This window comes from Vibrio sp. L3-7 (assembly GCF_963898195.1).
Lineage (GTDB): Bacteria > Pseudomonadota > Gammaproteobacteria > Enterobacterales > Vibrionaceae > Vibrio > Vibrio echinoideorum.
This window is the reverse complement of the sequence record NZ_CAWQUW010000002.1, coordinates 1-57,671: the sequence shown is the minus strand read 5'-3', so window position 1 is coordinate 57,671 and position 57,671 is coordinate 1. Positions and strand designations below refer to the sequence as shown.

The 57,671-nt window shown below is 42.5% G+C and carries 52 protein-coding genes, 14 tRNA genes, 2 rRNA genes, 1 other RNA gene and 1 pseudogene (1 of these 70 running past the window's edge); 41 read left to right on the top strand and 29 right to left on the bottom strand.

Annotation, left to right across the window (positions count from 1 at the left end):
- The 3 genes in view from AACW75_RS02610 to AACW75_RS02600 are tightly spaced (at most 24 nt apart) and all read right to left on the bottom strand, a layout consistent with a single transcriptional unit that may run on beyond the window.
- Nucleotides 1-259, bottom strand: the 5' portion of a protein-coding gene (locus AACW75_RS02610; protein ID WP_237297593.1) for an FAD-dependent 2-octaprenylphenol hydroxylase. Its footprint begins 965 nt before the window's first position; only the first 259 of its 1,224 coding nucleotides appear in the window; its start codon is at nt 257-259; its stop codon lies beyond the left edge, outside the window.
- Between the two features lie 12 nt (nt 260-271).
- Entirely contained in the window at nt 272-1,450 is a 1,179-nt protein-coding gene (gene ubiH, locus AACW75_RS02605; protein WP_145570515.1) for a 2-octaprenyl-6-methoxyphenyl hydroxylase, read from the bottom strand.
- A 24-nt stretch (nt 1,451-1,474) separates the two neighbouring features.
- Nucleotides 1,475-2,050: a YecA/YgfB family protein gene (locus AACW75_RS02600; protein WP_017075399.1), complete on the bottom strand. Its 576-nt coding sequence runs from the start codon at nt 2,048-2,050 to the stop codon at nt 1,475-1,477.
- A 308-nt stretch (nt 2,051-2,358) separates the two neighbouring features.
- Here AACW75_RS02600 and zapA point away from each other — a divergent pair, with 308 nt between their 5' ends.
- The 5 genes from zapA (at nt 2,359) to serA (ending at nt 5,756) form a co-directional block, all read left to right on the top strand.
- Complete coding sequence (zapA, locus tag AACW75_RS02595; RefSeq protein ID WP_004735366.1) at nt 2,359-2,667, top strand: cell division protein ZapA; 309 nt, start codon at nt 2,359-2,361, stop codon at nt 2,665-2,667.
- Between the two features lie 11 nt (nt 2,668-2,678).
- Nucleotides 2,679-2,861, top strand: a non-coding RNA gene (ssrS, locus tag AACW75_RS02590) — 6S RNA.
- Between the two features lie 6 nt (nt 2,862-2,867).
- Nucleotides 2,868-3,467, top strand: coding sequence for a 5-formyltetrahydrofolate cyclo-ligase (locus AACW75_RS02585; RefSeq protein WP_145570440.1), 600 nt, complete (start codon nt 2,868-2,870; stop codon nt 3,465-3,467).
- A 141-nt stretch (nt 3,468-3,608) separates the two neighbouring features.
- A complete protein-coding gene (gene rpiA / locus AACW75_RS02580; protein ID WP_017075401.1) occupies nt 3,609-4,265 on the top strand; it encodes a ribose-5-phosphate isomerase RpiA in 657 nt (218 codons plus the stop codon).
- Between the two features lie 261 nt (nt 4,266-4,526).
- Nucleotides 4,527-5,756, top strand: coding sequence for a phosphoglycerate dehydrogenase (gene serA, locus AACW75_RS02575; protein WP_017075402.1), 1,230 nt, complete (start codon nt 4,527-4,529; stop codon nt 5,754-5,756).
- A 120-nt stretch (nt 5,757-5,876) separates the two neighbouring features.
- Here serA and AACW75_RS02570 read toward each other — a convergent pair whose 3' ends face one another.
- Both AACW75_RS02570 and AACW75_RS02565 read right to left on the bottom strand, forming a co-directional pair.
- Entirely contained in the window at nt 5,877-6,590 is a 714-nt protein-coding gene (locus AACW75_RS02570; RefSeq protein ID WP_017075403.1) for an oxidative stress defense protein, read from the bottom strand.
- 110 nt (nt 6,591-6,700) lie between these two features.
- Entirely contained in the window at nt 6,701-7,597 is an 897-nt protein-coding gene (locus AACW75_RS02565; protein WP_029225105.1) for a LysR family transcriptional regulator ArgP, read from the bottom strand.
- Between the two features lie 142 nt (nt 7,598-7,739).
- Here AACW75_RS02565 and AACW75_RS02560 point away from each other — a divergent pair, with 142 nt between their 5' ends.
- Nucleotides 7,740-8,369: a LysE/ArgO family amino acid transporter gene (locus AACW75_RS02560; RefSeq protein ID WP_017075405.1), complete on the top strand. Its 630-nt coding sequence runs from the start codon at nt 7,740-7,742 to the stop codon at nt 8,367-8,369.
- A gap of 98 nt (nt 8,370-8,467) precedes the next feature.
- Here the strand turns inward: AACW75_RS02560 and mscS are convergent, their stop codons facing one another.
- The 5 genes from mscS to tkt form a co-directional block, all read right to left on the bottom strand.
- Complete coding sequence (gene mscS, locus AACW75_RS02555; RefSeq protein WP_029225106.1) at nt 8,468-9,334, bottom strand: small-conductance mechanosensitive channel MscS; 867 nt, start codon at nt 9,332-9,334, stop codon at nt 8,468-8,470.
- 375 nt (nt 9,335-9,709) lie between these two features.
- Complete coding sequence (gene fbaA / locus AACW75_RS02550) at nt 9,710-10,786, bottom strand: class II fructose-bisphosphate aldolase (protein WP_017075407.1); 1,077 nt, start codon at nt 10,784-10,786, stop codon at nt 9,710-9,712.
- 154 nt (nt 10,787-10,940) lie between these two features.
- Nucleotides 10,941-12,104 (bottom strand): phosphoglycerate kinase, encoded by a 1,164-nt coding sequence (locus AACW75_RS02545; RefSeq protein ID WP_029225107.1) that lies wholly within the window; start codon nt 12,102-12,104, stop codon nt 10,941-10,943.
- A 165-nt stretch (nt 12,105-12,269) separates the two neighbouring features.
- On the bottom strand, nt 12,270-13,319 hold the full coding sequence (epd, locus tag AACW75_RS02540; protein ID WP_032497850.1) for an erythrose-4-phosphate dehydrogenase: 1,050 nt from the start codon (nt 13,317-13,319) through the stop codon (nt 12,270-12,272).
- Nucleotides 13,320-13,533: 214 nt separating this feature from the next.
- Nucleotides 13,534-15,528 carry a transketolase gene (tkt, locus tag AACW75_RS02535; RefSeq protein WP_145570438.1) on the bottom strand — a complete coding sequence of 665 codons (1,995 nt, stop codon included), beginning with the start codon at nt 15,526-15,528 and terminating at the stop codon, nt 13,534-13,536.
- 389 nt (nt 15,529-15,917) lie between these two features.
- Here tkt and metK point away from each other — a divergent pair, with 389 nt between their 5' ends.
- The 9 genes from metK to AACW75_RS02490 all read left to right on the top strand — a co-directional run bounded on the left by metK (nt 15,918) and on the right by AACW75_RS02490 (nt 22,910).
- Nucleotides 15,918-17,072, top strand: coding sequence for a methionine adenosyltransferase (metK, locus tag AACW75_RS02530; protein ID WP_017075413.1), 1,155 nt, complete (start codon nt 15,918-15,920; stop codon nt 17,070-17,072).
- Nucleotides 17,073-17,441: 369 nt separating this feature from the next.
- Complete coding sequence (locus AACW75_RS02525; protein ID WP_108100903.1) at nt 17,442-18,239, top strand: DUF2189 domain-containing protein; 798 nt, start codon at nt 17,442-17,444, stop codon at nt 18,237-18,239.
- Nucleotides 18,240-18,318: 79 nt separating this feature from the next.
- A complete protein-coding gene (locus AACW75_RS02520; protein WP_017075415.1) occupies nt 18,319-18,819 on the top strand; it encodes a SprT family zinc-dependent metalloprotease in 501 nt (166 codons plus the stop codon).
- Between the two features lie 97 nt (nt 18,820-18,916).
- The gene (locus tag AACW75_RS02515; protein WP_017075416.1) at nt 18,917-19,648 is read left to right on the top strand and encodes an endonuclease; all 732 of its coding nucleotides are present in this window, start codon (nt 18,917-18,919) and stop codon (nt 19,646-19,648) included.
- A gap of 160 nt (nt 19,649-19,808) precedes the next feature.
- Nucleotides 19,809-20,540: a 16S rRNA (uracil(1498)-N(3))-methyltransferase gene (gene rsmE, locus AACW75_RS02510; RefSeq protein WP_102553296.1), complete on the top strand. Its 732-nt coding sequence runs from the start codon at nt 19,809-19,811 to the stop codon at nt 20,538-20,540.
- 9 nt (nt 20,541-20,549) lie between these two features.
- A complete protein-coding gene (gene gshB, locus AACW75_RS02505; protein WP_017075418.1) occupies nt 20,550-21,500 on the top strand; it encodes a glutathione synthase in 951 nt (316 codons plus the stop codon).
- 117 nt (nt 21,501-21,617) lie between these two features.
- A complete protein-coding gene (locus tag AACW75_RS02500; protein ID WP_017075419.1) occupies nt 21,618-22,181 on the top strand; it encodes a YqgE/AlgH family protein in 564 nt (187 codons plus the stop codon).
- Between the two features lie 47 nt (nt 22,182-22,228).
- Nucleotides 22,229-22,651: a Holliday junction resolvase RuvX gene (gene ruvX, locus AACW75_RS02495; protein ID WP_017075420.1), complete on the top strand. Its 423-nt coding sequence runs from the start codon at nt 22,229-22,231 to the stop codon at nt 22,649-22,651.
- 97 nt (nt 22,652-22,748) lie between these two features.
- Nucleotides 22,749-22,910 carry a hypothetical protein gene (locus tag AACW75_RS02490; RefSeq protein ID WP_017075421.1) on the top strand — a complete coding sequence of 54 codons (162 nt, stop codon included), beginning with the start codon at nt 22,749-22,751 and terminating at the stop codon, nt 22,908-22,910.
- A 91-nt stretch (nt 22,911-23,001) separates the two neighbouring features.
- Here AACW75_RS02490 and AACW75_RS02485 read toward each other — a convergent pair whose 3' ends face one another.
- Together AACW75_RS02485 and AACW75_RS02480 are read right to left on the bottom strand one after the other, a co-directional pair.
- Nucleotides 23,002-24,111, bottom strand: coding sequence for a PilT/PilU family type 4a pilus ATPase (locus tag AACW75_RS02485; RefSeq protein WP_145570436.1), 1,110 nt, complete (start codon nt 24,109-24,111; stop codon nt 23,002-23,004).
- Nucleotides 24,112-24,125: 14 nt separating this feature from the next.
- The gene (locus tag AACW75_RS02480) at nt 24,126-25,163 is read right to left on the bottom strand and encodes a type IV pilus twitching motility protein PilT (protein WP_017075423.1); all 1,038 of its coding nucleotides are present in this window, start codon (nt 25,161-25,163) and stop codon (nt 24,126-24,128) included.
- Between the two features lie 26 nt (nt 25,164-25,189).
- On the opposite strand from AACW75_RS02480, the gene AACW75_RS02475 reads away from it, so the two are divergent.
- The 7 genes from AACW75_RS02475 (at nt 25,190) to hemW (ending at nt 30,053) form a co-directional block, all read left to right on the top strand.
- Nucleotides 25,190-25,894, top strand: coding sequence for a YggS family pyridoxal phosphate-dependent enzyme (locus AACW75_RS02475; protein ID WP_102553300.1), 705 nt, complete (start codon nt 25,190-25,192; stop codon nt 25,892-25,894).
- A gap of 84 nt (nt 25,895-25,978) precedes the next feature.
- Nucleotides 25,979-26,797 carry a pyrroline-5-carboxylate reductase gene (gene proC, locus AACW75_RS02470; protein ID WP_135457238.1) on the top strand — a complete coding sequence of 273 codons (819 nt, stop codon included), beginning with the start codon at nt 25,979-25,981 and terminating at the stop codon, nt 26,795-26,797.
- Nucleotides 26,798-26,880: 83 nt separating this feature from the next.
- On the top strand, nt 26,881-27,438 hold the full coding sequence (locus tag AACW75_RS02465; protein WP_017075426.1) for a YggT family protein: 558 nt from the start codon (nt 26,881-26,883) through the stop codon (nt 27,436-27,438).
- A 29-nt stretch (nt 27,439-27,467) separates the two neighbouring features.
- Nucleotides 27,468-27,758 (top strand): DUF167 family protein YggU, encoded by a 291-nt coding sequence (yggU, locus tag AACW75_RS02460; protein ID WP_017075427.1) that lies wholly within the window; start codon nt 27,468-27,470, stop codon nt 27,756-27,758.
- A gap of 28 nt (nt 27,759-27,786) precedes the next feature.
- Nucleotides 27,787-28,218, top strand: a complete 432-nt coding sequence (locus AACW75_RS02455; protein WP_017075428.1) for a DUF4426 domain-containing protein — start codon at nt 27,787-27,789, stop codon at nt 28,216-28,218.
- Between the two features lie 48 nt (nt 28,219-28,266).
- A complete protein-coding gene (locus tag AACW75_RS02450; protein ID WP_145570434.1) occupies nt 28,267-28,866 on the top strand; it encodes an XTP/dITP diphosphatase in 600 nt (199 codons plus the stop codon).
- Nucleotides 28,866-30,053: a radical SAM family heme chaperone HemW gene (gene hemW / locus AACW75_RS02445; protein WP_145570432.1), complete on the top strand. Its 1,188-nt coding sequence runs from the start codon at nt 28,866-28,868 to the stop codon at nt 30,051-30,053. Before AACW75_RS02450 ends, hemW begins: the two co-directional genes overlap by 1 nt.
- Before the next feature lie 74 nt (nt 30,054-30,127).
- Here the strand turns inward: hemW and glsB are convergent, their stop codons facing one another.
- Both glsB and trmB read right to left on the bottom strand, forming a co-directional pair.
- Nucleotides 30,128-31,048 (bottom strand): glutaminase B, encoded by a 921-nt coding sequence (glsB, locus tag AACW75_RS02440; RefSeq protein WP_145570430.1) that lies wholly within the window; start codon nt 31,046-31,048, stop codon nt 30,128-30,130.
- A gap of 187 nt (nt 31,049-31,235) precedes the next feature.
- Nucleotides 31,236-31,955: a tRNA (guanosine(46)-N7)-methyltransferase TrmB gene (gene trmB, locus AACW75_RS02435; RefSeq protein ID WP_048659426.1), complete on the bottom strand. Its 720-nt coding sequence runs from the start codon at nt 31,953-31,955 to the stop codon at nt 31,236-31,238.
- A gap of 403 nt (nt 31,956-32,358) precedes the next feature.
- Between trmB and mutY (AACW75_RS02430) the strand changes: the two genes are divergently transcribed.
- Nucleotides 32,359-33,381: an A/G-specific adenine glycosylase gene (gene mutY / locus AACW75_RS02430; RefSeq protein ID WP_135457246.1), complete on the top strand. Its 1,023-nt coding sequence runs from the start codon at nt 32,359-32,361 to the stop codon at nt 33,379-33,381.
- Between the two features lie 185 nt (nt 33,382-33,566).
- Here the strand turns inward: mutY (AACW75_RS02430) and AACW75_RS02425 are convergent, their stop codons facing one another.
- From AACW75_RS02425 to AACW75_RS02405, 5 genes are all read right to left on the bottom strand, one after another.
- Nucleotides 33,567-34,508, bottom strand: coding sequence for a retron St85 family RNA-directed DNA polymerase (locus tag AACW75_RS02425; protein WP_237297592.1), 942 nt, complete (start codon nt 34,506-34,508; stop codon nt 33,567-33,569).
- A complete protein-coding gene (locus AACW75_RS02420) occupies nt 34,505-35,515 on the bottom strand; it encodes a retron St85 family effector protein (protein ID WP_237297591.1) in 1,011 nt (336 codons plus the stop codon). The genes AACW75_RS02425 and AACW75_RS02420 overlap by 4 nt, the downstream gene beginning before the upstream one ends.
- 558 nt (nt 35,516-36,073) lie before the next feature.
- The gene (locus AACW75_RS02415; RefSeq protein WP_135457250.1) at nt 36,074-38,137 is read right to left on the bottom strand and encodes an ATP-binding protein; all 2,064 of its coding nucleotides are present in this window, start codon (nt 38,135-38,137) and stop codon (nt 36,074-36,076) included.
- Nucleotides 38,134-39,525 (bottom strand): SIR2 family protein, encoded by a 1,392-nt coding sequence (locus tag AACW75_RS02410; protein ID WP_135457252.1) that lies wholly within the window; start codon nt 39,523-39,525, stop codon nt 38,134-38,136. Before AACW75_RS02410 ends, AACW75_RS02415 begins: the two co-directional genes overlap by 4 nt.
- A 587-nt stretch (nt 39,526-40,112) precedes the next feature.
- Nucleotides 40,113-40,811 (bottom strand): deoxycytidylate deaminase, encoded by a 699-nt coding sequence (locus AACW75_RS02405; protein ID WP_210114725.1) that lies wholly within the window; start codon nt 40,809-40,811, stop codon nt 40,113-40,115.
- A 1,074-nt stretch (nt 40,812-41,885) separates the two neighbouring features.
- On the opposite strand from AACW75_RS02405, the gene AACW75_RS02400 reads away from it, so the two are divergent.
- The gene (locus AACW75_RS02400; protein ID WP_135457254.1) at nt 41,886-42,221 is read left to right on the top strand and encodes a DUF2384 domain-containing protein; all 336 of its coding nucleotides are present in this window, start codon (nt 41,886-41,888) and stop codon (nt 42,219-42,221) included.
- Here the strand turns inward: AACW75_RS02400 and AACW75_RS02395 are convergent.
- Nucleotides 42,216-42,848, bottom strand: a complete 633-nt coding sequence (locus AACW75_RS02395; RefSeq protein ID WP_237297590.1) for a hypothetical protein — start codon at nt 42,846-42,848, stop codon at nt 42,216-42,218. The two genes, AACW75_RS02400 and AACW75_RS02395, sit on opposite strands and share 6 nt — an antisense overlap.
- A 117-nt stretch (nt 42,849-42,965) precedes the next feature.
- Between AACW75_RS02395 and AACW75_RS02390 the strand changes: the two genes are divergently transcribed.
- Nucleotides 42,966-43,172, top strand: a complete 207-nt coding sequence (locus AACW75_RS02390; protein ID WP_135457258.1) for a hypothetical protein — start codon at nt 42,966-42,968, stop codon at nt 43,170-43,172.
- 57 nt (nt 43,173-43,229) lie between these two features.
- Here AACW75_RS02390 and AACW75_RS02385 read toward each other — a convergent pair whose 3' ends face one another.
- The 4 genes from AACW75_RS02385 to AACW75_RS02370 are packed head-to-tail and all read right to left on the bottom strand — an operon-like array spanning nt 43,230 to nt 48,762.
- Nucleotides 43,230-43,937, bottom strand: a complete 708-nt coding sequence (locus AACW75_RS02385) for a hypothetical protein (protein WP_237297589.1) — start codon at nt 43,935-43,937, stop codon at nt 43,230-43,232.
- The gene (locus tag AACW75_RS02380; protein WP_237297588.1) at nt 43,906-45,858 is read right to left on the bottom strand and encodes a site-specific integrase; all 1,953 of its coding nucleotides are present in this window, start codon (nt 45,856-45,858) and stop codon (nt 43,906-43,908) included. Before AACW75_RS02380 ends, AACW75_RS02385 begins: the two co-directional genes overlap by 32 nt.
- The gene (locus AACW75_RS02375) at nt 45,855-47,627 is read right to left on the bottom strand and encodes a hypothetical protein (protein WP_135457264.1); all 1,773 of its coding nucleotides are present in this window, start codon (nt 47,625-47,627) and stop codon (nt 45,855-45,857) included. The genes AACW75_RS02380 and AACW75_RS02375 overlap by 4 nt, the downstream gene beginning before the upstream one ends.
- Nucleotides 47,620-48,762, bottom strand: coding sequence for a tyrosine-type recombinase/integrase (locus AACW75_RS02370; RefSeq protein ID WP_237297587.1), 1,143 nt, complete (start codon nt 48,760-48,762; stop codon nt 47,620-47,622). The genes AACW75_RS02375 and AACW75_RS02370 overlap by 8 nt, the downstream gene beginning before the upstream one ends.
- Nucleotides 48,763-49,274: 512 nt before the next feature.
- Here AACW75_RS02370 and mutY (AACW75_RS02365) point away from each other — a divergent pair.
- The 16 genes and pseudogenes from mutY (AACW75_RS02365) to AACW75_RS02290 form a co-directional block, all read left to right on the top strand.
- A pseudogene (gene mutY, locus AACW75_RS02365) lies at nt 49,275-50,240 on the top strand (A/G-specific adenine glycosylase); the annotation flags it as partial.
- Nucleotides 50,241-50,268: 28 nt separating this feature from the next.
- Nucleotides 50,269-50,541 carry an oxidative damage protection protein gene (locus AACW75_RS02360; protein WP_017075434.1) on the top strand — a complete coding sequence of 91 codons (273 nt, stop codon included), beginning with the start codon at nt 50,269-50,271 and terminating at the stop codon, nt 50,539-50,541.
- A 69-nt stretch (nt 50,542-50,610) separates the two neighbouring features.
- Nucleotides 50,611-51,744, top strand: a complete 1,134-nt coding sequence (mltC, locus tag AACW75_RS02355; protein WP_017075435.1) for a membrane-bound lytic murein transglycosylase MltC — start codon at nt 50,611-50,613, stop codon at nt 51,742-51,744.
- A 103-nt stretch (nt 51,745-51,847) separates the two neighbouring features.
- Nucleotides 51,848-51,923, top strand: a tRNA-Phe gene (locus AACW75_RS02350).
- A 74-nt stretch (nt 51,924-51,997) separates the two neighbouring features.
- Nucleotides 51,998-52,073: transfer RNA gene (locus AACW75_RS02345), tRNA-Thr, on the top strand.
- A gap of 7 nt (nt 52,074-52,080) precedes the next feature.
- A tRNA-Phe gene (locus AACW75_RS02340) sits at nt 52,081-52,156 on the top strand.
- A 56-nt stretch (nt 52,157-52,212) separates the two neighbouring features.
- Nucleotides 52,213-52,288: transfer RNA gene (locus AACW75_RS02335), tRNA-Asn, on the top strand.
- 70 nt (nt 52,289-52,358) lie between these two features.
- A tRNA-Thr gene (locus AACW75_RS02330) sits at nt 52,359-52,434 on the top strand.
- A 7-nt stretch (nt 52,435-52,441) separates the two neighbouring features.
- Nucleotides 52,442-52,517, top strand: a tRNA-Phe gene (locus AACW75_RS02325).
- Between the two features lie 74 nt (nt 52,518-52,591).
- Nucleotides 52,592-52,667 (top strand) — tRNA-Asn (locus AACW75_RS02320).
- Nucleotides 52,668-53,050: 383 nt separating this feature from the next.
- Complete coding sequence (locus AACW75_RS02315; RefSeq protein ID WP_145572387.1) at nt 53,051-54,685, top strand: methyl-accepting chemotaxis protein; 1,635 nt, start codon at nt 53,051-53,053, stop codon at nt 54,683-54,685.
- 234 nt (nt 54,686-54,919) lie between these two features.
- A tRNA-Phe gene (locus AACW75_RS02310) sits at nt 54,920-54,995 on the top strand.
- A gap of 56 nt (nt 54,996-55,051) precedes the next feature.
- Nucleotides 55,052-55,127, top strand: a tRNA-Thr gene (locus AACW75_RS02305).
- A gap of 24 nt (nt 55,128-55,151) precedes the next feature.
- Nucleotides 55,152-55,227 (top strand) — tRNA-Asn (locus tag AACW75_RS02300).
- Nucleotides 55,228-55,263: 36 nt separating this feature from the next.
- A tRNA-Thr gene (locus AACW75_RS02295) sits at nt 55,264-55,339 on the top strand.
- Nucleotides 55,340-55,368: 29 nt separating this feature from the next.
- Nucleotides 55,369-55,444: transfer RNA gene (locus AACW75_RS02290), tRNA-Asn, on the top strand.
- Nucleotides 55,445-55,766: 322 nt separating this feature from the next.
- Here AACW75_RS02290 and AACW75_RS02285 read toward each other — a convergent pair.
- From AACW75_RS02285 to rrf (AACW75_RS02265), 5 genes are all read right to left on the bottom strand, one after another.
- Nucleotides 55,767-56,162, bottom strand: a complete 396-nt coding sequence (locus AACW75_RS02285; protein ID WP_076654782.1) for a DUF2391 family protein — start codon at nt 56,160-56,162, stop codon at nt 55,767-55,769.
- Between the two features lie 978 nt (nt 56,163-57,140).
- A tRNA-Asp gene (locus AACW75_RS02280) sits at nt 57,141-57,217 on the bottom strand.
- Nucleotides 57,218-57,247: 30 nt separating this feature from the next.
- A 5S ribosomal RNA gene (gene rrf, locus AACW75_RS02275) occupies nt 57,248-57,363 on the bottom strand.
- Nucleotides 57,364-57,405: 42 nt separating this feature from the next.
- Nucleotides 57,406-57,482: transfer RNA gene (locus tag AACW75_RS02270), tRNA-Thr, on the bottom strand.
- Between the two features lie 70 nt (nt 57,483-57,552).
- Nucleotides 57,553-57,668, bottom strand: a 5S ribosomal RNA gene (gene rrf / locus AACW75_RS02265).
- Between the last annotated feature and the right edge of the window lie 3 nt (nt 57,669-57,671).

Below are 57,671 nucleotides of genomic sequence, written 5' to 3'. Positions count from 1 at the left end.
CTTGTTCCCACACTTCCATCGCTTGATAGGGCGCAGAACGTCTTTGTTCGATGCCTTGCCATGCGCCTAGATTACGCAGAATAACCTCACTCGAACGGCTCAGGGCCGACACTCGAACATCGGGTAATTCACTAAGCCCTTCACTAGGTGCTTTGCCTTCAATCACCGCAACTCTTAAGTCACTGTCTTTCAAAGCGGCCGCAAGCGCTAGGCCAACCATGCCACCGCCCACAATGGCGATATCAACACTTTGCATCATTATTTTTCTACCTTATCTTTCTACTAGGCCAAGCGTATGACGCAAAAGTGGACCTTTAAGGGGTGGGAGGTTATCGATGACAGCTAACCCAAGATTACGCCCAATACGAGCGGTCAAAAAATCGTTTGAAAACAGGTGGACTAAGCTTGATGTCAGCGTAATCGTGGTTTCTCTGTCTTGTTCTCTACGCTTTCTAAAGTTAACAAGACCAGTATAACGACCCACGTCATCCAATTGAGTACACAGCTCTTCAGCTAATGAAGTGACATCACGAATACCGAGGTTAAAGCCTTGTCCCGCAATAGGGTGAAGCGTTTGAGCGGCATTGCCTACAATCGCAAAGCGATGAGAAATATTCTGCTGACGATGACGAAGAATCAATGGATAACTCGCACGTTTACCCACTTTCTCTAATCGGCCTAGTCGCCAACCAAAGTCACTCTGCAGTTGCTCAAGAAATTCGTTGTCGTTTAGGGTCATCACTTTTTGCGCTTGCTCCGGAGACAAACACCAAACCAAAGACAAACGGTTACCACTCATCGGCAATAGAGCGACTGGCCCATGATGAGTAAAACGCTCAAACGCTCGACCTTGATGCGGTTCACTCGCCACGATGTTGGCAATCACCGCAACTTGTTCAAAGTCATGTTCACTCAATGAGATATTGAGTTGCTGACAACAGGTAGAGATAGCCCCGTCAGCGGCAACCAATAACTTAGTTGTTACTGTTTGCCCACTTGTTAGCTCAATCGTCGTTAACGATTCATCACGTACCACTTTACTGACAGATTCAGGGCAAAGCATCGTAATTGCGGCTTCAGATTCAAGCTTTTGCTGATAGATTCGACCGACATCCGCCAACTCCACCACATAGCCAAGCGCATCGACAGCAAGCTCTTCACTGTAGATGTCCGTCATCCCGGCATGCCCTCTATCCGATACGTGGATATCTTTAATTGGGGTCGCTACCGGAGCGATAGATTGCCAAAGGTGCAAAGAATCGAGGATCTGCACCGTGCCATAAGACAAAGCAATCGAACGAGAATCAAAACCAGGGTGAGCTTGATGATCAACCTGATAAGGCTCTACTACCGCTATCGACAGCGAACCTTGACTGAGGTGATTAAGAGCAAGGGCTAAGGTCGCCCCCGCCATTGCGCCACCAGCAATTACAACATCATACTGAGCCATCATAACCTCAAACCGACAAGCGGATTAATGAATGGTTGGAGCCGCATCTTCAGATGGGCGTGCACCGAATTCAGCATGAATGGTTAGTGCACACGCTTTTACGTGTTCAATAACGTGCTCTAGAAGCTGCGCTTGCTCTTCCATATCATCTTCTTCATCGATACCCAGTTTTGCCATCTCTTCAAGATCAGCCAAAGCTTCTTTGGTACCGTCAGACGCTTTATTCAATTGAGCGCCAACCAAGCCTAAGCCAGAAATAAAGTGGTTAATCCAATCAGACACACCGTCCGCAAGATCAAACAAGCTTGCGCTTGCGTCTTCGTCAGGCAACAACATAGACAGTTCCATGCCTGAACCTGTGATTTCGCTGGTCGTTACTTTTAGCGTTGCTTCCGCAAGCGTTAATGCGCGATCTGGCCAGCCCATACCTTCATTGGTGTAATCAAAGATCAGTGGTTGCCAGCTTTTATCTGCCAGGTTTAAGCCTCCGCTCAACATACCCGTTAATAAACCATGCATCTCAGCAGGGTTTACGGCTAGGCTTGCCGATTGAAGTTCAGTCGCAACCGTTAGGTAGTCAGGTAAAGTCGTTTCGCTCATCAGATAGCTCGCTCAGTTATTCTTTATATCGATAGTATAATCGTACCACTTCACCCTAATTCTGGTAAGCGTCGATCCCAAGCAATTGAAGGATGACTGACTACCAATTGTTCAATTTGCTGAATTACTGTGTGCTCAAGCTCTCATTTACAAACAGTCACTCTGAAAAGCTTGAATCTTAATAGCGGTTTACCTATAGTTTCTCCCTCAGAGGAGATTGCTTCCTCATCGGTACTTGCACTTTTTGTTTCTCAAAAAATGATAAAGTGTAATAGCCTTAAAATAGCGCGTAAAAGAGTTCATCCATCATGAGTAATCAAGCGGTAGACGTTGAAATATTAGGAAAACTGACTCGAGTGAATTGTCCCCCAGGGCAAGAGGAGTCATTGATTGCAGCGGCGGCCGATCTTGATAATCGATTGAAAGAGATGGCTGAACGCACTAAGGTAACCAATGAAGTGAAGCTGCTAACGATCGCAGCTCTGAATATTTGCTACGAATTACAAACTAAGAAGTTTGAAGCAAACGACGAACAAAACGCACTGACCGAGCGAATGGAACAGCTCACGACATCACTTTCAGATGTCCTCAGTAAAGTTAAGCACGGACAGCAATAGCGTACACAAAATTTACCCTGGAGTGTTTGTCAGAGGATTCACGTCCCCGAGCCGATAAGCAATCCCTAAGGGTTAGTACTTGAGTGCTATTGAGCATGCTCGGTCCGCCGAGAAGCCTACGGTAATCATTGCTGATCCGCCTTGAACTCGCTGGTTCAAGGGCCATCTATTCTCAACGGCACTTTGGGGTATCCCTTCTTATGAAGACGCTCACACGCAGCGAATTTCGCAAACAGATCCGTATCAAACGTAATGCCTTATCTGGCGACCAACAAACTCAATCCGGTTTAGATTTAGTCCAGCAGTTCACTCAACTCAAAGAGATCCAGCTGGCTCAGCATATTGCACTCTATATCTCTATTGATGGTGAACTCGATACTCAACCTCTGATCGAATGGTTATGGGCGCAAGGTAAACAAACTTATTTACCGGTATTGCACCCCTTCTCTGCCGGACATCTGCTGTTTCTACATTACTCTCCAACCACACCCACTGTTTTTAATAAGTACGGAATCGTTGAACCTCAGCTGAATCAAATGCTCGTCAAACCATGTCAACAACTCGACCTGATTCTCACACCACTGGTTGGCTTTGACTCTCAAGGTCATCGCTTAGGCATGGGCGGCGGTTATTACGATCGCACTTTGGCTCGATGGTTTGAGACTGGCGAAGGCGCAACGCCAATTGGTTTGGCTCATGATTGCCAGCATGTCGATACACTGCCAACTGAAGAATGGGACATTCCGTTACCTAAAATCGTGACTCCGAGTAAGACTTGGCAATGGGAAAGCAACCATTAAAGCGCTATAATCGCGCCGCAAACGTTAACCTCGATATCCAAACGTTAACCTCGATATCCAAACGTTAACCCAATATCCAAACGTTAACTTCAATACGCGAACGATTAATTCAAAGCGCACGACCTTATTCAGGAGAATGGCATGACTCAAGATGAAATGAAAAAAGCAGCTGGCTGGGCAGCACTTCAATATGTTGAAGAAGGCAGCATTGTAGGTGTAGGTACTGGCTCAACAGTAAATCACTTCATCGACGCACTTGGCACAATGAAAGACAAAATCAAAGGTGCGGTTTCAAGCTCTGTCGCTTCTACTGAAAAACTAGAAGCGCTAGAAATCAAAGTGTTTGAATGCAACGACGTGTTCAAGTTAGACATCTATGTTGATGGCGCAGATGAGATTAACGGTTCACGCGATATGATCAAAGGCGGTGGTGCTGCTTTGACCCGTGAAAAAATCGTTGCCGCTATCTCAGACAAGTTTATTTGTATCGTTGATGGTACGAAAGCAGTTGATGTGTTGGGTAAATTCCCACTGCCTGTTGAAGTTATCCCTATGGCACGCTCATACGTTGCTCGTGAACTGGTAAAACTTGGTGGTGACCCAGTTTACCGCGAAGGCTGCACCACTGATAACGGTAACGTAATCTTAGATGTTTACGGTATGGCTATCGAAAATCCAAAACAGCTAGAAGACATCATCAATAGTCTCGCTGGTGTAGTGACGGTTGGTTTATTTGCTCACCGTGGTGCCGATGTGGTTATCACAGGCACGCCTGAAGGTGCAAAAATTGAAGAATAAATAATAGAAGATTGAGTTTTTCTGTTACTTCATTACATACGGTGCCCAAGGGCGCCGTTTTTTTTGCTTTTTGCCTGTAAAATTATGTCTTATTCCGTAATTTTCTTACCCAAAACATTTTTTTTTTGTTACTTTATTGTTCAGAAGACGCACAGGGAAAACGTTTGTCTCCTGACAAAGTGGTGAATTTGTTCCCCTTTCAGCCATTTTGTAGCACGTGCGCCGCATTTGCCCAACCTTTCCATTTTAAGGACGAGAACAATGGCTAAAGTTTCACTGGAAAAAGAAAAGATTAAGATTCTACTTCTAGAAGGTCTTCACCCTTCTTCTGTAGAAGTTCTACAAGCCGCTGGTTACACAAACATTGAGTACCATAAAGGCTCGCTACCTGAAGATGAACTTCTTGAAGCCGTTAAAGATGCTCATTTCATTGGTATCCGTTCTCGCACAAACATCTCCCAAGAAGTTATTGATGCTGCTGAAAAGCTAGTTGCAGTCGGCTGTTTCTGTATTGGTACTAACCAAGTAAACCTTCAAGCGGCAGCAAAACGTGGTATCCCTGTTTTCAACGCGCCGTTTTCAAACACTCGAAGTGTTGCAGAGCTCGTTCTTGGTCAGGTGCTACTGCTATTACGTGGTATTCCTGAAAAGAACGCACTTGCTCACCGTGGCATTTGGAAAAAGAGTGCAGATAACTCAAACGAAGCTCGTGGCAAGCGTTTAGGTATTATTGGTTACGGTCATATTGGTACTCAGTTGGGTATTATTGCAGAGAACCTTGGTATGCGAGTTTACTTCTACGATATCGAGAACAAGCTTTCTCTGGGTAACGCAACTCAAGTTCATACGATGACTGATTTGCTCAACAAATGTGATGTGATCTCTTTGCACGTTCCTGAGACCAATGAAACTAAGAACATGATGGGCAAAGAAGAATTTGAACGCATGAAGCCTGGTTCAATCTTTATCAATGCAGCGCGTGGCACGGTCGTCGATATTCCAGCTCTGTGCGGCGCTCTAGATTCTGGTCACCTTTCAGGTGCAGCAATCGATGTATTCCCAACGGAGCCAAAAACCAATGCTGACCCATTTGAGTCACCATTGATGCAGTTCGATAACGTGATCCTAACGCCTCACGTGGGTGGTTCAACTCAAGAAGCACAAGAGAACATCGGTGTTGAAGTAGCAGGTAAGCTTGCAAAATACTCTGATAATGGCTCAACGCTATCAAGTGTTAACTTCCCAGAAGTATCATTACCACTGCATACAGGTGCTTCTCGCCTGCTGCACATTCACGAAAACCGCCCAGGCATCCTAACTCAGATCAACACCATCTTCGCAGAGGAAGGGATTAACATTGCAGGTCAGTACTTACAAACTGCAGCAGATATGGGTTATGTGGTTATCGACGTGGAAGCGAATCGTTCAGAAGAAGCTCTGCTTAAACTGAAAGAGATCGAAGGCACAATTCGTGCTCGTCTACTTCACTAATCATCGAATTAGATCATAAGTAAAAATAGAAAAGGCTCTCGTAATGAGAGCCTTTTTAGTATTTGGCCTACTGTAGGTAAATAGATCATGATGATCTAATCCCTTCCAGAGGTATGTTCACTACTCTTCTAGTTGGTAGATCACATTCACTCGATCACGAATGGTGATCGTTGAATCTTCATAAGAATTCGACTCGGTTCTCGCATCCATCGCCATTGAACGCATCAATACAGGCTGAGAAGATTGTGCGTTGTAATCCACGCGCCAGACATCACCTAACTCACGCTCAAAACCGCCAGCTAATGACTTAGCTTTCGATCGAGCATCCTTTATGGCTTCCAAGCGCGCTTGCTCTTGATACTTAGCTTGGTCGCGAACTTGAAGCTGAATATTATCGATTTGGTTAATACCTTGTCCGATAGCAATATCCATATACTCATTTAGATTCGCTAACTCATTTACTTGAACGGTCACATTACGTGAAGCTCTATAGCCCACTAGCTCAGGTTTACCATCTTTAGGGTAATGGTACTGAGGAGACAAATAGAGGTTCGAACTGTGGACACTTGCCTCATCTACGCCAGCTTGATGCAACTTGTTGAGAAACCCAGTGACCACTTTATCAACGGTATTTTTAGCCTGTTCAGCAGTCATTGTAGATTCCACGACTCTAACAGAAAATGTAGCCATATCTGGTGTTGCGATCACTTCACCATAGCCTGTCGTTGAGATATGCGGAAAAGATGGTGAGTTAGCCAATGACGGAAAACTCACGGCACTCAGTGCTGCAGTAAGAGTAAGAGACGTTGCTAACATCTTTGGTACAAACTTCATTAGGTAGACCTATGCTGAACAAATGTCCTTTTATCATAGAGCAATTTGTCACATAACCAATCCCGTGATAGGACTTCTAACACAACTTTGACGCTGCAAAAACCAACAGCTTACTGAGGTAAGTGATTGTGAGCATAATTCAATATCGCTTGAGATATCTCTTTCAGTACCCCGCTTTCTAGTTGCCAATGATGCCAATAGATGCCGTAAGACAATAGGAAGCCAGGAGTAATATCAATCAGCGCACCGGACTCAAGCTCCTCAACAATCTGTAATCGAGGGATCAAACAGTAAGCAACGCCCGACAACGCTAAGCGAACAAAGGCTTCAGAACTACCAACCGTATGATTGATCACGCTATCTCTAGGCATGTTAAAGTGATCATGTAAAAACTTCTTATGCAGATCATCGTATTGATCATATGAAACAGCTGGTGCTTTGCTCAGGGTCGAATAATTTACGCCCTCAGAAAAATAACGCTCGTGGAAATCAGGACTAGCTACACAGACATAATCCATCCTACCAAGATAATCAGCACTGCAACCCGGAATAGCTTGAGACTCTAAACTGATCGCCCCGGCAACCTCACCGCTTTTGATCTTATCTATGGTTCTCGACTCGCCATGAATGACAAGATTCAATTCAACTTGGCGAGACTTCATCACATCAGATAACGCCGGTAGCAACCAAGTTGCTAAACTATCAGCGTTGGTTGCTACAGAGATCGATAAAGGCTGAGAGCCCTCTTCATTCATGAGCTCAGGGACAAGTTCATGTTCTAGTAAACGCACTCGACGATACAAACCCAACAGTTTTTTTCCCGCTGGTGTTGGTCTTGGCGGGTTTTCTCTCACCAGAGCTGGCTGAGCTAACCATTTTTCGAGCTGCTTGATACGCTGAGACACCGCCGATTGGGAAATATATAACTGCTCAGCAGCTCTTTCAAAGCTGCGTTGTTTTACCACGGCATCCAGTGCTTCTATCCATTTGTAATCCAATCCACGCATCAATTTACTTCCTTTTTGACCTGACTACCCACCACATTAGCAACTCTAATAATAGATTAAAATCATTAATTATACTTATTTAAAGGGCGAGGGTATCTTCGTCATATCGCTCGTAAATATCGTTAAATAAGTGGAGGTTAAAATGAATTTTTGGGTTTTATTACAAGGTTTTGGTCTAGGGGCAAGTATGATAATCCCTATTGGCGCTCAAAATGCGTACGTCCTAAATCAAGGGATAAAGCGCAACCATCATTTAACGGCCGCTACGATTTGCAGCCTACTCGATACTCTGTTTATCTCATTAGGTATTTTTGGTGGCGGAGCGATCCTGTCGCAAAATGAATTACTGCTAACGTCAGTTACCTTAGGCGGTATTGCCTTTCTAACAGTCTATGGCCTGATGTCGCTGCGCAGCGCTTTTAAAACACACTCAAGTGACGAGTCACAAGGTGAGATACTGGCCCGTGGTAAGCGTACCGTTGTTTTAGGGGCATTGGCTGTAACAGTATTAAACCCGCATCTCTACTTGGATACCGTGGTTATCCTAGGTTCAATTGGCGGGCAGTTTGAAGGTAGTGACAGAATTGCTTTTGCCATGGGCACTATCTTAGCTTCATTCGTATGGTTTTATTCTTTGTCATTAGGTGCTGCGAAATTAGGTCCAACACTCTCTAAACCACATGTTAAGAAAGGCATCGATATTGCAGTAGCGACAATGATGTTTGCCATTGCGCTTGTACTTGCCAACGGATTGATTGAACAATACTGGTAATCCGACTTCAAAATAAACGCAGCCAACAAAAAAGGCGGATAACCTAAGTTATCCGCCTTTCCTTATAAAAGCTTATAGCTATAAAAACTAACTAGAAATTAAGCTTCTACTTTATTCATGTGTACATCCATTTGTGGGAACGGAATTTCGATACCTTCGTCATCCAAGCCTTCTTTGATTGCTTGCATCAGATCGAAATATACATTCCAGTAGTCGGCCGTGTTAACCCATGGACGAACAACAAAGTTGACTGAAGAGTCAGCCAGTGTATGAACACCAACTTGAACACCAGGTTCTTTCAGTACTCGTTCATCTGATTCACAGATTTTAGTCAGTAGCGCTTTTGTCTTCTGAAGATCAGCGTTGTAAGAAACACCGATCATCAAATCAATACGACGCGTATCATGACGTGAGTAGTTTGTAATTGGGCTGCCAATAACGCTACCGTTCGGTACTACGACCATCTTATTGTCTGGCGTTGTTAAAACCGTTTGGAAGATTTGAATTGAATCAACCGAACCTGCCACACCACCAATCTCTACGTAGTCACCAGACTTGAATGGACGGAATGCAACGATAAGTACACCCGCAGCAAAGTTAGACAATGAACCTTGAAGTGCTAGACCTACCGCTAAACCAGCAGCACCAATAACAGCAACCACTGATGCCGTTTGAACACCAAGGCGACCAAGAGCAGCAATCAAAACAATAACAAATAATAAATATCGAACTAAACCGTGGACGAACTCCACAACCGCTCTGTCCATTTTCTTCTTCTGAAGAACCTTAGACACACTATTCGCTACTGCTTTCACAATCAGGTTACCAATAAATAGAATAACCAGTGCTGAGATAATATTTACACCGTATTGGATAAATAAATCTGAATTATTTGTTAACCACTGCTCTGCGTGAGACAAACCATCCACAATTGGAGTCTCAATCGCTGTCGAACTATCAGCCATAATGTGCATCCTCTATATAATATGCTATGAGCTAAACTGCCTTAAGCCAAACTTACTCAACGACAAAAAACAGTTTTATTTCTGTTAAGTCATTGTGTTAAAAGTAAATTAAAGCCAAGTCCTTTTTATAAACTGAACCGAGTTCAATTTTTCGGCACGATATCCTATCTTTGACAGATTGCAAAGCCATATTTATGTAAGTTTTTGAATTAATAAAACTTACCAATAAACACAAATACCGATAACTAAAAGACTACGAAATTTATTCACCGTAGGCTAGGTTTTTCACATATTTAATACAAGTTTTTATCAGACATAAAAAAGCCCGCTCAATGAGCGGGCTTTTAAAACTTAAAGAGTACTTAATTCAAAGAATTATAGTACGTCTACAGCGTTAAGGTCAGCAAATGCTTTCTCAAGACGAGTAACCATTGAAGACTGGCCAGCACGTAGCCATACGCGTGGATCGTAGTACTTCTTGTTTGGCGCAGCTTCGCCAGTTGGGTTACCGATTTGACCTTGTAGGAAATCACGGTTCTCAGCTTCGTATGTACGAACGCCATCCCATGAAGCCCACTGAGTATCAGTATCGATGTTCATTTTGATAACACCGTAGCCGATAGACTCTTGGATTTCTGCTTCAGAAGAACCAGAACCACCGTGGAATACGAAGTTAAGAGCGTCAGCTGCAATGCCAAACTTCTCAGCACAGTATGCTTGAGAATCACGCAGGATAGTTGGAGTAAGTACAACGTTACCCGCTTGGTAAACACCGTGTACGTTACCGAAAGAAGCTGCGATAGTGAAACGTGGGCTAACTGCGTTTAGTTTCTCGTATGCGTATGCAACATCTTCAGGAGAAGTGTAAAGCTCAGATGCGTCCATATCAGAGTTATCAACGCCGTCTTCTTCACCACCAGTACAACCAAGTTCAATCTCGATTGTCATGTTTAGTTTAGCCATGCGAGCTAAGTAAGCTGCACATGTTTCGATGTTCTCTTCTAGAGACTCTTCAGAAAGGTCTAGCATGTGAGAAGAGAATAGAGGCTTACCAGTTTGTGCGAAGAACTCTTCACCAGCGTCTAGTAGACCGTCGATCCATGGAAGAAGTTTCTTAGCTGCGTGGTCAGTATGAAGAATAACTGGAACACCGTAAGATTCAGCTACTGCGTGAACGTATTTTGCACCAGCTACAGCACCAAGAATTTGCGCGCCTTGACCTTCAAGTTTAACGCCTTTACCAGCGAAGAAACCAGCACCACCGTTAGAGAACTGAACAACAACTGGAGCTTTAGCTTTAGCAGCAGCTTCAAGAACAGCATTGATAGTATCAGTGTTGATTACGTTTACTGCAGGTAGAGCAAATTTGTTTGCTTTTGCTACTTCAAATACTTTCTGTACGTCATCGCCAGAAATCACACCAGGTTTTACAAAATCGAAGATCTTAGACATGGAAATAGTCCTATTATTCTATTCGTTTTAAGATAAAAAACTTAAGTTTAAAAATTTGCAATCGTTTGCTCACAACTTGTGCCATTCTAGCAAAAAACTGTGATATGCCGCAAACGTTAAAAGGCGAGATTCACATCTCGCCTTTCTAAATCTATTACGCTTTTGCACGCTCTTCAAGCATCGCAACTGCAGGAAGTACTTTACCTTCAACGAACTCAAGGAAAGCGCCGCCGCCAGTAGAGATGTAAGAAACATCTGCTTTAATACCGAACTTATCGATAGCCGCTAACGTGTCACCACCGCCTGCTACTGAGAAACCTTCAGAGTCAGCGATTGCTTTAGAAATACCAGCAGTGCCCGCTTCGAAGTTTTTGAATTCGAATACGCCTACAGGGCCGTTCCAAAGGATAGTTTTTGCGTTACCGATGATTTCAGCTAGTGCAGCAGTTGAGTCTGGGCCAAGGTCGAAGATCATGTCGTCGTCTTGAACTTCAGAAACGTGCTTAATTTCAGCTTCTGCGTTTTCGTCGAATGCTTTAGCACATGCAACGTCAGTTGCTACTGGGATAGCACACTCTTTCATTAGCTTTTTAGCGGTTTCAACTAGGTCTTTTTCGTATAGAGACTTACCTACATTGTGACCTTCAGCTGCGATGAACGTGTTCGCAATACCACCACCAACAACAAGTTGGTCAGCAATTTTAGATAGAGACTCTAGAACCGTTAGCTTAGTAGAAACTTTAGAACCACCAACAATAGCAACTAGTGGACGAGCTGGGTTGTCCATTGCTTTACCAAGTGCTTCAAGTTCAGCCGCTAGAAGAGGACCAGCACATGCTACAGGAGCATAAGTACCAACACCGTGAGTAGAAGCTTGAGCACGGTGAGCTGTACCGAATGCGTCCATCACGAAGATGTCACATAGTGCAGCGTATTGCTTAGAGAGTGCTTCTTCGTTCTTCTTCTCGCCTTTGTTAAAGCGAACGTTTTCAAGAACAGTTAGTTCACCAGCGTTTAGCTCAAGACCATTTACGTAATCTTTCGCTAGCTTAACTTCGCAGTCTAGTGCGTCGTTTAGGTAGTTAACTACAGGAGCTAGAGAGAACTCTTCGTTGTATTCGCCTTCAGTAGGACGACCAAGGTGAGAAGTAACCATAACTTTTGCGCCAGCTTCTAGGCAAAGTTTGATAGTTGGTAGAGATGCAAGGATACGTGCATCTGAAGTTACTTTACCGTCTTTTACTGGTACGTTTAGGTCAGCACGGATAAATACGCGTTTACCTGCAAGTTCCAGGTCAGTCATCTTGATCACAGACATGATTTGTCCTCTCAAATTTAAATAAAAATAAAGTTTTGGAAACTCAGCAACCCTGCTAAGTCTATAAATTATTCAACTGGTAATTTTTAACTACTCATAATATGTGGACACTTAGCATTTATTTCAAGCTAAAAAATAAATAATCCACACATTGGCTTCTAGGTCTTACTTCTTGCCTTCAGAAGCTTGCATTGCAAGAACCGTATCCAGCATTCGGTTCGCAAAGCCCCATTCATTGTCACACCACACCAGCATCTTCACTAGGTGGCCGTTGCTCACTCGAGTTTGTGAACCATCAACAATTGCGCTATGGGGATCGTGATTAAAGTCGATGGAAACGAGCGGCGCTTCAGTATAGTCAACTATATTGTGTAATGTACACTGGGATGCATTAACAATGGTTTGATTTACGTCATTAACTTTCACATTTGTATTAATTGTGACACTTAAATCCATCGCAGTTACGTTTACCGTAGGCACACGCACGGATATAGCTTCGAACTTGTTAGAAAATTTCGGGAAGATCCTTTCAATACCTTTATGCAATTTGGTATCAACCGGAATGATGGATTGGCTTGCAGCTCGAGTACGACGAAGGTCACTATGGTATGCATCGATAACTTGCTGATCATTCATTGAAGAGTGAATCGTGGTGATGGTACCAGACTCAATACCAAAGGCATCATCAAGCACTTTAATGATTGGAACAATACAGTTGGTGGTGCATGAACCATTAGAAACGATTCGATGATCAGCTTCAATGGTATCGTGGTTAACACCATAGATAATGGTGTTATCAAGGTCATTCGCACCAGGATGTGAAAACAGAACCTTTTTTGCCCCTGCAGCAATGTGCGCTAGGCCATCATCTCGACAACCGTAAACACCTGTACAATCGAGAACAATATCAACCTCAAGGTCACGCCAAGGCAACAACTCAATATCAGCAAGATGTAAGATACGAATCGTATCAAACTCTCCTTTATCTTCTGCACCAATGCCATGATGGACATAGATGTGCTCTTGATCGTTGGAGATCTTCTTACCGAAGCGACCGTGACTGGTATCGTATTGTAATAGGTGAGCCATAGCGTCAGGCTGAGCAAGCTCATTGACAGCTACTACTTTGATTTGTTGGCTTTTGCCACTTTCATAGATAGCGCGCAATACATTGCGCCCTATTCTTCCAAATCCGTTTATCGCGACTTTTAGCATAGTTCCGTACATCTAACCAAAATTTCGTGCAACAGATGATAACTGAATCCTACCTAAAAGGCATTACTTGAATAATTCAGCTTACTTATGACAGGTTGATCTGTTGCTTGTAGGTATTAGTCTAAGTGAAAACAAATCCCAGATACAAAAAACCGAGCTTAGAGCTCGGTTTTTTCATTCATTTCATTGTTAGCACAAGGCTAGCAATCAATGATTAAGCAAGAAGCTCTTTTGCAGTGTTTACTACATTTTCAGTAGTGAAACCGAACATCTTGAATAGCTCGCCTGCTGGTGCAGATTCGCCGAACGTTGTCATACCGATGATCTTGCCACCGAAGCCAACGTACTTGTACCAGAAGTCAGCGATGCCAGCTTCTACAGCAATACGTGCTGTTACGTCAGCTGGAAGTACAGACTCACGATATTCAGCGTCTTGCTTATCGAAAGCGTCAGTTGCAGGCATAGATACTACACGTACTTTTTTGCCTTCAGTTGTTAGTTCAGCAGCAGCGCTAACCGCTAACTCAACTTCAGAACCTGTCGCGATAAGGATAAGCTCTGGCTTGCCTTCACAATCTTTCAGGATGTAACCACCCTTCGCGATGTTTGCTACTTGCTCAGCGTCACGAGGTTGTTGTGCTAGGTTTTGGCGAGAGAAGATAAGTGCAGAAGGGCCATCTTTACGTTCAATTGCCAGTTTCCAAGCAACAGCAGACTCAACTTGGTCACATGGGCGCCATGTGCTCATGTTTGGAGTCAGACGTAGAGATGCAATCTGCTCAACCGGTTGGTGAGTTGGACCATCTTCGCCAAGACCAATAGAATCGTGAGTGTAAACTTGGATGTTCTGAATTTTCATCAGAGCCGCCATGCGCATAGCGTTACGAGCGTATTCCATGAACATTAGGAACGTTGCACCGTACGGTACGAAACCGCCGTGCAGAGCCATACCGTTCATGATTGCGGTCATACCGAATTCACGTACACCGTAGTGGATGTAGTTACCAGAAAAGTCTTCACCGGTTAGCGACTTAGAACCAGACCACATAGTCAGATTAGAAGGCGCAAGGTCAGCAGAGCCACCCATAAATTCAGGTAGCATAGCACCGAACGCTTCTAGTGCATTTTGAGATGCTTTACGTGATGCGATATTTGCTGGGTTAGCTTGAAGATCAGCAATGATTGCCGATGCTTTCTCTTCCCACTCAGCGGGTAGCTCGCCGTTAGTACGACGTTTGAATTCTGTTGCTAGCTCTGGGTGAGCCGCTGCGTATGCGTCAAACTTAGCATTCCACGCTGCTTCTTTCGCTGCGCCTGCTTCTTTCGCATTCCACTCAGCTGCGATATCCGCTGGGATTTCGAAAGGACCGTGTTCCCAACCAAGTGCCGCTTTAGTTGCTGTGATTTCATCAGCGCCTAGTGGAGCACCGTGACAGTCGTGCGTACCCGCTTTGTTTGGAGAACCAAAACCGATAATAGTTTTAGTACAGATAAGCGTTGGACGAGGATCCGCTTTAGCTGCTTCGATAGCCGCGTTGATAGCATCAGAGTCGTGACCATCAACGGCCGGGATTACGTGCCAGCCGTAAGCTTCAAAACGCTTAGGTGTATCGTCAGAGAACCAACCTTCAACTTCGCCATCGATAGAGATACCGTTGTCATCCCAGAAAGCAACCAGCTTACCAAGACCTAGCGTACCGGCTAGAGAACATGCTTCGTGAGAGATACCTTCCATCAGACAGCCATCACCCATGAATGCATAAGTGTAGTGGTCTACGATGTCGTGGCCTTCTTTGTTGAACTGTGCCGCAAGTGCTTTCTCAGCCATCGCCATACCAACAGCGTTGGTAATGCCTTGACCTAGAGGACCAGTAGTCGTTTCGATACCAGGAGCGTAACCGTACTCTGGGTGACCAGGAGTCTTAGAGTGCAGTTGACGGAAGTTCTTAAGGTCTTCAATTGAAAGCTCGTAACCTGCAAGATGAAGCAGAGAGTAAATCAACATTGAACCATGGCCGTTAGACAGAATAAAACGGTCGCGGTCAGCCCACTCTGGGTTTGATGGGTTGTGGTTCAAGTGACCACGCCAAAGAACTTCAGCGATGTCAGCCATACCCATAGGTGCGCCAGGGTGGCCTGAATTTGCTTGTTGAACGCCATCCATGCTAAGTGCGCGAATTGCATTGGCTAGATCTTTACGAGAAGGCATGTCTGCTCCTGAGTACATAAGCGATTTAAAAAAGAGATTGATGCTAAAATTTTCATTTTTATTAGCGCGGGTATTCTCTCAAACGACTTTAGTGACTGCAAACGTTTTACTGGCATTTTAACGGTCATTTTTCGCAATTTTCGAACATTTACGTCACTTGGTAACAGCTGATCTCAACCGATACGCAAACGTTTAGTTATGACATATCATAAAAAAGAGCTTGTAATTCGACCGCTGGAATTTAGAATAGCCGTCTAGATGTAGAAACACCTACAAAATATACTGTATTTAATGGCGGCGCTTCCTAGCTTGCGACGCCTAAAATTATTTGCATTTAACTATTTGCAACTAAAAACTATTTGCACCCAAAAACTAAAAGTGGAGCTCTCATGGCTAAGCACCTATTCACTTCTGAATCTGTTTCAGAAGGCCATCCAGATAAAATTGCAGACCAAATCTCTGATGCTGTTCTTGATGCCATCTTGGAACAAGATCCAAAAGCACGTGTTGCTTGTGAGACTTACGTTAAGACCGGTATGGTTATGGTTGGCGGTGAAGTAACAACGTCTGCATGGGTTGATATCGAAGAAATCACTCGTGAAACAGTACGTGAAATTGGTTACGTTCATTCTGACATGGGCTTTGACGCTAACTCTTGTGCTGTACTAAACACCATTGGTAAGCAGTCTCCAGATATCAACCAAGGTGTTGATAAAGCAGACCCTAAAGATCAAGGCGCAGGCGACCAAGGTATCATGTTTGGTTACGCAACTAACGAAACACCTATCCTAATGCCAGCTCCAATTACTTACTCTCACCTTCTTGTTAAAAAGCAAGCTGAAGTACGTAAGAGCGGCAAGCTTGATTTCCTTCGCCCAGATGCGAAATCTCAAGTAACGTTCCAGTACGACCAAGGTAAAATTGTTGGTATCGACGCTGTTGTTCTTTCGACTCAACATTGTGATTCAGTAACAACGCCAGACCTACGTGAAGCGGTAATGGAAGAGATCATCAAGCCAGTACTTCCTGCTGAGTGGATCAACAAAGACACTAACTTCTTCATCAACCCAACAGGCCGTTTCGTAATCGGTGGCCCAATGGGTGACTGTGGTCTAACTGGTCGTAAGATCATCGTTGATACCTACGGCGGCGCAGCTCGCCACGGTGGCGGTGCATTCTCAGGTAAAGATCCATCAAAAGTTGACCGTTCTGCAGCTTACGCAGCTCGTTACGTTGCGAAAAACATCGTTGCTGCTGGCATGGCTGATCGCTGTGAGATTCAACTGTCTTACGCTATCGGTGTTGCGGATCCAACATCTATCATGGTTGAAACGTTTGGTACTGAGAAAGTAGCTCACGAAATCATCATTGAAGCGGTTCGTCAACACTTCGACCTACGTCCATACGGTCTTCAAGAAATGCTGAACCTTCTTCAGCCTATCTACAAGCAGACTGCAGCATACGGTCACTTCGGTCGTGAAGAATTCCCTTGGGAAGCGACAGACAAAGCAGCAATCCTTGCAGACTTCGCTGGCCTAAAATAATTTAGCCACTGTAATTTATTTCTTTAAAGCCCTTGCTTCTTAAGTAAGGGCTTTATTTTTATGTACTTACCTACCCTCTTCACCCCACAACACCCTCTACCAGTCTTCTTTACCGTTAACCACAAAGTATAAAAAGCGTTCGATAATTTGTGTTTTCTAACACTACTGACAATAGTTAAGGTAACTCCTAGAGGATCAAGCTCACATTTAGCCCCAATGTAGTTAAGCCTTATATCAATAGTTAAGTGAACGCTAGAGCAATAACTAGGACGATTCGAGCGATTTAGCTCAACACCATAACTCTCATGTAAACCACACCACTGAGCTTTATGGAATTATAACTAGGACGTTATTTAACTAGGGGGATATATGCCTCGTACCGTGCACCCATCGGAACTGAACGATAAAAAAGACAAGGTCAGCGATCAAGATTACGCTCGAACCATCCCTTGTAACCAAATTAGTATTTCGGCACCCTTTCATTGGCTGTCTCTAGCCCTGCATGACTTAGTCAAAATGCCTTTAATTAGTGCATTCTACGGGCTGTGCTTTATGGCAGCGGCCATCGCGATTGTTCAACTTGTCCAATGGCAAGGGACGCACTTGGTTGTGATGCCAAGCTTAATAGTATACATGTTGATTGGGCCATTTCTTGCTCTAGGCTTGTATGACGCAAGCTGGGAAAGAGAAAAGGGACACAATGCTAGCTTGTTGCACTCAATGAGAGCTATTACACGAAACTCAACTCACCAATGGGCCTTTGCAATTGTCTTAATGGTCGCAATGATTTTCTGGATGCGAATAGCCGCATTACTACACGCGCTGTACCCATCGGTTCAAGGTGCGCCATTAACTGAGTTTGCTCCCTTCCTGATTACAGGTTCAGTGATTGGCTTGGTCATCGCTAGCTTAATATTCAGTATCTCGGCCTTTTCAATTCCATTAATGATGGAGAGACGTGTTGACGTGATGAGTGCGATTTTCACTAGCTTTAATGCCGTGAAATCGAACATCCCCGCAATGGTCGTATGGGCGAGTATTATTTGTGCTGGTATTCTGGTGGGCTTTGCTACCTACGGCATCGGTATGATCGTGACTATGCCGTTACTCGGGTATGGGACTTGGCACGCTTATCATGAAATCATCAAGAAGAAACATCACGTTTAAATCGTAGAGAGTTCGACGAGCAATGTTATTATGAGGCCTTAGCGTAAATGCTGAGGCCTTTTATTTGGAGTGAACTCGCTTGTCATACACCCCGCAACAACACCGAGCAAACAAGAAATTAGCAGAGTGCTTAATCGTCGCTAACCAACATTTCTCACGCGAATTCCCATGCCCGACCATCACTTACAAGTTAAGAGGTAAAGCGGCAGGAAAAGCCTACCTTCAGTTAAACGAGATAAAACTCAACCAAGTGTTATTCAACGAAAATGAAGACGCCTTTATTAACGAAGTCGTGCCTCATGAGCTCGCGCACCTGATCACACACCAGGTATTCGGACGAGTTAGGCCTCATGGCAATGAATGGAAATACGTAATGGAGAAGGTATTTAACGTACCTGCCAAAACGACCCACAGCTTGGAAATCACCTCAGTGCAGGGAAAAACTTTTGAGTACCGTTGTGATTGCACGACTTATCCTCTGTCGATAAGACGACACAACAAAGTCATCCGCAACCAATCGACTTATCGTTGCCAACAATGCCAACAAACCTTAGCGTTTACCGGCCTTCAATTAAGCTAAGCATTAAGATCACAAGATACCTCGAGTAAATGTAATAGAGAGAACTAACATTTGAGTGCTAGACTGGTATTCATCATACTTTTATCAGTCTTTTTCTATGCAAAAAACCACTCCAAAATCATTTGGCCTACTGGTGTCTTTTTACTTATCAATAGTATTTGGCCTACTGGTAACCCAAAGCGTTTTCGCCGCCCCGCCTAGTTCATTCTCGAAAGCAAAAAAGGAAGCAGTAAAGATTTATCTCGATCACCCTACTTCATTTTATTGTGGCTGTGACATCACTTGGAAAGACAAAAAGAAAGGTATCCCAGATCTGAACGGCTGTGGTTATCAAGTGAGAAAACAACAAAAGCGAGCTTCCCGTATTGAGTGGGAACATGTCGTCCCAGCTTGGCAATTTGGCCACCAGCGTCAGTGCTGGCAAGATGGAGGACGTAAAAATTGCACTCGAAATGACAAGATATTTAAATCAATGGAAGCGGATCTTCATAACCTGACGCCTGCGATTGGAGAAGTAAACGGCGACCGCTCGAACTACAATTTCAGTCAATGGAATGGAATGGATGGCGTGAGCTATGGTCAGTGTGAAATGCAGGTCAACTTCAAACAACGTAAAGTGATGCCACCCGACAGAGCAAAAGGTTCTATCGCGCGTACTTACCTTTATATGAGCCAAGAATATGGTTTCAAGCTATCTAAGCAACAAACCAACCTGATGATGGCGTGGAACAAACAATTCCCTGTCGACAAGTGGGAATGTACCCGTGATCAACGAATCTATGCGATTCAAGGTAATCACAACCCATTTGTTTTCCCTGCTTGTAAATAGCACAACTCAGGCAAGCAACATCTCCAATTGCCTCCATCTCAAACAGGAGTTTCAGAATTGCCCTTGAAACTCTTGCTCTACCCTTGTTTTTTCAGTTAAAAGCATCCATGTTAGGCAGAGATAAAAATACCCAAATGAACATATTTATAGGTTTACCAGCATGAGAATTCCTCGTATCCATCACCCAGAACGCATTCATCAGTTAGGTTCCCTTGCTTTAGGCGAAGATGCCGCGGGTCATGTTGGTCGTGTCCTTCGCATGAAAGAAGGCCAAGAAGTACTTCTATTTGATGGCAGCGGCGCTGAATTTCCAGCAACCATTGCAGAAGTATCAAAGAAGAATGTGACCGTTGATATTACTGAACGCGTGGAGCGCAGCAGCGAATCACCGTTAGACTTACATTTAGGCCAAGTGATTTCACGTGGCGATAAAATGGAATTCACAATTCAAAAATCGGTAGAGCTTGGTGTGAACACCATTACTCCTCTGATTTCAGAGCGCTGTGGCGTTAAGCTTGATACTAAACGTTTCGAGAAAAAGCTCGCACAGTGGCAAAAGATTGCTATCGCGGCATGTGAGCAGTCTGGCCGTAATACGGTTCCAGTTATTCGCCCAATCATGCAACTTGAAGAGTGGTGCAGCGAACCCAGTGAAGCATTAAAGCTAAACCTGCATCCTCGTGCAAAATACTCAATTAATACCCTTCCAGAGCCGATCAGTAAGGTGCGCCTATTGATCGGTCCTGAAGGTGGGTTGTCAGCTGAAGAGATCGGCATGACAGAACAATACAAATTTGAAGAGACGCTACTCGGTCCACGTGTACTTCGTACCGAGACAGCAGCTCTAACCGCAATTACTGCCTTACAAGTCCGTTTTGGCGATCTAGGCTAGGAGAAAAAAATGATCAAACTTGGCATCGTAATGGATCCAATTTCATCCATTAACATCAAAAAAGACTCTAGCTTTGCCATGATGCTTGAAGCTCAAAGTCGTGGCTACGAAATCCATTACATGGAAATGGATGATCTACATTTAGATCAAGGCGTAGCCATTGCTGACACTAAGGTTGTTGAATTAAAAGAAGACCCAAACGGTTGGTACGAGTTCAAATCAGAACAGACTATTGCACTATCTGATTTAGATGCGGTACTGATGCGTAAAGATCCTCCGTTTGATACTGAATACATTTACGCGACTTACATTCTTGAGCGTGCTGAAGAGAACGGAGCATTGATCGTTAACAAACCTCAAAGCCTACGTGACTGTAACGAGAAACTATTCACGGCCTGGTTCCCAGAACTCACGCCGACAACAATCGTAACTCGTAAAGCAGAAAAGATTAAAGCATTCCGTGAAAAGCATGGGGATATAATCCTCAAACCTCTTGATGGTATGGGCGGTGCTTCTATCTTCCGCGTGAAGGAAGGCGATCCAAACGTATCAGTCATCATTGAAACTTTGACTAACCACGGTCAAAACTACGCAATGGCACAAACCTTTGTTCCTGACATCAGCAACGGTGACAAACGTATTCTTGTCGTTGATGGTGAGCCAATGCCTTACTGCCTAGCGCGAATTCCTGCAAAGGGAGAAACACGAGGTAACCTTGCTGCAGGTGGTACTGGTGAAGCTCGTCCTTTAAGTGAGACTGACTGGGCTATTGCACGAGCAGTTGCTCCAGCACTAAAAGAGAAAGGCTTAATCTTTGTTGGACTTGATGTTATTGGCGACAAACTGACGGAAATTAACGTGACTAGCCCGACTTGTATCCGTGAAATTGAAGCTGCTTTTGATATTTCGGTAACGGGTAAATTAATGGATGCAATCGAGCGTCGCGTTAAAGCAAAATAGCCTAAACTAAAGAAAGCCTTAGCTATTCGTAAACACCGAAGTATCTAGGCACAGAATCAATGAGCGGCATTACGCCGCTCTTTTTCCTTTACTGGGAACACACTGGCAGGAGGCTCTATGAATTTAACGAACCACTTTCTGGTCGCTATGCCCGGAATGAAAGACCCATACTTTCAAAACTCGGTGATTTACCTTTGTGAACACAACGATGAAGGTGCAATGGGTTTAATGATCAATGCGCCTATTGATGTCACGGTTGGGAAAATGCTCGATCAAGTCGAGATAGACTCAGTACATCCAAAATCCAATCAAGCTAGCTTAGAAAAGCCAGTATTAAATGGTGGGCCCGTTGCTGAAGATCGAGGCTTTATTTTACATAAGCCTAAAGGCAACTATCAATCTAGCATCAACATGACTGACCAAATTTCAGTGACGACTTCTAAAGATATTCTTACCGTGCTTGGAACTGAAGATGAGCCAATGAATTACTTGGTTGCGTTGGGCTATGCCGGTTGGGAACCTGGACAACTAGAAACCGAGCTTACTGAAAACTCATGGCTAACCGTTGAAGCCGATCCAAAGGTTATCTTCGACACGCCAATTTCAGACCGCTGGAAAATGGCCGTACAGATGCTCGGTATTAATGCAGCGCAGCTTTCAGCTGACGCGGGTCACTCCTAGAATCAACACACATACACGAACCTACTTAATTTAACTCTGGAACCTCTATGTCACGAACAATTATGGCATTTGACTACGGTACAAAAAGTATCGGTAGCGCGATAGGACAAGAAATTACGGGCACAGCAAGCCCTTTAAAAGCCTTCAAAGCTAAAGATGGCATCCCAAACTGGGATGATATTGAAAAGCAAATCAAAGAGTGGCTACCAAACCTTATCGTTGTAGGCTTACCTACAGACCTTCATGGTAAAGATTTAGCAGCTATTACCCCTAGAGCAAAAAAGTTCGCCAATCGCCTCAAAGGTCGCTTTGGTGTGGATGTTGAGCTACACGATGAAAGGCTCTCAACAACAGAAGCAAGAGCGGATCTATTTGAAATGGGTGGCTACAAAGCGCTAAGTAAAGGCAATGTCGATAACCAATCTGCCGTTGTTATTTTAGAAAGTTGGTTTGAAGCACAATATTCTTAGAAAAATTAAGTGAGCAAAGTTTGAGCTAACTTATGATCCCACACGAATGTCACGCCGTAGTGCCAGAGCAATTCATAATAAGGACGTGGGAGTTCATATGAAAATTATTCTAGCAATCTTCGCCGCTCTAACAATATCAGCATGCAGTTCTATGAGCGGAGGCTCAGCAGGCTACACTGGCGAACAGTATCCAACAAAGATTAAATTAGAGAAAGAACGAGGATATTCTGATAATAACAATAGCTACGGCAACCACTAATATATCCAGACAAAAAAAACCGCCTTCACAGCGGTTTTTTTACATTTAACATTTAACATTCAGCATTCAGCATTCAGCATTCAGCATCAATCTAACCCATATCAATCTTCACGCCAGCCAAAGCACCAGTTCCGTAGTCACCATCACCGCGTCTGGTTTTTAGCATTAAGCGTAAGTCATTAGCAGAGTCAGCACTGTGGAACGCATCCTCTTCACAGATCTTGCCTGCTACGACTAAGTCATACAAAGCTTGGTCAAAGGTCTGCATCCCAATCTCTTTTGATTTAGCCATTGTCGACTTGAGTTCATGTAGCTCACCTCTACGAATCAAATCAGATACTCGTGGGCTGTTGAGTAGGATTTCGAACACACCATGACGACCACTGCCATTCTTATCTCGAATAAGCTGCTGAGCGACTACACCACGTAGGTTCATCGACAGATCAAATAAGAACTGTTCTTTTTGCTCTTTAGGCACCAGGTGAAGAATACGTTCTAACGCTTGATTGGCATTATTGGCATGTAAAGTCGCCATACAAAGATGACCAGTTTCAGCAAACGTCATCGCATATTCCATGGTTTCACGACTACGGATTTCACCAATTAAGATCATATCTGGCGCTTGGCGTAATGAGTTCTTAAGCGCGACTTCATAACTTTCAGTGTCGAGCCCCACTTCTCGCTGAGTCACAATACACTTTTTATGTTCGTGCACGAACTCAATCGGATCTTCAACCGTCAAGATATGCCCCGAACGATTAGTATTGCGATAACCCGTCATCGCAGCCATTGAGGTTGATTTACCCGAGCCTGTCGCCCCAACCACCAGCACAAGTCCACGCTTTGCTATTGAAAGGTCTTGTAAGACATCAGGAAGCTTTAACTGCTCGAAGGTTGGGATGTTGGTTTCGATACGTCGAATGACCGCTCCAGGTAACTCTCGTTGAAAAAAAGCACTGACACGAAAGCGACCAAAATCGCGCACAATGGCAAAATTAGCCTCACGCGTTTGTTTGTACTCGTCACACCTGTCTTGATCCATCATCGCATCAAGTAACTGAGCAACCTGAGCCGCATTAAGCTTCTCCCCTTGAGGTCGCAATTCACCATCAACACGAAACAGAACCGGAGCATCTACCGTGATGTAAAGATCCGACGCTTTTTGTGAAAGCATACCTTCAAGGATTTGATTCAATTCCATTTTGTTCACCTTGATTAAAACATAGAGGTTTGAATTTCGATCTTTTTCTCGACCTCTTCTGAATCAACCAAACCTTGAGCCATAAGCTGCTTCGCATTTTGCTCCATGGTTTGCATACCATGTGCAGCGCCCGTTTGAATGATCGAGTACATCTGCGCGACCTTGTCTTCACGGATCAAGTTTCTGATCGCTGGCGTCGCCATCATGATTTCATGACAAGCTACACGACCACCACCGACACGCTTTAACAGCTTCTGGGCAATCACCGAACGTAACGATTCAGACAACATTGAACGCACCATGTCTTTGTCGCTACCTGGGAATACATCGATAATACGATCTATAGTTTTAGCCGCAGAACTGGTGTGTAGAGTACCAAACACTAAATGCCCAGTTTCTGCTGCTGTTAGCGCCAAGCTAATCGTTTCTTGGTCACGAAGCTCACCGACAAGGATAACGTCCGGGTCTTCACGTAACGCACTGCGCAGCGCCGCTTTGAAGCTGTGAGTATCACGATGAACTTCACGCTGATTAACGAGACATTTATTATTGGTATGCACAAATTCGATCGGATCTTCAATCGTCAGAATATGCTTGTTGTGGTTGCGATTTACGTAATCGACCATTGCCGCCAAAGTTGTCGATTTACCAGAACCCGTAGGACCAGTGACCAGCACTAAGCCTTTTTCGTAGTTGGCAATCTTTTCAAAAATATCAGGTGCGCCTAACTGCTCTAACGTGGGAATTTCTACAGGGATAGTTCGAAAGACAGCTGCGCAACCACGAGCTTGGTTAAAAGCATTAACACGGAAGCGACCAACATTGGGTAATTCAAAAGAGAAGTCGACTTCCAATTTTTCCTCAAACTCACCGCGCTGTGAGTCGTCCATGATCTCAAAAACTAAACGATGCACATCAGCATGACTCAAAGCTGGTATTCCAAGCTTCCTAACTTCACCATCTATACGTACCATTGGAGATACACCCGCAGAAAGATGTAGATCTGACGCGTTATGCTTTACACTAAAATCTAGTAACTCAGTGATATCCATTTATTTTCCTTTAAGTAAAGTCAGCTATGAGTAGTATTCAACAAAATATCGAACAAATCACCTCACAGATTCGTAGTGCTGAGCAAAAGTGCGGACGAGCTCCAGACTCCGTGCAACTTTTAGCCGTCAGCAAAACTAAACCTATTGATGCGATTCTAGAAGCCGCACTCGGAGGCCAAGTTGCCTTTGGTGAAAACTATGTTCAAGAAGGTGTAGATAAAGTAAAACACTTTTCAGAACAACATTCTAACCTAAATTTAGAGTGGCATTTTATTGGTCCAATACAGTCCAATAAAACTCGTCCAATCGCAGAAAGCTTCCAATGGGTTCATTCCGTTGATCGCGATAAGATTGCGCAAAGGCTGAATGATCAGCGACCAAGCGGGCTTTCACCTCTACAAGTTCTCATTCAGGTAAATACCAGCGGTGAAGATTCGAAGTCAGGAACGTCAGAAGAGACAGTTTTTGCACTCGCAGAGTTGATTTCGTCGCTCCCTAACCTCACGTTAAGAGGATTGATGTCGATTCCTGCAAACGTATCTGACTATCAATCACAGCTTAATGCATTTTCTCAACTGGCAGAGCTTCAACAAAAGCTAGCCGCTAAGTATCCAAACATCGATACCCTTTCGATGGGTATGAGTGGTGATATGGATGCAGCCGTTGAGGCTGGTAGCACAATGGTTCGTATTGGAACGGCTATTTTCGGTGCTCGTGATTACGCGAAATAGCAAAGAGTTAGCGACCAAAAGTCGATTATAAGTATTGATATCGCTTCGCTTTAACTGCGCAGCGACACGCTCAGGATTTTATATATGGAACATAAGAACATCGCCTTTATTGGGGCGGGAAATATGGTTCGCTCAATTGTAGCGGGCTTAGTGGCGAGTGGTTACCCAGCGCAAAAGATTACTGCAACAGCGCCTTCAGACACCAGAAGGCTGCCGTTAGAGCAAGAATACGGCATCAATACCACCAGCGATAATCTTGCCGCAGCAGAGCAAGCAGACGTTGTAGTACTATCAGTAAAACCACAAATGATGGCTGATGTATGTAAACCTTTACAAGATATCGACTTCAGCAACAAACTGGTTATCTCTATTGCTGCGGGTATTAATGCGAATCGACTCAATGAGATGTTAGACTGCCAGCTAAACCTTGTGCGTGTAATGCCAAACACGCCGTCATTACTGGGTAAAGGGATGAGCGGTCTTTACGCTGACTCAACGGTTAGTCAGGGTGATAAAGAATTCGCTTCTCAGCTAATGCAAGCCGTAGGTGAGGTAAGCTGGGTTGAACAAGAGTCTGGCATTAACAACATCATTGCAGCCGCTGGCAGTGCCCCTGCTTACTTTTTCCTATTTATGGAAGCGATGCAAGCAGAAGCAATTAACCAAGGCTTTGACCAAGAAACCGCTCGTAAGTTAGTGCAGCAGTCTGCATTAGGCGCGGCAGAGATGGTGGTAGCGAGCCCTGACACAGAATTATCGACACTGCGTGAGCAAGTGACTTCAAAAGGCGGCACGACCGCAGAAGCACTGCGCACGTTTAACGAACATCAACTATCAGACATCGTAGCGAAAGCTATGCAAGCGGCGGTCGCTCGAGCTGAAGAGATGGAAAAACAGTTTTAATACCAATCACTGTACAAAAGCATTGTGTCGCTCAAGTTATAGGTTATATCTAAGCGGCAAGTAAATCCGAAAAAGGAAACAATATGAATTCGATGAGCTTTCTGATCTCGACCGTTTTTGATCTTTACATCATGGTTGTGATCTTGCGTATCTGGCTACAAGCATCACGTGCAGATTTCTACAACCCATTCTCACAATTTATCGTAAAAGCGACACAACCCGTTGTTGCCCCATTACGCCGAGTTATCCCATCAATAGGTAGTCTAGATCTTGCGACTGTTGTTTTCGCTTATGTACTGTGTGTACTAAAGTTCGTCGCTCTAAACTTGATTATCTCTGGCGGTGCGGCTGTATTTGATATTAGCTTCCTGATCTTTGGCGCACTATCTCTGCTTAAAGCGGCTGGCGGCTTAGTTTTCTGGGTTCTGCTAATCCGTGCAATCCTGAGTTGGGTTAGCCAAGGCCGTAGTCCAATTGAATACGTGTTCCATCAACTGACTGAACCAATGCTTGCTCCAATTCGTCGTATTCTTCCAGCAATGGGCGGTTTTGATTTAAGCGTACTGGTACTGTTTATTGTTCTGCAATTCGCGAACTTCTTAATGGGTGACCTAATTGGTCCTATTTGGTATCAGCTATAATTCAAGTACGAACATCAGGTACTTTGACGATGCCACAAGCAGTTTGGGCCGAAGAAGACGATATTCTTCTTAGGCTCTATATCCAACCCAAAGCAAGCCGAGACAAGATTGTCGGCTTGCACGGAGAGGAACTGAAAATTGCCATTACTGCACCACCGGTTGATGGCAAAGCTAACGCCCACTTAGCAAAATACCTTGCGAAGCAATTTAAGGTCGCCAAGGGGCAAATCAAGATAGAGAAGGGAGAGCTCGGTAGGCACAAGCAAGTTCGAATATGCTCGCCAAACCAAGTCCCTACTGAAATCAAAGCCATCCTATGATGGCTTTTTGCTATTTATTGGAGTCATTATGCGTTTATGGATAACAGCACTACTTACTGCCCTTGTCGCTTTACCGAGCTGGGCTGGACAGTTTAAAAATATCAAGGATGTAGAGGTTCACTACTCAGCCTTCAACTCCACTTTCTTAACCGCACAAGTCGCTAAGCAATATCAACTAAAGCGCAACGGTTACTCAGCTATTCTTAATATCAGTGTGTTGGATAACTCTTCTTTGGGCAAACCAGCAACAGCGGCTAAGATTTCAGGAACAGCGAAAAATCTAGTCGGCAATACTCGCACGCTTAAGTTCCGTGAAATAAAAGAAGGCGACGCGATTTATTACCTTGCAGAATTTCCAGTGACCCATGAAGAGAATATCACTTTCACCATCGATATTAATGCTGGTTTGAAAGGGGCTGGACCACTGCGTTTCACACAAAAATTCTATATAGAAGAGTAGCTTCAACGCTCACTTTTCTAGTCATTAACTTATTAGAGCCACATTCCCATGAGTAAGATTGTTTTAGCAACAGGCAACCAAGGCAAAGTTCGCGAGATGGCAGACATTCTGTCTGAGTTTGGTTTCGACGTTGTCGCGCAAAGTGAATTCAACGTTTCAGAAGTCGCTGAAACGGGAACAACTTTCATTGAAAATGCCATCATCAAAGCTCGCCACGCTGCGAAAGAAACGGGGCTACCAGCGATTGCGGACGATTCTGGCTTAGAAGTTGATTATCTTAATGGTGCACCGGGCATCTACTCAGCGCGTTACTCTGGTGAAGGGGCGACCGATAAGCAGAATATCGAAAAACTACTCGATGCAATGCAAGGTGTCGAAACAGAAAAACGCACTGCTCGTTTTCACTGTGTATTGGTGCTAATGCGTCACGAAAACGACCCGACACCATTGGTGTGTCACGGTAAATGGGAAGGTCGCATTCTTACTGAAGAACACGGTGAAAATGGCTTTGGCTACGATCCGGTATTCTTTGTTCCTGAAGATAATTGTGCATCTGCAGAGCTTGAATCGTCACGTAAGAAGCAACTGTCACACCGTGGTAAAGCTCTTGCGTCATTATTCCAGACTCTCAAGGAGCAAGCTCTGTAATGCACAATGCAGCGCTTATACCACCCGCACTTAGCCTTTATGTACACATCCCATGGTGTGTACAAAAATGCCCGTATTGTGATTTCAACTCTCACGCTCTGAAAACCGATATACCTGAAAAAGAGTACATCGATGCGCTGCTTGAAGACCTCGATACAGATATCGAAAAGTACCAACTCAATGGCACGCCTCGCCCATTGCATTCGATCTTTATTGGTGGCGGCACGCCGAGTCTATTTTCTCCAGAAGGAATAGGTCGATTACTGCAAGGTATTGAACAACGCATCCCGTTCAAACCTGAAATAGAAATCACCATGGAAGCCAATCCGGGCACCATCGAGGCAGAACGTTTCGCAGGTTACCAAAAGGCAGGCATTACTCGAATTTCGGTAGGCGTACAAAGTTTTGAGCAAGAAAAGCTGGAAAGGCTTGGACGTATTCATGGTCAAGATGAAGCAGTGAATGCGGCTCATTTGGCGCATAAGATTGGATTGAACAGCTTCAACCTAGATTTAATGCACGGCTTGCCCGATCAAAGCATTGATCAGGCCTTGGCTGATTTGGACAAAGCGATCAAACTTAATCCTCCACATTTGTCTTGGTATCAGCTGACAATAGAACCTAACACCATGTTCTATTACAAAACGCCAAAGCTACCTGACGATGATGACCTTTGGGATATCTTCGACTTAGGCCATAAGAAGCTCTCAGACGCAGGGTATGTGCAGTACGAAATTTCAGGCTACAGCAAGCCGGGATATCAGTGTCAGCATAATCTCAACTACTGGCGCTTTGGTGACTACCTAGGTATCGGTTGTGGCTCTCATGGCAAGCTGAGTTTTGCTAATGGACGTATTGTTCGCACTACCAAGGTTAAACACCCTAGAGGCTACCTAGCAGCGTATCAGAATCTGGTGAAGCCCTATCTGTCGGATGAACTTGAAGTACCCAATGAGGACCGCCCTTTCGAGTTCTTCATGAACCGCTTCAGGCTAATGGAAGCGTGTCCAAAACAAGACTTCATTGATACGACTGGTTTAGAGTTTGATTCGATCAAACCAACGATAGAGTGGGCCAAAGAACTCAATTATCTCAATGAAACCGACAGCCACTGGCAGATAACTGAAAAAGGAAAGCTATTCCTAAACGATCTGCTTGAAGCCTTTATGGCCGAAGAAGACGAATAGCCGAACGCTAGAATGCAAAAAGCCTCTCATCACGAGAGGCTTTTTTGTCGAACTTAGAACTTAGAACTTAGAACTTAGAAAATAGAACGACCAATACGCTCTGAAAGCAGCTCTAATGCCATAGTACCCGCAAGAGAGTTACCAGAAGGGTCTAATTCTGGAGACCAAACTGCAATCGTCATTTCACCAGGAACAATCGCAATAATCCCGCCACCGACACCAGACTTTCCGGGCATGCCAACACGGTAAGCAAACTCACCTGCCCCATCGTACAAACCACATGTCGCAAGCAAAGCATTCAACTGCTTGGTTTGAACTGGCGTGATAATCTCTTTCTTGGTCTGAACTGATACCCCTTTATTCGCCAAGTAGCTAAAGGTTTTCGCCAAGTCGATACATGTCATTTTAAGCGCACAAGCGTGAAAGTAATTGTTGAGCACTGGGATCACATCGTTCTCAAAATTACCAAATGAACGCATCAAATACGCGATGGCAGCATTACGATCGCTGTGCATCATTTCAGAAGCCGCCACAACCTTGTCATACACAATATGAGTATCACCTGATAGCTGACGTACAAATTCTAATAAACGGTGTCTTGGTGCTGACAGGCGGCTTTGCAGTAAGTCTGCAACCACAATAGCGCCGGCATTGATAAAAGGGTTACGAGGAATACCATGTTCCATCTCAAGCTGAATCATCGAATTAAAGGCTTGGCCAGAAGGCTCTTTACCTACGCGCTGCCAAATCTCTTCAGGCTTATACAACACCATCGCCAATGTCAGACTTAAGGCTTTAGAAATTGACTGCACAGAAAAGGCTTCATCAGCATCACCAGCTTGAATCACTTCACCTTCATTGGTGTATACCGCAATCGCCAGTTTCTGGTTCGATACGCGAGCTAATGCAGGAATATAATCAGCGACCTTTCCCTGACCAATTAAAGGGCGAACTTCATCTAAAATCTCGGCCAAAATAGCTTGAGTTGGTTTCATGTGTGCTTACTTCTTTATTGTTATTTTTGTAGGGGGTGTGGCATTACTTTCTGTTCTTAAACCTTTATCGCAATAAAAGCCTAAGGACAAAAAAGCCAACATTACAATAATGTTGGCTTTAATCAATCTCATAAAGTGTAGGGTTTAATCCTAAGTCGGATTCACCTTCACTTAATTTGATTCAGAATTACTTAGTACGTTTGTACTTAATATCCCAAACGCCATGACCTAAACGGTGGCCACGCGCTTCAAACTTAGTTAGCGGACGCTCATCCGGACGAGGAATGTAATCACCATCTTCAGCGATATTCTCGAAGCCAGGAGCAACCTTCATCACTTCAATCATGTGTTCTGCGTAGTTTTCCCAGTCAGTAGCCATGTGGAAAATACCAGTATCAAGTTGAAGCTTGCCGCGAACCATCTCGGCGAATTCAGCCTTAACGATACGACGCTTATGGTGACGAGCTTTGTGCCATGGGTCAGGGAAGAACAGTTGCAGCGTATGCAGGCTGCTGTCTGGAATCATGTGTTCAAATACTTCTACTGCATCGTGACACATTACGCGTAAGTTAGTTACACCCGCATCACGAGCGGTACCTAAACACGCACCAACACCTGGACTATGAACTTCAATACCTAAGAAATTTTTCTCAGGTGCATTCTTTGCCATTTCAACCAGTGATGCACCCATACCGAAGCCAATCTCTAGTACAACTGGGTTATCGTTGCCAAATACTTCCTTCCAATTAAGAAGTTCTGGGTTGTAGTCGATACCCATTGTTGGCCAACATTCGTTCATCGCGTTTTCTTGGCCTTTTGTTAAGCGGCCTTCGCGGCGAACAAAACTACGGATCTTACGAACCAGTTTGCCGTCTTCAGTATATTCGTTAGTGGTCACTTCACTCATTGATTTTTGCCTGCACATTGATTAATCAAAGCGGGGATTATCCAAAGAATTGCCTTCGGTGCAAGTCTTTCCGTGGATAAATTCCCACACAATTTGTCTGTTTTACATCCAACCGTAAGTGTGGTGCAATTTCACTCCTAATAATAGCAAAGCATAGAGCATGTCGTGACTCCTTTCGCAACCGCCATATTAAAGTGGTATGACGCCTTTGGGCGCAAAGAATTACCTTGGCAACAAAACAAAACCGCCTACACCGTTTGGCTATTGCAACGAATCACGATGAGCTAGTGGGCCACTATCAATAATTCATTGTATTTAAAATAAAAACAGCACTAAAACATAATTGGTGGTTCATTTCCATCAATTGAAGCAACCAAGTCAGCAATTCAAATAAGAAAAATTTATGACGCAATTTCCTTTGACGCCCGAAAAATTCCAAGATCAGCTCATCACATGGCAACAGACACACGGTCGCCATGATTTACCTTGGCAAGAAAACCCAACGCCTTATCGCGTACTTGTCTCTGAAGTAATGCTTCAACAAACACAAGTCACCACTGTCATTCCGTATTTTGAGCGTTGGATGGTTAGCTTTCCAACAATCGAAGTTTTAGCTGCAGCCACGGAAGATGAAGTCATGAGCCATTGGCAAGGATTAGGCTACTACTCTCGAGCTCGGAATTTGAGAAAAGCCGCGCAATACATCGTGGATGAGTGTAATGGTCTATTCCCAGACCATGTTGAGACACTACTCAAAATTCCTGGCGTTGGCCGCTATACCGCGGGAGCCATCGCTTCATTCGCTTACAATACCTATGGTCCCATCGTCGATGGCAACGTCAAACGCTTGTTTTGCCGTTTTTTTGGGGTAGATGGGGTGCCAGGCACATCAAAAGTCGATAAGCAATTGTGGGGGCTTGCAGAGACGTTTACGCCCACACGAAACAATAGATCTTTTGCACAAGGACTACTGGATATGGGGGCAACTGTTTGTAAGCCGAGAAGCCCCAACTGCTTAGAATGTGATTTTCAGGAGTATTGCCTCGCATTCAAAAGTGATCGAGTGGACGAGTTACCAACTCCCAAACCCAAAAAAAACGTACCGACTCGCTCTGGGCAGTTTCTCTGGATCGAATCAAAGGGGAAAATATTATTAGAAAAACGAGCAAAAGACGGTATTTGGGGCGCATTGTGGTGTCTACCTCAAATTCATATCGAACCAGAACATCTTGGTGAACATGTTCATTTAAAAGGTAGCTTTAAACATACATTTACACACTACAAGCTTGAAGCAAAAGTTTGGTCCATTGAGCGTATGAGCGGCTTAAATCAAGAACAAGCTTGGGTATTACCAACTGAGTTGCAAGATCTAGGGCTACCGACCCCAATAAAAAAATTCATCTTAAAGAACATTAACTTAACCTAACAATAAGTAATATTTCAAATACGATAATTTATCTTGGTATTCGTAGAGTCAGCAATGCTGCTGACTCATTAATGAACAGAAATATGACAACGACCTTGCTAAATTAGCAATCAATAAATTACTTCAAGTATAGAGAACTTCGCCAAGTAAAAAGTGCAAGACCTGACTCTATCGTTTTTGCCATTTCAATTACTTGAGGGTGTATAGTGCTTAAGCTCATAGATAGCATTACGTCCGTATTTTTTTATCATTCTATCTAAAAAGTCTGGCTCTATGAACACTGTATGGGCTAAGTTTCCCTTAAGTTTTAATATGTCGTCATCAGACAGTTTTTGCTGTGTAAAGCGATGTATAGAGGCCGACAGCGTACGCTTTGTCTCTCTCCCTACACTTAATTTTCCTTCATTTGATAATGTTATTCCTGTTACATGTCTATTATGTGCCTTAGAAGATAGTACCGTTTTTCTAAGGTTAATCTTGATTTGACCGTCATAGAGATAATTTAGTGTTTTCCTAACTTTTGCAGGAAACTTCAAAAGTACATCTTTCTCATTAGTCGAAAAGGTAAGGTCATCTGCATATCTGGTGTAATTGATTCCCAACGACTTACAATAACGGCTAATGGCTTCATCAAATCTATAGAGAATAAAGTTTGATACCAATGGCGAACTCGGAGCCCCTATGCTTAGAACTAAATGTGTTGCTCTTTTTCGCTTCCAGAAGAGAAACCCTTCAAGCAAATCTATATCTAGTTCTGACAATTCAACACCATGCAGGCGGCATTCTTTAAAAAATAATGAAGGCTTTATGCTAGGAAAAAAATTCTTCAAGTCCATCTTGAGTAAGTATTTATACTTAGCATGTGGGCGAGCATTGTCTTTTATGCTTAACCCTTTCATATATGCTTTAGCCGTATTGTGAATTGGCAGTTGTCCGGCTAGTTGGTCAACAATAATTCTCTGAATGAATTTTAGTTCTTTTGAGGGATGAGCAATTATTCTACGCTCTTCGGAGTTCCGCTTAGCGATTGAATAGACTTTGTAACGATAAGGGGAGCTAGCTGCAAAAGAAACAATTTCTTCTTCATCCATGAAAAGGAAACTTTCCAGTAATTCTGATAAATTCACTTTTCACCACCTTTGAGTTTCTTCTGTATCTCAGTAGCTGCAGCTATCCTTTTCCTAGATGCACCGTCATCATTATCTCTTACATATGACATCTTTAAGTTCATCACTAATTTTTTTTCATCGAATGTAGCCGAGTGTTTATTAGTTCCAAATTTGATTCTTGGACTCGTCCTGTCAAAAGGGTAATAAAATTTATACCCACCACCGTATTCATACGTATCTAAGTATTCAAGTCGATTCAACAAATACAGTAATCGAGTAACTTTACTTCTCTCTTCATCAAGCCCTAATGATGCCAATGCTAGTTCAATTTCAGTTAATAATATTGGATAGGAGAGACGGATAATTTCCAGTAGTAGCAAAGCGATATGTCCAGAATTTTTTTTGTTAAATGCAGGGTGTTTCGGGATCGTATTTCGCTTTTCTAGCAAAGTGCCACACAAGTCTTGCATGTGGATTTTAGGATAATCAGAGACTTGAGCATCAGGCCACGGGTATATTGCTACTGAAGATGGTTCTTTACTGCGGATGTGATCTAATGGGCCAAGGTAAATGAATGAGTCTTCTCTTTCAGTTTCCTCTCTAGGTGCAACTATTAGTAATTTTTTATAGAAGTTAGGTTTAGTGCAGAACATCCCCAACTCAACTAGTGACCCAGGGCTTTCCAGAAAAATGACAACTACCGAAGCCAATTGAGCTATGTCATCTTCGAATATAAGTAAATCACTGTAAGCATGTTCTCTAAAGTAATCTTTAAAGGTTTCAGCTAAAACAACTTCATTTTCGAGCTCGGGATAATCTGAGGCTAACTTCTCTATCAGTCGTTGACGAAAGCTTAAAGGGACGATTTTTTTTACATTTATAGGCCCACCGCAAACAAAAATTCGATGGTCAGGGTAGTTGACCTTAAACTTATTGACGTCAAAAGCTTCAAACACGTCAATAATAGCATTTTCAAATTTTTTGCTCACTGCTGTTGGTTCCCTCAGAAAAATATAGACGGACATAACATGTCCGTCTATAGGATGATTCACTCTTTACTCAGAGGCTAGCGTTAGAACTTTCTCTGACGCTCCTGAGGTACGAAGGATCGTTAGAAAAGTTCTAACGCAACCCTAAATACACTCAATAAGTTAGTGTCTAGCGAAACGCCCGACAAGGTTGAATTTAGATTCTACCCAAAACGCTAAAGAGTAAACTGAGTATAGCAAAACCACTATATCTAACAATATATTAAGTCACAAAGTGCAAACTTATAAGAGGTATGAAAGAAGCTAATCGGCTTTTGCCGTAAGCCCCGAAGAGAACAGTAAAGGGTCAGGTCTTGTCTTTACCTCCCATTAGCTCAAATACTGAAAAAGTAACTTGTTGAGGCTTTCAATTTCATCGATGCCAACACTGTGTAGGCACTTCTTAGTTACAAAGTGCCAATCATCTCGCATCTGAATAAAACCAAGTTAATGTTTAAAAACCACTTTGATTACGATAAGTATTACAAATATAAACTAACGCTTCACTCTCCCGAATTGAGAAGCAAAGCGAGCAAATTTCGATCAAAATTATTTTTAGTTCTGCTGCCACTCCTTGACAACTTTATTCCAATCAGCATCTCGCTCTACCACTCCTCCATCAGTATCTTCTCTTGTCCAAACATCCCAAAAGTCAGGATCATCTGAATGTGGTTGTTGCTCTTTCGTTAAACTCTTCATTTTAACCAGAACAGGAAGTTCAGAGGCCCATCCCATGAGAATTGCATGCTGAGATGGTAAAGAAGGTAACTCACGGAGTAGTCCGCGCAAATTATCTGGTACCATTTTATGTACCTGCTCTTGATCTCTGTCGTTACTAATTCGATGCAATAGAAATGTATTACATTGAGATAAAACCGTAGGTGATAACTCCGAAGGCCGTTGCGAAGAAATCACCATGCCAAGACCAAACTTTCTTCCTTCACGTGCGATTTTCTCAAATACTTGGCAACAAACAGCAGCAACATCCTGGTTTTCAGAGTCATCACGATAGCGCTTAATAAATGTATGCGCTTCTTCAGCTACAAGCACAGTTGGTAAGGATTTGTTATTTAGCCGCCTATAACGTTGCAATGACTCAAAGATAATCCTTGAAATAACAGCAGTCACAAGGTGGGTGATTTCATTTGGTACTAAAGAAAGATCAATAATTGAAACACAGCTGTCACTCTCACCTGATCCATCCTTACCTATATAGCTTTCTAACCACTTAGCTAAATCGACCCTCTGCTCCGCATCATTAGTGATGGGCTTCATTCGTGTATCAGATAGCATTGTACGTATGCGTGCCACCAAATATTCGACATATTGTTCACTACCATTTTCTTGCGCTAATGCCTCTAAATAGGCAACTAGGTTATTTCCTTCAAATGGTAATGGAATATCTTCACTCTTAGGCAACAAGTCATGCTCATTACCACCGAACTGCTGAAATGCTGAAGTAACTTTATCTACAATGTTGTCAATTTCAGGCACCGTAGCCTGTAAAGTAGCGTATTGCACACTTCTATCTTCTCGGTACTGACACATTGCAGTTATGACTTGTGTTAATTTGTGATCACCTAATTGATCCCTATAAGCTAAAAAGCTTTCTATCCATTTGGCCATAGTCTCATTAAAACCTTTCGCGGGTCCATATCCACCAAATGGTCTACCTGAACTCTTATCATGTTTTAAAGTAACTAAGACATTACCGAGAAAGCGTTTTATCTCAATATTTAAATCTGTTTCAAGTTCAAAGTCTTCATTTCGCATTGCTCTCAAAGAGCGCTTTAGCAATGGTAGCTGTGCTTTCGGGCTTGCTTGCGTGAAAGACGCCCATTCAGCACTATTCCAAAACCACGAAGGTACTTGTAGTTGGTTTTCGCCTTCTTCAGCTTCTACTTTAAAAACACGACCTTTGAATTTAGTCTCTGGACCTAATGCTCGGGTATATTCACCATTAGGGTCTAAAATAATAAATCTAGCATTAGGCTTTTTTTCTAATTTCATTGCCGCTTCTAACGACCACTGAATAAGACCTGCAACTGAACAAGATTTACCACTCCCAGTGTTCCCTAGCACAGCAATATGGCGACCAAATAGGCGGTCAGGGTCTATTGCAACATTTGCATTATTTGCAAGTGGGCTTTGCCCTATGGTAACTCTTCGATTGTTACCAGACTCAACAATTGATTTAAGTTGAAAATCCGTCGGCAGTAAAATAGCGGAACCAATTGAAGGAAATGATTCTGAACCTCGTCGAAATTTGAAAGAATCAACACCTCTTGTTGACACTCGTTTGAGAGTACCTACTGGATTTAAACTTATTTTTTTCTGTGGGAAAGGTAGATTAACTAGCCCAAAATCATGGATATCCGTTTGTTTAGGATAAGGGGAACGCTCAACAGCAAGCCACTCAATTTGTCCAACCAAGTAACCATTATCACAAGAGACTAAAACATAACTGTTTACCCTTGGAAAATTTCTCGGGGTTCCAGCATTTAGGGCAACAGAATCAGGTGAATCAATATCAAGGACTGCTCTAATTTCATTTGGTGACACAAAATCTACAGTACCAACTCTTAATTGCTCTCCTTGCTCAATGGGTAACGAACTCATTCTTCACCACCAACTGTGCTTTGGATAGCTGCTGGATATAAGCCTCTTGATTTTAAAAGCTCAGCCATACGAATTGATGTACGATCTATTGCTGCTTTTGGAAGGTAGTAATCGACTAGTGTTTTGAGGTCTCCGAAATGGTCACCAAGTAATAAAGATATTTGAGCCTGACGCCCACTATCCGCTATAAAGCTCATGATTCTTCCAAGTGGATCACCATAAGCAATAATCACGATATGCGTTGAGGGTATAGTTAGCATATCTATGAGAACTCGATTTATATGCTCGTCACCAAAACTATACCCGTAGGTTACAAGTGTGCTATTCGGGCGGCATGTCGCTGACGCTAAATCTCTAAATAATTCGACATAGGGATATTCTGATGTTTCACGATCTTTAACAGAATTTGGATAAATCATTAATTGTTGATAATTGGTTGAACCAGCCCCTTCAACTTCTAAAAATGGCTCTACAGTAGCGGCACCAAAAGGGAGACCAAAACGCCTGATAGCTCCCTCATTTGCATACCAATCTAATGAACCATGTAATTTTGTGAAACGAGCCACCCCTTCCAAATATCTAGGCTCGCCACGAATACCAGGAGGATTATAATGATAATCAACCTCTAATCGGGATGACCGGAAGATTGGCGCAATACTGCCAACAAACCGATCGACTAATCTAAGACCGGCTAATTCAGCCCCTGTTTCTAAAATACGATCATAATTGGTTGTAAATATATGCAATCTATCGCGCGTCGCAGTTCGACTTGAAAAGCTCATCAAAAAATTAACTAAATAATTAAATGTTTCAGTTTTTAGCTTCGGCTCTGCATCACGGATTGATTTTTCGCCACTACTCACTGAGTCTGAAAACGATTTCAAACACCGTGATAGTTCATTATTTAGTTCAACCAATTCATTTTTAAAATTACGATATGGTAAGGAACCTGGAGGCGATGGTGGTACAGGTAAATTCTGTGCCGTTAAAATTTCTAATCCCTTAATCAACTCATTAATTGAACGAATCTGATCTTCAATGTTTCCATCCTTTCTTCCTGAAGCTTTCGCAGACGTAGCTACATAACAGTCAATTTCACCTTTACATACTTTTAGATCGGTAATCCATCCCATACCTTGTGGAAGTTGCCCTGTTGCAAACTGTTGAACAGCTGAACTAAGACCTGCACCAACAAGTAAATTGAGGTGCTCTGATTGGAAGAGTGCGGTTAACCAAGGTTCTATTCTCGAACGCAGAAAATCTGGAGTAATTTCATCCTCTGTTTTTGCCCAAGTGCAGTCGTTAACAACTTTAAAGGTACCATTATCACCATTTGAGTCCAATTGGACCGGAGATCGGTCATCGCCTAATTTTAAGTATTGAGTCAAGTTATATACATCCTTATTAAATGGCGACGCCTGAAGTAGGTACTAGCCTTGCTAAGTGGACAAAGAGGTTGGTTAAAATCACAAAATGATAACTAATTACGGGGGCAATTTTTGTTTATTTAATACTACTTACCTTGCATATCAAAACTAACTGAAAATTGATGTTCATACTTTGGTTTACAACACGTTTTGGGGCATGACAGAGTTAGAAATTTTAATCTAATATCGTCAGATAACTTAACGTATAGAAACTGCACTCATAAGATAATTTGCATAAAATGGGGAAGGCTTCCTTACTCTGAGCAACCGGCTCTGGAGCAGTTATAAACTTACAGCTTTAAGGCTGGGCTATACCCATTAAGTGACCCAAAATACTTCTATGGGCTTCTGAGGTCGAAATTATATGGATTTTTTGAGTTAACCACTTGATATTAATTAGCTCCTAATCTAATAGTTCATCTATATGGGTAATCAGAACTAATAGTTTACGGTTTTTTCCTTTACAAAAAACTCAATGTGTAGGAAGAATTCACCACCTACACCTACACCTACACCTACACTCATTTTGAGCTTAATTATTTTGTCTATTAAAAGTCACTATACTTATAACCATCAGTTGTCGCTTCGTAAAAGATACATTCAACACCAGCTTCTTCAAGCATAGTTATAGCAAGCCTTCCGATTTCTTCCCAATCTGTAGCATTAGGATCTTTCGGGGGCTCATATTCTCCGATATTCTGTGGTTTGGTTGCAAAAACCCTCTTAATTCCCGATTGAATTATTGGTCCTGCACACCTTGCACATATAGGCTTCCCAACAACATAAAGGTGGCCATCAGCAGCCCTTGAACCTGATGCGATAATAGCGTTAACCTCGGCATGTACAATGATGTTTAACTTCAATTTTTTTTCATCGTAGCGATCCTCATCGTCTTTAACACCAAAAGGAAATCCGTTATATCCTAAAGTAATATCCCCACCTTTTTTTGATACTAATACTGCGCCTACTTTAGATTTATCTCTTGACCACTCTGATACATGCTTGGCTAGCTCTATCATACGGTCGCGCCATTTGGTTTTTGATTCTATTTTATTTTGGTATAGCCCATTTATAACAAGCTCATAATGAGGATGTAACTCTTGATCAAGAATTGTATTATCGCCATTCGCCTCAATGATTTGCTTAATTACATCCAAAGTAACTTTCTCATCCAAACCCTGCTCACGCGCTTTCTCTATAACTAGGAAACTGTTGTCCAGTAACTCACCAAGTACATTTAAGTTCATACATTAACCTCCTCTATCATTATTTGCGTGCCATTAACAATTCAATGCGTAATAAGACGCGCATACTACATAGAAGCAAACACTCAAGTACTTGATGGTAATCACAAAAATAACATTTCCAGATAGAACCTCATCAATAGTCTACATTCAGGTTATATCGGCTTTCCCCTATCCAAACCTTTGATCATCCTCCAAGTTTAAGGAAATTATTTTTCTTTCGCCTCTATACCCAAAGCACATATGAGTTCGATAAAAATGTAATTATCAGTTATTTCGTGACGCTGTACCCACTAAACCATTAGAACAATAATTCAGCGCAAATAATTGATATTAAATGACATTTAACACAATACGTTCCGAAGGAGGGCATCCCTCTAAACCAGAGTACATAATCATCACAGACAGCTAATTACACCAACAGAAAGATGTTGATGAATCATTTTCGATAAATTGTTGAAATTGACTGGTGAGCGAAACGAGCCCTTAAAACCTTGATGGATTGTTTAATATGGAGTTGGTGCTGTGATGATTGATTTTGTTGGTGTGTTTAAAGCTTGGATTGCATCTCCTGATAATAGGTTTTATCCAATACTCTTTGCGTTACTAATCGTCTTTGTTGTGTGGCGGTTTGCCTAATCGTAGGATTCATTATGAGCAGTGATTATCCATAACACCCGTTCGATACACCGCAACAAAAAGTCAGCCACTGGCAGGTTTTTTGTTGCACCTCACTAAGGTAGCAGAGACTAGAGAATGTATAACTAATCCCCAATGGGGAATTTATGAGTTACACGAGAACTTATAGCTCGACTCACATTGCAATAGAATCCACATTTTGTTGATTCTATGTCGCTCCATCAACCTTGATTTGATAGACATAAGATCGACAATGTGTCGATTCTACGTCGCTGTTCGATTGATAATGAAACCATATATTGGATATCTACCTTCTCAAATGTTAAATCAAAGCATGACGCGACTAATCCTTTACACGTTGAGGCTTGATTAAGTGCAGACAACTTTCAGAGATACGTTAAGATTAGAAATGATGATATAAATTAGGGAGGGATTTTGATGAATCAAAGGCTAATTACTGGGCTAAAATCCGCCAAGAAATTGTTACTCAAATGGGGAGTCACCCATGAGCAGATACAAATTATCCTACCAACCGAGGAGAATAATATTGAAGTTAGAATCAGCCATTTTTTAAATATCCATGCCGCTTTGAGAACAATATTTAGCAATGAAGACAATGTATATGGCTTCATGAGTCGTATAAACAACAACACCTTCTTCAATGGGCGAAGCCCAATTAGTATCATCGCTTCAGGACGCTTATCTGATTTAGAAGAAGTCAGAGATAAGATTGATAGCTTAGTATTACGCTGCGATAGCCATACTGAGTCATGACAAAGGATGTTCGACACTGATGCTCGACAGATTCATCACCCCATATATTGGGTTCTCCCATCGATTCCCTCGCCATAATACAGAAGAAACACACTCTAAATGTTTCAACTCTTCTAGTATGTCGTTTTGCGCTTCTACAGATAAATCACAGTCAACATTGACACTTAAGTAGACATGGCAAGCCAATTTGGCAGCCTTCATGACATCTGTAAAGACAACTCCAGAGCCCCCACCTTGAGTTAAAATAACGCTCGTAAATGATGACTTTCGTAGAGCCTGAGCTAGTTGATAGTTGCAGTGACGCTCACTCCAATTCCACATAAACGTGCCAGTCCATTCATCCGTATTTTCTAGTTCAGCCAATGAACCAAACTCAGTCCCATATTCGTCATCACGAACACCAAAAACTCTGACAACGAGAGGACGCTCTCCACACTTTATCAATTGTTCTTGCAGAACCCGTACAGTATGACGCTCACCGCTTCCTCCTTTCGATCGTAAAACGGAATAGACTTTTAATTCAGCACAACACTTTAGCCAGAAACCGACATCAATATCTTGCCGTGTAAAATCAGGAGTACTATTGAGGCCACCACCTAAACTGCGCGGTCTAACTTTTTGCTTCATAACAAACTCCTAAAGTTGTGTTGAGTCCCGTCCATCATTTAGAGCAACAAAAGTTGATGTAAGACTTTGGTTCGTTTTACGGAAGGTAATACCCTAGCTAAAGCAAAGGAGCTCTCTATGACCACAAACAATTCAACATCACACCCTATACTCACCGCTTTTAATTTGCCCGATGTACCATTTAAGGTCATTGATCCAAATGAGCTACCGGACATCTACAAAGTGGCTTTCGAACAGTTTTTAGCTGGCTCATCTGCACCACATCCTGTTTATGCCTATCAGCACGATTATGAGCGACTCCTTCTCTTGATAGAGCAAGGCTAAATTACAATCGAGAAATAACATAATGGGGGCTCCAGAAAGCCCCCATTAGACCATAGATTACAAGCACCTCGCCTTCAATAAGGCTTCAACCTCTTCCTGTTGGCCCATGCTTTCAAGCAAAGAGAAACCAACAAACGCAGCATCCGGACGAACAAATAACGCATAAAAACCATCAGCCCCTCCAGGTAAAGCGGAAGCATATCGTTTTTTATATTGCTCAATTTTCGCCATAATCGACTCATGCTCCGATGGGTATAACCTCAAGACTTCAAACTGAAACCATAACGGCACTCGTTTAGCATAGCGCGGGGAAAAACCCTCCACGACCGGTGGAAATCGCCCCACTTGTTTCAATTGATTCAATTCGGCGACGACTTTCTTCAGTTCATCTTCCGACCTCATACGCTCTTGCCAAGCCTCAAACTGTGCCCCTTGTGCCAAAGATAACTCTTCTTCCAAGTTTAGAATTTTACTTTCCAATTCATCGACTCGATTTGGCTTGATTGCATATTTTTTCGATTCAAAACAAAGCCCAAAATCATCGTTCCAATCCGTGATAGCAAACAGCACTTGTTCGTAGAGTTGAGGATATTTTTTAATAGAGGTTCGACTAATATCAAATGTATTGGTAAATAAGCGTAAGGACATCCATTGACGACGCCCTGCTAACACATCCTCTGGCGTTAACAGCTTCAGTGCTTGTAATGCCTCCTGCAATCGTTCATTAAGCCCCTCACTCGGCTGTTTCTGCTGACTCACGAACATCCTCCTTAAGCTGACAGACAAGCTCACGAACTTTATCAATTCCCTGCACAATGCCCTCTTTTTCGCACGCTTCCATAATACTGAGTTGATCTTCCCAAAAAGGTAACTGAGCTGGCGTGATTACACAGTTCTCACAGGAGATACATTGCACCCGATTCAGGCGGCAATTATTAGCGCACGCCCCTTTATCGACTGGACGAACAGAAACCGAGTGAGCATTGAGTTGAACTTCCATGCCAACCCCAATCTTTTTTCGTAAAGTTTTTAAATTCTTGGATGTTTGAAAGTCCCTGCTTGCAAATTCACCCGAGGATACTGCATCACCTAGCCCTCCATGCAAGCTATTATTATTAAGCTGTGTTTCAATCACGGCTTGTTGAAAAGAGCTCTGATCCTCTAAAATCCAATTCAAAATCTCTTCGTCACCACCTTGAGTATAATATTCGGTGACATCACCAGTACGGTGAGCAAACTGATCTCGCAAAGCTTCAACACTACCAAGTGGTGAAAGCGCAATGAATCGTGCAAATGTACGCCGGAACATATGCGGAGTAACACGCATCGGGACGGATAACCCTTGTTCATTTGACAGATATTCCATGAAGGTATCGACTCGCCGTTTAATCGTCGACGCTCCCCATCTCATGGATAGCTTGTGATTGGCATTCAAACCAGACGACACGAAAAGGCTTTGATTTGCTCGCGCAGCGTCTCTCCACAACCGTTCATGCTTTCCATTTGACTTATGTCGTTCTAGCATTTCAAAAGTTCGCATACGCCGACATTGATTTAGTCGATTTAATTTCTCGATCACTAATTTCAATTTTGATGGGACAAGCCATCGATGTGATTCCCCTTCGGGCAAATATGCATATTTGAAAGTCATTCCTTGCAAATAACTTGATTTAAACTGAATTACAGCAAAGTCAGAACTTTTCTCCTGATAACACTCTTTTGATAAACTTGATAATTCGCTCTGACGCATACCTGTAAGCCCGAGAATTAAAACAGCAGCCGCAGCTTCAAAAAGAATAATTTCCCGTTCCAGTGCTGCATACGAGTTATATCCATACAGCACAAGGTACTTTTGGATTCGGTTAAATAAAGTACTTTTACTCGGAACATTTCCATCACGAGTGGGCTTATTCTTTAATTTTAATCGTTCACTTTCCCAGTAATTGTTATAAAGCGTAATAGCATCATCTGAGCAACTCACTATCTTCCACGCAGCTTGAATAATCAGAACCCATGAAGACTCCTCAATCACCGGAGTTTGTTTATATTTCTTTTTACTCCCCACCACCGCTGATGCTGAGCACCGACCAAATGGCGGGGAAGCTAAGGAACATTTAAGTAAACTTCGATATTTATAAAGCTGATACAACGGTTGTAACCGAATTTGTTGATGAACATGAGAAATCGTACTTTTGGTCTTGTTCTTGCGAACGTCACATTTAACCCATCGTAAGTACTCGTTCAACCTTAAAGGATCAGATAACCACTCCTCAAAATCCGTACCATCAAAAAATTCCTTCCACCATAAAAAGAATACCTTCCAGGCTCTCAATTCACTTTTAAGTGTCCTAACTGATATACCATCCTGATAACGCAACCACAAACAATCGCGAGCAGCTTCTGAAATGGTATAACCTCCGGAAGTCTCACTGTTATTCCACGCTAGATTTAGCTCTACAAGTTGATCTTTAAAATTTAGATTTCTCTCCGAACGATGTTTATTGGCAGCACCGTTCAATAGGTAAAACAACCACTCGTCATCACCATACCCCCCTAAAGACAGCCCTTCAAACTCACCAATAGATAATCTACTTTTCTCCTGATAAGTCAGCTTTTTAAGTTGATCTACGGTCAACACCTTTGAACTCGAAAATTCACTTACTTGTTGTAGCTCTAGAGTTCTCACGATACTGCCTCCATATCCTTCAACATGCTTATTAAGTAAGAACTTTCATTTAGAGCCCATAATGGATATGGCGAATCTTCAGCGCGTTTTCGCGCTTTAGATACGACTAAGGGACGGTGCTTGAATGCATCTGGCAGATCTTTCTCCAAAATTTGCAAATAAGCGCCATAACGTTTTATCCAAACATGGGATGGAATTCTTCCGGACTCAAAATCATGTCTTAATGCTTTTTGAAAAGAAAAAAGTCGCCAAAGGTCTGTTTCTAAGATAACCATGTGAGGGCACAACAAGCATTGCATAAAATCCAAACAGCTTGGGCCTTGTGAGTTCATTTGTTCATGATTTTTAGGGTTCTTGCAGCTCCCAACATGTGTTTTAAATCGGTTATCAGATTGAATTAATTGCAACTCATTCTGTTGCTCAGAGGTTAGCCCGTAATCTTTTTCGTATTGAATCCAAGAGCTTATTTTCCCTGTGATCGAGTAATCATGTAACCGCTCCAGTAATAGACTGAATCTAGCCTGTTGTTCAGGCGATGTTTTTAGATAATGTCGATACGTCGTTAACGAAATCCCTTGACCGAAGCGGAGCTTATGACCAAGAATTCGAGAAACACTTGCTATAGAGCCGTACCGGCGCAGAACTTGGACACATGTCGGGCGTAAACGTGATAGCCTAATTCGCAAAGGCTTATCTTCATCGTCCATGAGTTCAAACATATTCGTGATAACATCAAGTGGTGCCGCGCTATTTTGATTGGTATTACGACTGCTATCTAAATAACCAGCTTTTAATGTTGTGACTTTTTCACTGGTCCGCGAAAAAACATTGATTCTATACAACCAAATGGACTGACCATTTTCGAGACCTTCAACGCTCCGATATTGGTCTGAACGCTCTTTAAGATACATAAACAAACTTTTCGCACTGGTATGAAACAGACGAGATTCCGCGATCATTTCACGTGTAGTTTCATCACCAACATCAAAATCCTTAACAATAGTACGATGCTGAGCACGTGGCTTGTAAAACGCAAAACAAACGCGACGCTCAGGATCATGCGGATGTGGATACATCGAATCGACAGTTAGTCGTAAGATGTCTGTTTTATTGGCGAGAGTATAAATTGACATCAACACTGCAGCTGCCGCCAATACAACTGAATCTGCACCACTCCACTTTCCATTTTTATCTTGTTCAATAATTTGTTTGCAGGTCTTTAGAATGCTGCGGAATTCTCTTTTTGAATAGGGCTCTCTTGGCGAGGAAGGAATACCTCGGACACACGGCACGTGCCCAATAAGAACATCTGGATGAACTTGCTCTGGATAGATTTCAGCCAAGCTCAACAAGAGTTTAGGGATCAACCGAGCAATCATTAATGACTTACGAAGCCTTCCTCGACGTTCCCCCTCCTGAATAGGACGAGATTGAAACCATTTCAGGTAGCTATATAAGAAAGCGTACCCACATACGCTAACATCCGTAATCTGCTGATGTTCATTAAGATATAGAAGAAAAACATCAATGCCTCGGCGATACTGACCCAGGGATTTAAGTGAGTATTCCTTCATATGAAGAGAATACACCCCAGTGTTAAGTTGTAAGATAACTTGTTTTAACTGTGGGTACTTAACGATACGAGATTGAACATCAAAGTGCGTGTTCCCATGAACAGGATCAGAAACTACCCACTTCATCGGTGCTTTGATAGCCACTACATTGGTAGTATTTTTTGAAGAGTCGATTACATCATTCGAGTTAAACATTTCGCTCTTCCTCCATCATCTGAGAAATATCTTTTTCATATTGATGAAGTACCTGACGGTCATTCGCATGTAATTCACTCGTCATATTGATATAAATATTGGCCGTTGTGCTTACATGTGCATGCCCTAGTTGTTTTTGTAGCCAAATCAAACAGGCCATTTCAGAAGGAAATCCTGCATCTTTCCAGCTCTCTAAAGTTCTTGTCGCAAACTCATGCCGAAGAATATGCGGAGTAATCGTATGACGTAATTGCGCCTTTAAAGATGCGTGTCGAAAGTTTTTCTGAATCGTAGAAGGGTGCCATGCAGACTTGCTAGAGCTAGCAAAGAACAAACGCGGATTTGAATGATTCGTTCCATTCATCACTTGCTCATATATTTTTAAATATAGAAGGCCCGGAATAAATACCGTTCGAGCCTTGTTATTCTTAATCGTCATCGAGCTTGGTGACAACTGGATATGATGTAGAGTGTTTGGACTTTGTGCAACAGTGCCGTAAGAAGGCAACGCTGATAGCGGTAAAGAAACAATTTCGCTAATTCTCATTCCCGTTCCTAACATTAACCCGACCATGGGAACGAACGGTTTAGAGACATAAGTAACGAATTGATTAATTTCATTCATTGTGGGTAGAGGAGCCCGGGTAAATGCTTCAGTAAGCAATAATCGATTTCGTCTCGTTTTCCGAACACTCTGCTTTTGATTAAAATTCACGCCCCCGCTTGCAGATGAGTTTTCTACTTTTACACCATCAAAATTTGCGCGCACGTAACCATTCTCAGATGCCCATTCAATGAAGCTCATAACAGCTCTCAATCGAATATTGATTGTCTGATTTGATACCGCATTTAGATTCTTCTTTAACTGCAGTTCTCGACGCCATGCAACGAGATGCTTTAGTTGAACATCTAACAGGTTAATTTCTGTGGATTGAATGTAAGCACAAAATTGTTCAAGAGCCTGTTGATTTGAGCGCATTGTGTGCTTCGAGTTCCAAAAACCAGACTCAACACGATCAAGCATATATTGTGTTGGCGCTTGCATAATCCTTCCAGTGCTATCTAAAAACACTGGTAAAGATAACGTCTGCCCATCTGAATCTCTTAAGCTTTGCGTTTGATAAATCACTTTCATTTTCATATCCTTATCAATAAGTAAGTTTGATGAAAACATGAAACTCAAAACGCGCAACCCACGAAAACAAAGGATAATTGGGGGTTGCGCATTTAAAAAAGAGTGTTAGATGGGGGATAAATTGGCAGTAGCTTCAGGTAGTTTAAATCTTCGAAATCTACCCATTTTGAATAAATGAAATAAATCTATATAAACATCAAAAACCTCTAGGCAGACAACTTGTAAGGCTTGCGGGCTCAACGGTATGTGGTTTAATAAACTTTACTTAATCAAAACGAAGCGTTAATCCGCATTGAGAAAAAACATCCGAGTTCACATAATTGAGAATTAGATAGAAAGTAGCAATTGACCTGATAACTGTGCACTGATGTATCTATCTAAATAGATATGACTACCTAACCCGGAATTGACATTACTTTTTATAATCCGATAATTAATGACCCACTTAGATTTAAAAACTTCATTAATTACTGATTTATAATGACTAATATTAAAGTTCCACTTATTTCGTGATTACTGAAATCATGCTTCAGCAGACTCAAGTCGCCACGGTGATTCCATATTACCAGCGCTTCTTAGAACGCTTTCCAACGGTGATTGACCTAGCGAATGCCGAGCAAGATGAAGTGCTGCACTTATGGACAGGGCTTGGCTATTACGCACGAGCTCGTAACTTACACAAGGCTGCCAAGATTGTTACCGAGCAATACGGTGGTGAATTTCCTCTTTCTATCGAAGAGATGAACGCGTTGCCAGGAATTGGACGATCTACTGCCGCTGCAGTTCTGTCTTCTGTTCACAAGCTTCCTCATGCGATTCTTGACGGTAACGTTAAGCGTACACTGGCGAGAAGCTTCGCTGTAGAAGGTTGGCCGGGGCAAAAGAAAGTCGAAAATAAGCTTTGGGAGCACGCTGAGGCGCAGACGCCCGATAAAGATGTCGATAAATACAATCAAGCAATGATGGATATGGGTGCAATGGTTTGTACTCGTAGCAAGCCTAAATGCACGTTGTGCCCGATTGAAAACATGTGTGAAGCTAAGAAGCTCGATAGACAGCTCGATTTCCCAGGCAAAAAACCTAAGAAAGAAAAGCCAGTAAAGGAAACATGGTTTGTAATTCTGTACCACGACAATCAAGTATGGCTCGAACAGCGCCCTCAATCTGGTATCTGGGGAGGGTTATTCTGTTTCCCTCAAAATGAAAACGCAGAGATTGAACATCAATTAGATCTTCGCTCGATCAAAGATAGTGAAATACATTCGCTTAAGACCATGATTGCGTTTAGACATACTTTCAGCCACTACCACTTAGATATCACGCCTGTATTAGTAAAATTAGATAAACAACCGGATTTGATAATGGAAGGGACTAAAGGTCTCTGGTATAACTTATCAAAACCGGAAGAAATTGGCCTAGCCGCTCCTGTAAAGCAGCTTATTGAGAGCCTACCCTTTGAACTAAACGACGACGTTTGAATCAACGAACGCGATAAGAGGAACCACTATGAGCCGCACTGTATTTTGTGCTCGCCTTCAAAAAGATGCTGAAGGCCTAGATTTTCAACTTTACCCAGGTGACTTAGGTAAGCGTATCTTTGACAACGTCTCTAAAGAAGCTTGGGGACAATGGCAGAGCAAGCAAACCATGCTCATCAATGAGAAGAAGCTAAACATGATGGATCCAGACCATCGTAAACTTCTTGAAACTGAGATGGTTAACTTCCTTTTCGAAGGTAAAGATGTCGTTATTGATGGCTATACTCCACCAAGTAAATAAGACATTTATTTAAGCAAATTTTAATGACATCATGGCTCACGCTGCGATGTCATTTTTGTTTGAGGAACTATGAAAAAGCTAAGTTACTTCCTAATAACCATGTTGTTAACTGGGTGCAGTCGTGAATTTGTCGAAGGAATTTATGACGTAAATTATGAGCCCACCAACCGATTTGTAAGTAATTTGGCTGAGTTACCCGGTCAATTTGAGAAAGACACAGGTGCGTTAGACTCACTAATTAATAGCTTTTCAGGCAACATTAAAAAACGCTGGGGCAGCAATGACGTTAAAATGGCAGGTAAGAGTAACTATGTAAAATACATAGACAATTACTTAAGTCGATCGGAAGTAAACTTCACTAAAGGCCTAATTACGGTAGAAACCGTATCCTCGACGGATCCGAAAAAACACCTCAAAAATGCAATAATGACGACACTTTTGACGCCGGATGATCCTGCTAATGTCGACCTATTCTCTTCCAAAAGCATCAAGTTAGAAGGCCAACCTTTCCTCTATAACCAAGTCGTTGATCAAGATAAGAAGCCTATCCAATGGACATGGCGCGCTAACAAGTTTGCCGATTACCTGATCGCTAATAACTTAAAAACCAAGGAAGTCGACTTTAAAAAAGCATATTACGTCGAAATTCCAATGGTGGCTGATCACGCTAGCAAACGAAGCTATAAGTATGCAGATATCGTTCGCCGAGCATCGCAGCGTTACGATATTCCTGAAGACTTGATTTACGCAATCATCAAAACAGAAAGTAGTTTCAACCCGTATGCAGTGAGTTGGGCGAATGCTTATGGCCTAATGCAGGTTGTGCCGAAAACAGCAGGCCGAGATGTATTTAAGCTCGTCAAAAACAAACCTGGAGAGCCAAGTCCTGAGTACTTATTCAACCCAGAAAACAATATTGATGCTGGTACTGCATACTTTTACATCCTTAAAAATCGCTATTTGAAAGACGTAAAACATCCCACAACGCTTGAGTACAGCATGATATCGGCATACAACGGCGGTACTGGAGGCGTGCTCAATACCTTCAGTAAAGACAGAAAACGAGCAATGCGCGACTTGAATTCATTGCAACCTAGTCAAGCTTACTGGGCACTTACTCAGAAACACCCAAACAAAGAGTCGCGCCGCTACTTAGAAAAAGTAACAAAATTCAAGAAAGATTTTAACCAAGGTAAAACGTAAGCCTCACTTTTGAATAAAAAAACAACGAACGAACGGTTTTTTTAATTATTTTCAAAAAAGGTGTTGACGGTTATGCAGAAAATCCGTTTAATAGCGCTCCGTTGCCCGGATAGCTCAGTCGGTAGAGCAGAGGATTGAAAATCCTCGTGTCGGTGGTTCGATTCCGCCTCCGGGCACCACAATTTGATTTGTTGGTGTCATTACTCTTTAACAGGGAGTAGCAACACGAACAAAAGCATAAAGAATTTAGTGTGCCGACTTAGCTCAGTAGGTAGAGCAACTGACTTGTAATCAGTAGGTCACCAGTTCGACTCCGGTAGTCGGCACCATTCTTTTGCCTCGATAGCTCAGTCGGTAGAGCAGCGGATTGAAAATCCGCGTGTCGGTGGTTCGATTCCGCCTCGAGGCACCATTATTTGGTACTTAACAAATAATGGTCTTTATAGACCTGATGTTGAGACAAGTAATTCCCCTTTAGTTCAGTTGGTAGAACGGCGGACTGTTAATCCGTATGTCGCAAGTTCAAGTCTTGCAAGGGGAGCCATTTTAAAGAACTTCATTTTATATGAGGTTTTAATTAGAGAGTTTACTCTCTAAAGCAAAGAATTTAGTGTGCCGACTTAGCTCAGTAGGTAGAGCAACTGACTTGTAATCAGTAGGTCACCAGTTCGACTCCGGTAGTCGGCACCATTCTTTTGCCTCGATAGCTCAGTCGGTAGAGCAGCGGATTGAAAATCCGCGTGTCGGTGGTTCGATTCCGCCTCGAGGCACCATTATTTGGTGCTTAACAAATAATGGTCTTTATAGATTATATTTATCTTAAAGAACATTGTTAAACACAAATAATTCCCCTTTAGTTCAGTTGGTAGAACGGCGGACTGTTAATCCGTATGTCGCAAGTTCAAGTCTTGCAAGGGGAGCCACATTCAAGAAAGCCAAGTCGAAAGACTTGGCTTTTTTTCGTTTGAGCAAAAGCTAACCCTAGCCAGTATTGCCGCCAGCTCAACATTAAACCCTAATCATTCCCATAAAGTTAAAGATATCCCCTTTCCTATCTCGACAGTACCAATCCCCTTGATTCATTCAAACTCTTTCGATACAAACTAAGCCACCTCTGAAATTAAGCACCTTTAGCCGATTATCGTTACATAAAAATAAACAGTATGATGAACTATTACTTTTTTTTCTTCGAGAATTTAATCTCTATCATGTTTTGATATCTTTCTGATATCTGCCCTACACGACTTAGATGAAGATTCGGTAAATCATATGCAAAACTAATTATTGAATTGCAGCTCGGGGAAACATGAAATTAAAAACGCAAGCTTACTTATTATCAGGCATCATTTTGATCGCTCTGCTAGCACTTACAGCAACAGGTTTATGGACCTTGAGAGTCGCGAGTAACATGGACAACAAAGCTCGTGTAACTGAACTATTTAAGAGTGCATATAGCATTCTGACTGAAGTCGAAAAGATGGCTATCGAGGGTACTTTGGAAGAGCAGCAAGCCAAACAACTTGCGACTCGCCTGCTACGTAATAATATCTATAAAGACAATGAATATGTATATGTTGCTGATGAAAACATGACGTTTATTGCGACACCTTTAGATCCGCAACTACACGGAACCAGCTTTAACGATTTTAAAGACGGTGACGGAAATAGCGTTGGCCAACTCATTCAACGAGTATTGGGAAACCGAACAGGACAGATCATCGAGTACACCTGGACGCAAAAACTTCCAGATGGAACGATTGAAGAAAAACTGTCTATTGCAGAAAAAACACCACATTGGGGCTGGGTTGTAGGCACCGGCATTGGCTTCAATGAAGTCAATGCACGTTTCTGGTCGACAGCTCAATGGCAATTACTTCTATGTGTCATGATTGCGGGACTCATTCTATCGAGCTTAATCGTATCAATTAAACGAATGCTAGCACTTCTTGGTGGTGAACCTAGAGATGTAAGAGAAGCAGTACAAGCAGTCGCAGAAGGTAGAATTCAGACCTCTTTCGAAACTCAGGCAATAAACGGCAGTATTTATCATGCAGTGCAACAAATGAGTCAGTCGTTAGCCGAGCTAGTATCAAATCTTAATGCTTCTATGCTGGCATTAAGAGGCGAGTTACAACGTGTGGAAGATCGTGCAGGGTCTATCGCTCAACTAACTGAAACCCAACAACAATCCACTGAAATGATCGCAACAGCGATGACCGAGATGGCTTCTTCAGCCAACAATGTGGCTGATTCTGCAGGTGATACAGCGCGTAATACCGATGAGGCCGACAAACAAAGCCAACATACTCAACATACTCAACATTTAATTCACAACACAGTAGACAGTATTCAAGGTCTAGCTGGCCAATTGGGTACAGCAAGTGAAGCTGTAGCCAACCTAGATAGCGATGTACACAACATAGTTAAAGTATTAGATGTCATCGGTGATATTGCAGAGCAAACTAACCTTCTAGCGCTAAATGCAGCAATTGAAGCTGCGCGCGCTGGTGAACAAGGCCGCGGATTTGCCGTTGTAGCAGATGAGGTTCGTGACCTTGCAGGTCGAACACAATCAAGCACTAAAGAGATCCAACTCATGATCAATAACCTTCAAGAAGGTTCTCGTAACGCGATAAAAACTATGAATGTGTGTGCGAGTACCAGTGAAAGCACCGTAATAGAGTCCCAGAATGCCTCTGAAGCACTACAGCAGATTGTTATCGCATTAGAGTCTATTTCATCAATGAGTCATCAAATCGCAACAGCAGCCGCTGAGCAGACTCAAGTGAGTGGTGATATCTCGAAGCGTATTAATATGATCGAGGAAAGCGGGAATCAACTTAGTCACGTAGTGACAGAAAGTCACAACAGTACCCAAACACTCGCCTCTCTCTCTAACGAATTAGAAACTTGGGTTAATAGGTTTGAAGTAAAACACTAAACTCTCAAAAAATTCTTAAATATAAAAGCACGTTTTCATACGTGCTTCTTTTATTTCGGCGCCCATTCAGTGTAGTTAAACGTAGTTTTACGATCTTTTAGAGCATGCTAGACCTAGGCTTTTTGAGTCAAATGAACAAAAACAACCCACTAAGTATAGAAAAACATCAAACGATACTTTTTTTGCAATTTAATGTTGACCCAGAACACGAAAACACGTTTAATACACCTCGTCGCCCGGATAGCTCAGTCGGTAGAGCAGAGGATTGAAAATCCTCGTGTCGGTGGTTCGATTCCGCCTCCGGGCACCACAATTTATTTGTTGGTGTCCTAGACAACAACAGTAAAGCACAAAGAAATATTATGTGCCGACTTAGCTCAGTAGGTAGAGCAACTGACTTGTAATCAGTAGGTCACCAGTTCGACTCCGGTAGTCGGCACCATTTCTTTAAAGCTTTAAGAATAATTCCCCTTTAGTTCAGTTGGTAGAACGGCGGACTGTTAATCCGTATGTCGCAAGTTCAAGTCTTGCAAGGGGAGCCAAGTTAATCATCAAGCATAAGCTTTTTGATTCATGATGCCGACTTAGCTCAGTAGGTAGAGCAACTGACTTGTAATCAGTAGGTCACCAGTTCGATTCCGGTAGTCGGCACCATTCTCTTGATTAGAGACTAAACAATCAATTCCCCTTTAGTTCAGTTGGTAGAACGGCGGACTGTTAATCCGTATGTCGCAAGTTCAAGTCTTGCAAGGGGAGCCAATTAGAAAAAGCCGCATCATTGATGCGGCTTTTTTACATCTGAAGATCCTACTTTATCCCACACTTCCTATTACCTCCTATCATTCAAAACTAGCAATTTTAACGCTCTTTTACCGTTATCAGATCTTACTCTTTAGTTTCCTTTGAATCCTTGAAACCTCAAACTGAACATCTGTGTAGCGAACTTACTTATAACGTTATCTATGAAGCGTTCTCCAGAACAATTCAAATTATATGTATAAGGATAAGAAATCTATCGGACTAGTCGAATAAGCTATCTAAAGGTTCTGTTAGCTACTTTAATTCAAGTGCTATGGGTAATTCACTCTTTATCAAAACTATCTACCACAATCGCTCCCATCGACGCTGGCATTGAAATAACAATAACCCTTTTGATCGATACAATAGGATCACTCAATAAAGGCAGTTTATCCAAACAAGTCAACACCAAAGCAACAACCATTGCAGTCATAACATAAGCAATCACTATTCTGAAAATAAACACCGGTAACCGAGCAACAACGTCTTTTTGAAAGACACTCTCATACGTATAAAAGCCAAGGAAAACAGCAGACAGCAGAAATAACAACAGTAAGTTAGCGGTAGGTAAAGTCTCCCCTAACTTCCACGCCTCTTCAGAAAAAGAAATCGGGACAGCCAAAGCAAAAGATCCTACAAAGATCTGGCTCGCATCTTCAAAGTTAAAGCTTAATTTCATCGAGTTACCTTTAAGGCTTTGAGACTTAATCGATTTATCAAAGTAATCCCAAAACTATCAGTTCATGGCTACAAAAGTTTGAGGTTTACCAATTAACAAAGATAACCTTATGTAGCTTTATATTAGTCACATTAACCAAAACATAGCTTGAGCTAGTAGGCACTAAACTAACTTATATACAAAGATATTTGATAATCAAGTCACTCATGGAATTTCGATAACTGATATCGGGTAAATAAATACGATTCAGTCAAAGAGAATCTTTAACGCAACTAAGGAAAGTATCTATGAGCTCTCTAAGCAAGGTCACCAGGGATCTTCTATTTATTTGGTTAATCGCACTTTGTAATTTCAAACCTAAGCTAATCACATCATTAACATCAGCCTAATACATGGCTAGTCACTTAAATAATACAGTTTGAGTTGGTAACCTTTAAGTCTATTAAATAAACGCTCTTGACGCATGCTAAGAGGCGTAAAGTGATAGCAAGCAGTCTAGCACTCTGCTCTCCAAAGAGGTTTCTTAAGCACGGCGAGATAAAGAATCTCATATTAAGGGATAGTAGACTAGCATATGCCCAATGCTGGATTAACAATACTCATAGCCTAAACGAAGTCATGGCAGCACAAACCAAACAGAATTGGACTATCCCTCTATTTCATATAGCGGCAGGCCGTTAGGGTAACTGTAGGCTAATCCCCGACTTTGTTTACCAAGGGGGAAAATACCAATAAAGATCGAGCTATGTGGCATCACAACCTATTGATTTCGTAAGTCGAATAACAAAATTACATCTAAGAAATGGGAAAGGCTAGGTGTTCTGAGAAGGACTGAAATGGTAAAAATTGACACGATAGACCAATGAGCAGAGCTCCCGGTCGATAGGCAAACATCTTATAGGACTAAGTTGGTTGAAGATCAATATATGATGCCAGAAACGACGAAAGCCTAGTCGTAAGACTAGGCTTTCCAATAAGTGGCGGAGTGGACGGGACTCGAACCCGCGACCCCCGGCGTGACAGGCCGGTATTCTAACCAACTGAACTACCACTCCGCAGTGTCTATTCAGCATAATGAAATTTAAGCCTGACGATGTCCTACTCTCACATGGGGAAACCCCACACTACCATCGGCGCTATTGTGTTTCACTTCTGAGTTCGGCATGGAATCAGGTGGGTCCACAATGCTATGGTCGTCAAACAAATTCTGTTGTTAACTTGATGAATCAAATCAACTAAATAGTGGTGCTGATACCCAGACTCGAACTGGGGACCTCACCCTTACCAAGGGTGCGCTCTACCGGGCTGAGCTATATCAGCGATTCAAGAACCGTTTAAAACGATTCTGAAACTTTTTGTCTTCACTTTTTAAAGTGAAAATAAATTTAAAGCCTGGCGATGTCCTACTCTCACATGGGGAAACCCCACACTACCATCGGCGCTATTGTGTTTCACTTCTGAGTTCGGCATGGAATCAGGTGGGTCCACAATGCTATGGTCGCCAAGCAA

Coding starts and splice junctions, on each gene's coding strand:
- AACW75_RS02370 (WP_237297587.1), bottom strand. CDS start 48,762: ATGAAAGTGATTTATCAAACGCAAAGCTTAAGAGATTCAGATGGGCAG.
- zapA (WP_004735366.1), top strand. CDS start 2,359: ATGAGTAATCAAGCGGTAGACGTTGAAATATTAGGAAAACTGACTCGA.
- AACW75_RS02565 (WP_029225105.1), bottom strand. CDS start 7,597: ATGCGTGGATTGGATTACAAATGGATAGAAGCACTGGATGCCGTGGTA.
- rsmE (WP_102553296.1), top strand. CDS start 19,809: ATGAGAATTCCTCGTATCCATCACCCAGAACGCATTCATCAGTTAGGT.
- glsB (WP_145570430.1), bottom strand. CDS start 31,048: ATGAAACCAACTCAAGCTATTTTGGCCGAGATTTTAGATGAAGTTCGC.
- AACW75_RS02375 (WP_135457264.1), bottom strand. CDS start 47,627: ATGTTTAACTCGAATGATGTAATCGACTCTTCAAAAAATACTACCAAT.
- AACW75_RS02475 (WP_102553300.1), top strand. CDS start 25,190: ATGAGTAGTATTCAACAAAATATCGAACAAATCACCTCACAGATTCGT.
- AACW75_RS02315 (WP_145572387.1), top strand. CDS start 53,051: ATGAAATTAAAAACGCAAGCTTACTTATTATCAGGCATCATTTTGATC.
- AACW75_RS02600 (WP_017075399.1), bottom strand. CDS start 2,050: ATGAGCGAAACGACTTTACCTGACTACCTAACGGTTGCGACTGAACTT.
- hemW (WP_145570432.1), top strand. CDS start 28,866: ATGCACAATGCAGCGCTTATACCACCCGCACTTAGCCTTTATGTACAC.
- AACW75_RS02500 (WP_017075419.1), top strand. CDS start 21,618: ATGAATTTAACGAACCACTTTCTGGTCGCTATGCCCGGAATGAAAGAC.
- AACW75_RS02455 (WP_017075428.1), top strand. CDS start 27,787: ATGCGTTTATGGATAACAGCACTACTTACTGCCCTTGTCGCTTTACCG.
- AACW75_RS02395 (WP_237297590.1), bottom strand. CDS start 42,848: ATGAAGCAAAAAGTTAGACCGCGCAGTTTAGGTGGTGGCCTCAATAGT.
- AACW75_RS02525 (WP_108100903.1), top strand. CDS start 17,442: ATGCCTCGTACCGTGCACCCATCGGAACTGAACGATAAAAAAGACAAG.
- AACW75_RS02570 (WP_017075403.1), bottom strand. CDS start 6,590: ATGAAGTTTGTACCAAAGATGTTAGCAACGTCTCTTACTCTTACTGCA.
- fbaA (WP_017075407.1), bottom strand. CDS start 10,786: ATGTCTAAGATCTTCGATTTTGTAAAACCTGGTGTGATTTCTGGCGAT.
- tkt (WP_145570438.1), bottom strand. CDS start 15,528: ATGCCTTCTCGTAAAGATCTAGCCAATGCAATTCGCGCACTTAGCATG.
- AACW75_RS02515 (WP_017075416.1), top strand. CDS start 18,917: ATGCAAAAAACCACTCCAAAATCATTTGGCCTACTGGTGTCTTTTTAC.
- AACW75_RS02490 (WP_017075421.1), top strand. CDS start 22,749: ATGAAAATTATTCTAGCAATCTTCGCCGCTCTAACAATATCAGCATGC.
- AACW75_RS02385 (WP_237297589.1), bottom strand. CDS start 43,937: ATGTTCGTGAGTCAGCAGAAACAGCCGAGTGAGGGGCTTAATGAACGA.
- ubiH (WP_145570515.1), bottom strand. CDS start 1,450: ATGGCTCAGTATGATGTTGTAATTGCTGGTGGCGCAATGGCGGGGGCG.
- ruvX (WP_017075420.1), top strand. CDS start 22,229: ATGTCACGAACAATTATGGCATTTGACTACGGTACAAAAAGTATCGGT.
- AACW75_RS02285 (WP_076654782.1), bottom strand. CDS start 56,162: ATGAAATTAAGCTTTAACTTTGAAGATGCGAGCCAGATCTTTGTAGGA.
- mutY (WP_135457246.1), top strand. CDS start 32,359: ATGACGCAATTTCCTTTGACGCCCGAAAAATTCCAAGATCAGCTCATC.
- mscS (WP_029225106.1), bottom strand. CDS start 9,334: ATGGCTGATAGTTCGACAGCGATTGAGACTCCAATTGTGGATGGTTTG.
- rpiA (WP_017075401.1), top strand. CDS start 3,609: ATGACTCAAGATGAAATGAAAAAAGCAGCTGGCTGGGCAGCACTTCAA.
- AACW75_RS02390 (WP_135457258.1), top strand. CDS start 42,966: ATGACCACAAACAATTCAACATCACACCCTATACTCACCGCTTTTAAT.
- AACW75_RS02420 (WP_237297591.1), bottom strand. CDS start 35,515: ATGTCCGTCTATATTTTTCTGAGGGAACCAACAGCAGTGAGCAAAAAA.
- AACW75_RS02405 (WP_210114725.1), bottom strand. CDS start 40,811: ATGAACTTAAATGTACTTGGTGAGTTACTGGACAACAGTTTCCTAGTT.
- gshB (WP_017075418.1), top strand. CDS start 20,550: ATGATCAAACTTGGCATCGTAATGGATCCAATTTCATCCATTAACATC.
- AACW75_RS02545 (WP_029225107.1), bottom strand. CDS start 12,104: ATGTCTGTGATCAAGATGACTGACCTGGAACTTGCAGGTAAACGCGTA.
- AACW75_RS02560 (WP_017075405.1), top strand. CDS start 7,740: ATGAATTTTTGGGTTTTATTACAAGGTTTTGGTCTAGGGGCAAGTATG.
- AACW75_RS02465 (WP_017075426.1), top strand. CDS start 26,881: ATGAATTCGATGAGCTTTCTGATCTCGACCGTTTTTGATCTTTACATC.
- proC (WP_135457238.1), top strand. CDS start 25,979: ATGGAACATAAGAACATCGCCTTTATTGGGGCGGGAAATATGGTTCGC.
- AACW75_RS02450 (WP_145570434.1), top strand. CDS start 28,267: ATGAGTAAGATTGTTTTAGCAACAGGCAACCAAGGCAAAGTTCGCGAG.
- AACW75_RS02400 (WP_135457254.1), top strand. CDS start 41,886: ATGAATCAAAGGCTAATTACTGGGCTAAAATCCGCCAAGAAATTGTTA.
- AACW75_RS02415 (WP_135457250.1), bottom strand. CDS start 38,137: ATGAGTTCGTTACCCATTGAGCAAGGAGAGCAATTAAGAGTTGGTACT.
- metK (WP_017075413.1), top strand. CDS start 15,918: ATGGCTAAGCACCTATTCACTTCTGAATCTGTTTCAGAAGGCCATCCA.
- AACW75_RS02480 (WP_017075423.1), bottom strand. CDS start 25,163: ATGGATATCACTGAGTTACTAGATTTTAGTGTAAAGCATAACGCGTCA.
- AACW75_RS02585 (WP_145570440.1), top strand. CDS start 2,868: ATGAAGACGCTCACACGCAGCGAATTTCGCAAACAGATCCGTATCAAA.
- yggU (WP_017075427.1), top strand. CDS start 27,468: ATGCCACAAGCAGTTTGGGCCGAAGAAGACGATATTCTTCTTAGGCTC.
- AACW75_RS02360 (WP_017075434.1), top strand. CDS start 50,269: ATGAGCCGCACTGTATTTTGTGCTCGCCTTCAAAAAGATGCTGAAGGC.
- mltC (WP_017075435.1), top strand. CDS start 50,611: ATGAAAAAGCTAAGTTACTTCCTAATAACCATGTTGTTAACTGGGTGC.
- trmB (WP_048659426.1), bottom strand. CDS start 31,955: ATGAGTGAAGTGACCACTAACGAATATACTGAAGACGGCAAACTGGTT.
- epd (WP_032497850.1), bottom strand. CDS start 13,319: ATGCTAAAAGTCGCGATAAACGGATTTGGAAGAATAGGGCGCAATGTA.
- AACW75_RS02485 (WP_145570436.1), bottom strand. CDS start 24,111: ATGGAATTGAATCAAATCCTTGAAGGTATGCTTTCACAAAAAGCGTCG.
- serA (WP_017075402.1), top strand. CDS start 4,527: ATGGCTAAAGTTTCACTGGAAAAAGAAAAGATTAAGATTCTACTTCTA.